This window comes from Shewanella sp. M16, from assembly GCF_018224605.1.
Classification (GTDB): domain Bacteria; phylum Pseudomonadota; class Gammaproteobacteria; order Enterobacterales; family Shewanellaceae; genus Shewanella; species Shewanella oncorhynchi.
Genome location: NZ_JAGTUL010000005.1, coordinates 173,014 through 215,038 on the forward strand (window position 1 = coordinate 173,014; position 42,025 = coordinate 215,038).

The window sequence follows — 42,025 nt, forward strand, 5'->3', positions numbered from 1 at the left end:
CAATATGCGTATATGGCTGCATTTGTTGAAGCTATTCGTGTTTATTTAACATTCATTGTTATTCCCTCCCAATGATAGATGTGGCTTTTTTTATTAATCTAATCACTTTTATTGTCATAGCCATTGTCGCGACGATAAGTCAACTTGCAATCCACCTTAGACGACAACAAAGAGTATTAGGGGACGATCTATTTCCTAACCTAACTCTGTTATCGATTGCATATAATTTTAGAACAGGACGTGAGCGCTTGTATTTTATGATACCTAATAAATTATTCATTAAGTCTTTCACGATAAATATCTAAAGGTGAGTTGGAATGATTGCAGTCAGTGGAATACAGAAATCTAGCTCTCGATTTCATACCATAATTCATCTATGTAGCTTTTTGATTGTCATATATAGCTTCACCATGTTGATGCCTATGGCTGTTGCATTATTTTATAAAGATGGATATATCACTCCATTTTTAATCACATTCCTCCTTTCCTTTTTTATTGGTGTGGTCGGTTGGAAGATGACAAGTGAGGAAAATAAAAATCTGCAAAAACGTGATGGCTTCATGGTCGCTTGTTTATTTTGGCTGATATTTTCCTTAATGAGTGCATTACCTTTTCTTCTTGATAGACGATTGGACTTGAGTTTAACCGATGCCATGTTTGAAGGTGTGTCTGGCATTACGACGACTGGAGCCTCGATTTTTTCAGATATTGATGAACTACCCAAATCGATTTTATTTTATCGAGCACAGCTTAATTTCCTCGGTGGGTTAGGGATAATTGTTTTAGCCGTTGCAATTATGCCATTTCTTGGTATTGGTGGCGCAAAATTATATCAATCTGAGATGCCAGGTCCCATGAAAGAGGAAAAGATGACGCCTCGCCTTGCGGATACGGCTCGAAATTTATGGGGGCTTTATAGCGTACTTGCCTTAGGTTGTGCAGTTGCTTATAAACTTGCAGGAATGAATTGGTTTAATGCCATATGTCATAGTCTATCTACCGTTTCATTGGGTGGGTTTTCTACACATAGTGACAGCTTAGGATATTATAACAGTGCTGCAATTGAGCTTGTGGGTGGTGTGTTTTCAATACTGGCAGCAATCAATTTTGCCTTATACTACATAGTGTTAGTTCGACGAAGCTTCAAGCCTATTTGGTATAATGCGGAGGTTCGATTTTTTATCCTCATATTATCTATCGTTGTTGGGATCGCTTGTTTAGAGCTGAATCGTACTCAAACTTTTGATATTAAAGATTCATTGGTACATGGATTTTTTCAAACGGTTTCAGTTATGACGGACAATGGATTAGGCTCTGCAGGTTATCCTAATTGGCCCAGTCATATTGTGCTTTTATTATTAGGCGCGAGCTTTTTTGGTGGATGCTTTGGTTCTACTTGTGGCGGTATTAAAGCTGTCAGATTTTTACTTTTGTACCGTCAAGGGATCCGAGAAATTCATCAATTGGTTCATCCTAATGCCATTTTAACGACAAAGATCAGTGGCCAAGTCGTTTCAGACAGAGTCATTCGTTCAGTATGGGGATTATTTTTCCTGTACATATTTTTTACTTGCGTTTTTGTATGGGGATTGGTCGCCATTGGACATGATTTTGCCACCGCCTTTGGAACCGTCGCCGCGTGCATTAATAATATGGGGATTGGTTATGGTGACACTGCATCTGGATTTGGCACGTTAAAAGATGCGGCTAAATGGCTGATGTGTGTCGCTATGCTTTTTGGGCGATTAGAAATATTTCCTGTACTCATTATTTTCTCACGGGCATTCTGGCGATTTTAATTTTAAGTGTATTTTATGGTTGATTTGTCGAATTGACTGGGAGGGTCAGTAAATGAAATGGTTATTAACATGTATATTACTCATTATGCTAGTAGGGTGCCAGAAATCGCCAGTTTATACCAAGTTAGAAGGCCTTGCGCAGGGGACGAGTTGGCATGTGACATTTTGGAGTAAAGACAAGTTAAATAGTACAGAGATAAACCGCGAGATTGAGCGGCAATTGGCAGAAATAGATCTTCATATGTCTACTTACCGTTCAGATTCAGTGATTTCTCGTTTTAACAGTATGCACTCCGCTATGGCGGTCGGGGATGATATTTTAGGGCTCATAGGGATAGCCAAGGAGGTCACTTCAAAAACGGAGGGTTGTTATGACTTGACCATTAAACCATTATTCGATTTGTGGGGATTTACCCATAATCAATTAACTATTCCTACAGAAAGTGCACTTCAACAGACATTAACCTATGTTGGCTTACATCATTTAAGTATTGATAATCAAATGTTAACTAAAGATTTGCCAGAGGTACATCTTGATTTATCTTCGATTGGACAGGGATATAGCGTAGGCAAAGTTGCAGATGTGCTAAAGCGATACAATATCGATAATTATTTGGTAGAGATTGGCGGCGAAATGGTCGTACACGGCAGTAAGCTCGACGGTTCTGCTTGGAAAATCGCGATTGAAAAACCATTGCCCGAACAGCGAACAATGCAAAAGGTTCTGCTTATTGATTTTCCTCAAGCGATCATGACATCGGGTACATATCGTCATTATTTTGATCATTTAGGACAGCGCTATTCACATATTATTGATGCGCGAACCGGTAAACCCGTAACCCATAACACAGTATCTGTAACTGTATTGGCAACGGATCCGGCTAGAGCAGATGCTTGGTCTACAGCGCTATTATGTTTAGGAAGTCAAGAAGGATTAGTCGTCGCTAATCAGAATGATATAAAAGCATTATTTATTGATGACAATAAAGGTGTACTTAAAGAGATTAAGACAGATAGCTATAATAAAATGAAAAATATAGAGCTTAATTAATCTACGATATCATCGCTTGGTTATGTGTTAATGCCAGTTAGTATTTCTAGCTGGCATTTTTATTTTACTTTTATAGCTAATGCCATGGTTTGTTGTGGCCTTATTTACCACTGATTATGATGACTTTTACGTATTCTTTACGGGATTAGTCATTTGAACTCTAGAGACTTTACGCGGTTAATTCATATATTTGTCCTGTTACTCACTTTCTTAAGGACAAATTATATGGACTGGATATTTCTAATACTTTCCATAGCACTTTTCATCTACTTAGCAGTGGCAATGTTTGCCCCTAATAAGTTTTAGGAGTCGTTATGTTTGAAATTACCCTTATTTTTACTACTGCGCTTGGGCTCGCATGGCTGTTGGGATCCTATATGACAGGAGTTTTCTCTGGTCAGTCCCATTTTTCAGATCGTTTATTTAATCCCATTGAAAAGTGGATTTATCGGGCTATAGGCGTAAATGCCCATTCGGGGATGACATGGAAATCCTATGGTGCGGCGTTTCTTATCAGCAACTTGGTACTTGGCATTTTGGCGTTTCTTATCCTTAAATTCCAACATGTGTTACCGCTTAACCCCGATGGCATAGGACCATTATCTTGGGATCTGGCTTTGCACACTGCGGTATCATTCCTCACCAATACCAATCAACAGCATTATTCCGGGCAGGCTCAGCTCAGTTATCTATCCCAAGGATTTGTCATTGTCACGCTGCAATTTGTCACTCCAGCCATGGCGCTGGCGGTTTGTGTGGCGATTTTGCGGGGAATGTTAGGCGGGTTGAATAATGACAGCGCCAAAGAGGGCGAGGCTCGAAATCTGGGTAACTATTATGTTGACCTAGTGCGCGGTGTACTCAGACTTATGCTGCCATTAGCGGCTATTGTAGCGCTGTTACTGACTTGGCAAGGCGTACCGAGTAGTTTTGACGGTGCGCAAAAAGTAAACACCTTAGATTCTGCATCACCTATCACTGAGCAGGTCGTTCCGATCGGCCCCGTTGCTTCTATGGTGGCCATCAAGCAGTTAGGCACTAATGGCGGGGGCTGGTATGGCCCCAACAGTAGTAACCCTCTTGAAAACCCAACGCCAGTCAGTAATGCAATCGAGACCATTGCCTTAGTGCTGATCCCTATGGCCGTCGTCTTTATGGCGGGCGGAATGCTAAGACGCAAAAAATTTACCTTGATGGCTCTGGTTGCTATGGGTTTATTGAGCGTCAGTTTTCTTGGGGCAACTGTGTACAGCGAGTTGCAACCCAACGCCGCCTTTGCGGGATTAAGCGCCCAAGGGCCTAATATGGAGGGTAAAGAAGTTCGCTTTGGACCTGAGCTTTCGGCGCTATGGGCTTCTTTTACCACACAAACCTCTAACGGTTCGGTCAATGCCATGCACGATTCCTTCAATCCAATCGGGGGATTGATGACGCGATCAGGCATGTTACTTAATGCGATATGGGGCGGTATTGGCTGCGGTTTTGTTAACTTTATCGTTTATGTGTGGATTGCTGTTTTCTTATCGGGATTGATGATTGGCCGTACGCCAGAGATATTTGGTCGTAAGCTCGAAACCCGTGAAATCACCCTTTTGGGAAGTCTATTAGTTTTACCTACCTTGTGCGTCTTAGGTTTGACGGCGATCACTGTGGCTATCCCGAGTATTACGGGCAACAGCAACCCCGGCTTTCATGGAATTTCGCAAGTCTTTTACGAATATACCTCCGCTTTTGCTAATAACGGTTCGGGTTTTGAAGGTTTAGGTGATAACACGCCTTGGTGGAATATCAGCTGCGTTATCGCCTTACTGCTTGGTCGATACTTGCCACTGTTTTTACCGCTGGCGATTGCGGGGATGATGTCGAGTAAAAGAGTGAGCCCCGACAGTAACGCGAGCTTGAAGCTCGAGAGTCCCACCTTTTGTTTCACCCTTATTGCTGTGATTTTAATCATTAACTTCCTGTCTTTCTTACCTGCGGCGGTATTAGGGCCTATTGGCGAAGCTTTAGAACTTGCCACTATGAGTCTGGAGAAATAGTCATGCATAAACCTGCTCAAATATTAGATAGCGCCGGCGTGAAGCAAGCTGCCTTCGGTGCTGTAAAGAAAATGTCCTTAGTGAGTATGGCTGGCAACCCTGTGATGTTCGTGGTGATGGTGGGCGCTTTACTCGCCGCTTTGATCACAGGACAAAAGTTCTTCAATGGCGAGACTGTTGGTTTTGAGCTAGCCACGACCCTTATTCTTTTGCTTACCGTGTGGTTTTCTAACTTTGCGGAATCCGTGGCAGAGGCAAGGGGGCGCGGACAAGCGGCTAGCTTAAAGTCAGCGAAAGAGGCACTGCAGGCTCGGCGCATACGCCACGGTGAGTTGGAATCCGTATCCGCAACTTTGCTTGTCAAAGGCGATAAGGTGAAGGTTTTACAGGGTGATTATATTCCTGCCGATGGTGAAATCATCGAAGGGATAGCCACTATCAATGAATCGGCGATTACCGGTGAATCTGCGGCAGTACTGCGTGAAGCGGGTACAGATCATTCCGGTGTGATTGGCGGCACTAAGGTACTTACGGGTGAAATTACCGTGCTGGTTGCCAACGATCCTGGGAATAGCTTTTTAGATCGTATGATAGGGCTGGTCGAAGGGGCAAAGCGTCAGAAAACACCGAACGAAACGGCGTTGACTGTGCTACTTGCATCATTGACTGCGGTTTTCCTCATCGTGGTGGTGACTTTGCCAGCCATGGCGGGTTTCGTCGGTGCAAGTCTTGATTACACTATGTTAATTGCGCTGTTAGTGTGTTTGATCCCAACGACGATTGGTGGCTTGTTACCTGCCATTGGTATTGCAGGCATGAACCGCGCCTTAGCCGCCAATGTGGTCGCTAAATCGGGTAAAGCCGTGGAAGTTGCGGGGGATATCGATACGTTACTGCTAGATAAAACTGGCACTATCACTTTCGGTGATCGTCAAGCGACCGCATTTTTACCCGTGAAAGGTATTGCTGCTGAGATGTTGCGTGATGCGGCGGTGCTGTCTTCCCTTGATGACCCCACCCCAGAAGGGAAATCTGTACTCAAATTGGCCATAGATTTGGGCGCGGTGTTGCCCGTCAAACCTACGGATGCGACTTTTATCCCATTTACACCGGAGACTCGGGTTTCTGGGGTCATTTTAACCGATGGTATTCAAGGCATTAAAGGTGCTGGTGATGCGATGCAGTTTTGGGCGCAGCAGCATCAAATTCACTGGCCTGAATCTGTTAACGCGCTTATCCGTAAAGTGGCTTTGCAAGGGGGCACTCCCTTAGTCGTCGCCAGTGGCACGCACATTTTAGGGGTTATAGCCTTAAGTGACGTGATTAAGCCAGGCGTTGCGGAGCGGTTTGCCCGTTTAAGAGCGCTCGGTGTGCGGACCATCATGGTGACTGGGGATAATCCGCTAACGGCTGGCGTGATTGCCGCCGAAGCTGGGGTCGATGATTTTGTAGCTGAAGCTAAACCTGAGGATAAACTTGCCCTTATTCGCGCAGAGCAGGCCAAAGGTCGATTAGTGGCTATGGTGGGGGATGGTACTAACGATGCGCCGGCATTAGCGCAGGCCGATGTAGGTCTTGCGATGAACTCAGGTACCCAAGCCGCTAAAGAAGCTGGCAATATGGTGGATTTGGATTCAGATCCCACTAAATTACTGGCTATCGTTGAAGTCGGAAAACAATTGCTGATCACCCGTGGCGCCTTGACTACCTTTTCCCTCTCTAATGATGTGGCTAAATATTTTGCCATTATTCCTGCGGTATTTGCGGGGGCTTTGCCTGCGATTGGTGCACTGGATCTGATGCAGCTTTACAGCCCAACCTCAGCCGTACTCGCAGCGCTCGTATTTAACGCTCTTATCATTCCCGCCTTAATTCCATTGGCATTAAAAGGCATCAAACTCAGACCCATAAGTGCCGAAAAATTACTGCGAAATAACATGCTGATTTATGGCTTAGGTGGGGTGATTTTACCCTTTGTCGGCATTAAAGCGCTCGACTCAATCATTGCACTTATGCTCTAGGAGACAGTAATGAATTCAATCGTATATACCACTAAAACCCAGCATGCCGTTATGGGATTGAGAGCCAGTCTCGCCCTGTTATTTGTGTGTGGCGTTGTCTATACCGGCACTGTGACTCAGCTCGGTGGCGCTTTATTTCCCGTACAAGCTAAGGGCAGTGTGATCCACAGGGATAATGTCGCTATGGGGTCTGAGTTCATCGCTCAGCCCTTTGTTAATCCGGCCTATTTTTTTAGTCGGCCGAGCGCTGTCGGTTACGATCCTATGGCGACAGGTGGTAGTAATCTTGCGCCTAGTAACCCGGCGTTACGTGAACGTGTGATGGCAACAAGCCAAGAAATCCAAGCCAGAGAATCTGTTCAGGCCGCTGATATTCCAGTGGATTTACTCGCCACATCGGGGGCGGGACTGGATCCTCATATTTCACCCGCAGCGGCCAAACTGCAAGTCGCGCGCGTGGCTCAGGCTCGACAGTTAGCCGAACCACAAGTGTTGACCTTAGTGGCGCAATTTATCGAACCACCGCAGTGGGGCATTTTCGGGCAAGCGCGCGTCAATGTGCTCAAGCTCAACCTCGCTCTCGACCAGATTGCTAAACACGCTCAATGAAGCAATATTCTACTGAATTTAAGGATAAATTTTTATGTTACCTATTAATTGTTCGCGCCTCTGTGCGGGTGTGATGATGGCATTATCTTCACTCTCTATGGGCGCGCTTGCCAGCACTGAGACTCATGGGAGCTATGCCTCTTGGCAGAGTCAAGGGAGTGTGATGCTCATCAGTGATTATGCGTTTCGCGGTATTTCTCAAACTGATGAAGGACCTGCAGTTCAAGCAGGGTATACCTTAAGCCATGATTCTGGCTGGTATGGCTCGCTTTGGGGCAGTAACATCGAATTTGGGGATGGAAGTTTAGAACTCGACTTGTCCGCTGGCTGGGCCAAGGATTGGGATAATGGCTTAACAACGGACCTAGGCGTGATACGTTACCAATACTCGCAGGACGATACCGACCTGAGTTATAACGAAATTTATGCTGTGGTAAGCTACGCCGATGCTAAGTTAGGGCTGGTTTATTCTCCTGATTATTTTGGCGAGAATGTGGACGATTTTCAGTATGTCTACGCCAGTTATGAGCCGCAGCTGTTCTCTAATGTAAGCCTAGTACTGCATCTTGGGAGCAATTTTTTTGCTTCTCAGCAAGATATGGCACTGTTTTTAGGTTCTATGGCCGTAAGCAATAGCCACTATTTGGATTGGCGGGTTGGGCTGAACCTCAATATGACTGAGCAGGATGTGTTGAGTGTCGGTTATGTCGATACGGATTTATCGCAGAGTCAGTGCCAGTCCCTGTGTGATGCGCGCTGGATAGTGAGTCTTTCAAGGAGTTTCTAATCGTGGTACCAATCAGTCAAACACAGCAAGCCAATGCGCTCTTAAGTCAGATACAGCAAAATGATAAAGGTAAACTGACGGTTTTTCTTGGGGCGGCACCAGGCGTGGGCAAGACCTATGCAATGCTCAGTGCGGCAAGGGAAATGGCCCAGCAAGGTGTCGATTTGCTGGTTGGACTGGTGGAAACCCATGGGCGTGCCGATACCGAGGCCATGGTAGCGGGTTTTGAGGTATTGGCACGTAAACCCATTGATTATCATCATAATCGTTTAACGGAATTCGATCTGGATGCGGCGCTGCTTCGTCGGCCTAAGCTTATCTTAGTCGATGAGTTGGCCCACACGAATGTCCCCGGTAGTCGCCATAAACGGCGCTATCAAGACGTCGCAGAATTATTAGCTGCGGGCATTGATGTCTATACCACAGTCAATATCCAACATTTGGTCAGTTTGAATGATCTGGTTTTGCAAATTACTCAAGTGCGGGTACGGGAAACCGTCCCCGATCGCTTCCTTGATGAAGCCCATGAAATTATATTTGTTGATTTACCGCCATCAACACTCATCGAACGCTTACAGCAAGGCAAAGTTTATCTGCCAGAGTATGCTCGCTCGGCTTTAGATGCTTTTTTTTCGGTCTCGAATTTGACTGCACTGCGCGAATTGGCAATGAAAAAAGTCATAGAGCGAGTCGATGCAAAACTGATTTGTGAACTCGATGCCAAAGCACAGGGAACAGATTTTGTTCTCAAAGACAGATTGTTGGTTTTAGTGAGTAACAGCAGTGATCATCAGTATTTGATCCGTATAGGTCGGCAGATTGCCGAGCGGCGGCAAATTCCTTGGTTAGTGCTTTGGGTCGATACCGGCAAAGCGCTGGGCCTTTATCAGCGGAAAAGGCTAAATGAGGCCTTTGCCTTAGCGAAGGAACTTGGCGCGCAGACCGAAGTATTACGCGACACGAGCAGTTATCAGGCCATTTTACCTTACATAGCCCTGCATCGAATTAACACAGTATTAGTCGGCGCGGGTGTGAAACGCACCTATCCTTGGTGGCGTAAAAGGCTGTATCAACGCTTGATTGAGTCTGGTTTACCTGTTGAGGTGAGTGTCTATCACGCACCCGAAAACCAAATGCAAGTACGAGATCCTATTACGCCTAAAGCCAGTTTTGGTGATCTTCGAGGCCATATTCTTGGGCTGATTGGCGTGGTGGTTATTTTTCCGCTGGTGGCATTTTTAGATACTTGGCTTAGTAATGGCAATCTGGTGTTGTTATATGTTTTCTTGATTGTCAGCATTGGCTTAACCTATGGCGCTAGGCCTGCCATGGCAACCGCAGTGTGGTCTTTTTTCAGCTTTAATTTTTTTCTTACTGATCCCAAATTTACTATGAATGTAAATAGTCAGGATGATATTGCCACTTTAATCTTTTTGATGTGTATAGGGCTTATCAGTGGCCCTGCGGCATCTCGGATCAGAAATCAGTTTATTTTACTGCGCGAGTCAAATCGTTATGCTGAAACCTTAAAAGATGTTGCCCAAGAATTATCGGTCGCCGATGATGAAAAAGCCCTTTGGCAAACGATAGGTCGCAAGATTGCTGGTTCAGTGAATGCCGATTGTTATATTGTTTTGCAGCGTAAAGACGGTCAGCGATCCTATTTACCGCTGCTGAATACGCCATTTAACGACCTTGATTTAGCCGCAATCGATTGGACCTTGCGCCATGGGCAAGCGGCGGGGCGTTTGAGCGATACCTTGAGCGCATCGGGTGTGAGTGTGTTCCCCATTGAACTAGAAGGTACGACGATTGGCGCGGCGATTTTAGATTGGCAACCTACGGTCAACGAACTCAGTCCGTTTGATAGAGAGCTTATTCTGGCCATGTTACAGCAAGGCGCTAATACATGGCGGCGTATTCAGTTAGTGTCAGATCTTGAATCAGCACGGGTGAAAACAGAAATTGAGCAGTTACGTTCCGCATTATTATCGTCAGTGTCTCACGATCTAAAATCACCACTCTCAGCCATGATGGGGGCGGCGGAGAGCTTAAAACTATTGAATAAACAATTGCTAGAGGCCGACCGTAACGAGCTACTCGATACTATTTTGCAAGAAAGCCGTCGTTTGGACAGCTATATCCAAAATCTACTCGATATGACACGCCTTGGTCATGGCACTTTGAGCATAGAGCGTGATTGGGTTTCGGCAGATGACATTATTGGCAGCGTACTTGGCAGGCTTAAACGCTATTTCCCTAATGCAATCGTTGAATATCACAGAGAAAAAGAACCCCCACTCCTCTTTGTGCATGCGGCGCTGATTGAACAAGGATTATTTAACATTCTAGAGAATGCTGTTCGATTTTCACCACCAGAAGAGCCTATTTGTATTGAATTAACCATTTCTAATCACCGTTGCTGTATTGCCATTGAAGACAGAGGGCCGGGGATTCCCGCCAGTCATAGGGATCAAATTTTCGATATGTTTTATGTGGTTGCCGATGGCGATCAGAAAAAACAGAATACAGGTATGGGGCTGGCTATTTGTAAAGGCATGATAGCTGCACACGGCGGTAGTGTTCGCGTTACCGATTGCCTACAGGGGCAAGGCACTCGTTTTGAAGTTGAATTGCCGTTAGACTATCCCGTTCCTGGCTAATCATTTTCAGCCAAAATATCCTTAATAAACCACAGAATGGACTAGAGACGTGGCAATAAAAATCGTGGTTATCGATGATGAGACCCAAATACGCCGCATGCTGCGGATTGCACTCACCAGTGAGGGCTATGACGTTACCGAAGCTGAAAATGGTCAGCAAGGGCTCGCCGCTGTCGCTCGACAGCAACCTGAATTAGTTATTTTGGATTTAGGCTTGCCGGATATGGAAGGCCATCAAGTGCTACAGGAGTTACGGGGATGGTCCGATGTTGCTGTGATTGTATTGTCGGTTCGCAATCAAGATAAAGAAAAAGTCGCAGCATTAGATGCAGGCGCGCAGGATTATGTGACCAAACCCTTTAGTGTGGAAGAGTTACTGGCAAGGGTGCGAGCGATTTTAAGGGACCATATCAAACCTGAAAAATTACCCATATTAGATGACGGCAAGTTGCAGATTGATTTAAGTCGCAGGCTGGTTAAAGTTGATCATCAAATTGTTGAACTCACACCCAAAGAATACGCAGTATTGTCTAAATTGGCGTCGTCACCTAACTGCGTTGTCACTCAGACTCAGTTGCTCAAAGAAATTTGGGGGCCCGCTCATACAGAAGACACACATTATCTACGAATTGTGGTCAGTCACTTAAGGCAAAAATTAGGTGATTCCCCGAGTGAACCTCAGTATGTGCGGACTGAGCCCGGTGTAGGCTATCGCTTTTATATCGACTTATAGCTTGTATCAATAGCGAATTAAAACGCGTTGGAATGACAAGTAAAATGATCACCGAAGACGGATGGCATTACCTGCCATCATTGAAGCTCAATCGGATACTTGCCTGATTTCAGTTTCTAGCGTTCGCTTCAGTTAACTCTAAGTCGCTATTTCTGGCTGCCTTTGTTGACGCTATTTTTGTCCTGTTAGCTCTTGTTGACATAGGATTATACCAATCGTATTAAATATCTGTTCATTCAGCGGGAGTTCAACGCGCTTTAGACAAGGCGAAGGCTTGAAGGCATAGTGGTGCTCTGTCGAAAGCCTTAAACGTAGTGTAAAGCGCGTTGAAACCCGCCCTTCGGGAGCCACACAGGCATCCCACTCCCGTGTTGCATAGACTTAAAAGGGAATAACCATTTCTGCGTCAATGCGCCTTGGATTGAGATGCCTGTGAGGCTCTGAACTGATTAGATATTTAATGTGATTGGTATTATGCACTAGATAAGCCCAATCGATATAAATCGCACATTCTTGCCGATATTTTGACTAGACTACAAACGTAGGGTTAATTCGAGGGAAAGACTATGGACTTAATTAAAATCCGCGACCATATGGATCGTCAGCCCGTGTTGCTACGCGCTAATATGTCGCTCGCGACTGCGGTCGAAAAGTTGTTAGATAATAATAAAATGGGCGCAGCAGTGGTTGATGATACGGGCGATTTGGTGGGCTTTTTATCCCAGCAGGATTGTTTGGCTGTGATGATTAAAAGTAGCTATCACTGTGATATGACCTCAGTGGTGAAGGATTGCATGCGCACTGAAGTGCTGTTCGTTGGGCCAGATGACAGTATTTTGCAGCTCGCCGAACAAATGCTAGGGCCTAAACCTAAAGTGTATCCAGTGGTTGAACATGGCAAAGTAATTGGCACGATTAATCGCACCAATGTGCTCAAAGCCATGAATATCTATATGCAACAATGTTATCTGTCACCGGTTTAATCTAAGTCGAGCCAGTGCGAAACTGACACGCCATATACTGAGTGCAGAGTAAATTAGCAATACCATTACGCCACTTTCCTTGCTAGGATCGCCGTTTTTGATGCTAGCAATGGAATTTGGATTTGAACTCAGACAAACATCCGCTATCGAACGCCTTTCTTAATCTTTGTTATCAGAGCGACGCGTCGCGGATCCGTCGTCGTTTATTTAAGCTCAATAAAGAAGCCGACTCAGATAAAAAGACCCAAGTCTTAGCTCAGCTGAGCGAGCAAGCGCAGGCGGCGTTTGAGAAGGTTGAGCAGCGTCGTAACGCTCGGCCTAAAATCCACTATCCTGAAAACCTGCCTGTTTCCTTGATGCGCGATGATATTGCACGCGCGATTGCGGGCAATCAAGTGGTGATCATCGCCGGTGAAACGGGCTCGGGTAAAACGACCCAGTTACCTAAAATCTGTTTGGAATTAGGCCTAGGTTGCCGTGGCATGATAGGCCACACCCAGCCACGACGTTTAGCAGCCCGCAGTGTGGCGAGCCGAGTCGCCGAAGAATTACAAAGTCCGCTCGGTGAAGTGGTTGGCTTTAAAGTGCGTTTTGCCGATGCGCTTAAGAGTGACTCTTATATCAAGTTGATGACCGACGGTATTTTACTGGCGGAATTGACGTCCGACCGCAATCTCGATCAATACGATACCATCATCATAGATGAGGCCCACGAGCGCAGCCTCAACATCGATTTTATTCTGGGCTACCTCAAACAAATTCTCAAAAGACGCCCCGATCTCAAAGTTATTATCACTTCGGCGACCATAGATGTTGAGCGTTTTTCTAAGCATTTCAACAATGCACCTATTATCGAAGTGTCGGGCCGTACCTTTCCGGTCGAAACCCGTTACCGACCTTTAGTGCAAGATAGCGATGCCGATTTAGATCAAATCGAAGGCATTTTTGCCGCCGTCGATGAACTGGTGGCCGAAGGGCTGGGTGACATTCTGATCTTTATGAACGGCGAGCGGGAAATTCGCGATACGGCCGAACAATTAAGTCGGCGTAATTACCGCGATACCGAAATTTTGCCGTTGTATGCGCGTTTATCCTACGGTGAGCAGTCTAAAGTCTTCAGTAGTCACAGAGGTCGGCGGATTGTATTAGCGACGAACGTGGCGGAAACTTCGTTGACTGTGCCGGGCATTCGCTACGTTATCGACCCTGGTACGGCGCGTATCAGCCGTTATAGCTATCGCACTAAGGTGCAACGTTTACCGATTGAACCTATCTCGCAGGCGAGCGCCAATCAGCGCCAAGGCCGTTGTGGTCGTGTGGGGCCGGGTATTTGTATTCGTTTGTACGATGAGGCGGATTTTAATAATCGTCCGGCGTTTACCGATCCTGAAATTCTGCGCACTAACTTGGCCTCGGTCATTTTACAGATGCTGGCCATCGGTTTGGGTGATATTGCTGGCTTCCCGTTTATCGAGCCACCCGATCCACGCCATATCCGCGATGGTTTCTTGCTGCTCGAAGAATTACAAGCGGTTGAGAGCAAACACGGCAAGCTAGTATTGACGCCACTTGGGCGCAACTTGGCGCAAGTTCCTGTGGATCCGCGTTTGGCCCGTATGGTGGTCGAGAGTCAGCAGTTAGGTTGTTTGAACGAAGTGCTGGTGATTGCCGCTGGCTTATCAATTCAAGATCCCCGCGAACGTCCGATGGAGAAGAAGCAAGCCAGTGATGAAGCCCATCGCCGTTTTGCCGATCCCAGTTCCGATTTCGTTAGCTGGATAAACCTGTGGCAGCACTTAAAAGATCAACAAAAAGAGTTATCTGCTAGTCAGTTTCGTAAAAAGTGCCGCGATGAATATTTAGCCTATTTACGCGTTCGCGAGTGGCAGGATTTATACGCCCAGCTTAAACAAGCCGTGCACGATTTAAAGTGGCGCTTAAACGATACGCCAGCCAATTACGACAGCTTGCACCGCGCGCTCTTATCGGGCTTATTGAGCCATGTGGGTTTTAAAGATAACAATAACGAGTACTTAGGTGCCCGTAATCGTAAATTCTTTGTGTTTCCCGGTTCGCCACTGGCCAAAAAAGGCCCTAAGTGGATCATGGCGGCTGAGCTTACCGAAACATCGCGCCTATTCGCTCGCTGCTGCGCCAAAATCGAACCCGAATGGCTAGAGCCCTTAGCGGCGCATTTGATCAAGAAAAGCTATGTGGAGCCACATTTTGAGGCAAAACCTGGCAGCGTTATCGCCCTTGAGAATCAAGTGCTCTACGGTTTGACGGTTGTGCACCGTCGTAAAGTGCAATACGGCCCCATCGATCCCGTTGAAGCGCGTGAGATTTTTATCCGCAGCGCTTTGGCAGAAGGGCAGTTACAGACCCAAGAAGCATTTTTTGTCGCTAACCAAAAGCTGCTCGAAGACATTGAATCTCTTGAGCATAAATCCCGTCGCCGCGATATTTTGGTGGACGAGCAAGTGTTGGTGGACTTTTACGAGCCGCGGATCCCGGAAGGGATTTACAACGCCCAGCTGTTTTTTGGCTGGTGGAAGAAGGCAAAGCGCGAGCAACCGGATTTACTCGATTTCAGCAAAGCACTGTTAATGCAGCGCAATGCCGACCATATTTCGACCTTGGATTTCCCCGATACGTGGCACAAGGGCAATTTGCGCCTGCAGCTGAGTTATCACTTTGAACCTGCGGCGGCGGATGATGGTGTGTCGGTGCACATTCCGGTGGCGCTACTTAATCAAATCGACGATAGCGATTTTGATTGGCTAGTGGCAGGGCTAAGGGAAGAAAAGTGCATCGCACTGATCAAATCTCTGCCTAAGAGTTTACGACGTAACTTTGTGCCCGCGCCTGACTATGCCCGCGCTTGTGTGCAGGCCATGGTGCCTTTTAGTGCCAGTTTGCTTGAGGCCATGTGCAAGCAATTATTGCGCATGAGTGGCACGCGTATATCGCCGGAAGATTTTGATTTAACGCAACTGCCTGCGCATTTGCAGATGAACTTTAAAATCGAAGACGATAAACACAACTTAGTGGCCGAAGGTCGGGTGCTCGATACCTTAAAAGCCGAGTTGCAGGGCGTGGTGGCGAAGGCCATTCGTCAGGTGGCGGATAAAGGTATAGAGCAAGAAGCGTTAACTGAGTGGTCCTTTGGCGATTTGCCGCAGCAGTATCAGCAGCAAAAAGGCAATTACCAAGTGCGGGCGTTTCCGGCGCTGATCGATAAAAAAGACAGTGTTGCGATCAAATTATTTGATGATGAATTTGAGGCCTTAGATGCCCATCGCCAAGGTTTGCGACGGTTATTGCTGTTAAACATTCCATCACCGGTGAAACACTTACAGCAAGCTTTGCCGAATAAGGCAAAATTGGCGATGTATTTCAATCCCTTCGGTCAAGTACAAATCTTAATTGATGACATTATTGCCGCCGCTGTGCAGCAATTGTTGGATGAAAAAGCCCTCGATGTGCGTAATCAAGCCCAATTTGAGCAGGCAAAGGATTGGGTTCGCCAAGAACTCAACCCGACCGCCGAGCAAATCGCCTTGAAGGTTGAGCAGATTTTGACCTTGTACCAGAGCATTAAAAAGCGTCTTAAGGGTAAAATTAGCTTAGATATTGCCTTTGCTATGAGTGATATTCAAAGCCAATTAGACAAATTAGTGTTTAAAGGGTTTGTCGAATCCTGTGGTTGGAATCGGTTAGCCGATGTGGCGCGTTACTTAAAAGCGATTGAAATCCGTGTCGAGAAGTTGCCCGTTGATCCGACTCGTGACCGTTTGCATATGCAGAGCATTAACAAGGTACAGGAAGCATTGAACGCACAACTGGCGAAAGTGCCACGTGCTATGCCGACACCACCTGCGTTAATCGAGGCGCGCTGGATGATTGAAGAGTACCGTGTCTCTTGTTTTGCACAGGTGTTAGGCACGGCATATCCGATATCTGAAAAGCGCATTTTGAATCATATTCAACAGGTTTAATAGACTGATTTAAAGGTCGAGCTGAGCGTCTTTGTCCGATTGATGTAACAATAACGCGATCAAAAAATGACTAAATAAACCGAGAAAACTAACTATTTTCTCGGTTTTTTATTTTCCCTATGCTTACGCTTCTCACGCGATATACCCCCACTGACGCGCCATGAAACGGGCCTGCTTTAACGTTATATCTACTCATGCCACTCATGTCCTAGTTATTTACTAGTACCAAAGTTATTTACTCACACCAAAGTTATTTACTCACACCAAAATTATCTACTTATTCTAGAGTTATCATTCTTCAATGGCTGAAAGTGAGCACCTCAGAAAAACCAAGTGATCAACTATGAGAGATACTGCTCGGCACATAAAATAAGCGCTTTTTTGGGATGGCAGCGGTGCTTTTATGCCGAATATCTTTCTTTTGGGATCAAGTCGTTATCTCGCATGTTTTTACACCTTTCTACTGCCTACTCCTTTATGAATACTCAGGTTTTTTTTGAGGGTTTTCTGTTGTTTTCTCGTAGTGATTTATCTATTCCAGTCGTTTATTAATCATAAAATCAATTCAATTATCTGGCTTGTAATTGAAAAAAGCATTTAAAAACTGAGATCTGACGAATACTCACATCAAATTGATGATCTGGATCAAGCATCATCCGCTTTACCAATTTGGAGGTATACATTTTGTTAACAACTAAAAGGTATGATCGCTTCGTGATCCAAAGATGCAATAGATATACATAAAACCTGCCGCTGGCGATTTTTTGCAGCGCATTTAAAGTGGCAGGAACACACCTCTTGGAGGATGCATGAGTGCTAGCACCGCAGAAGAAAAATCCTTAGAACTGAAAATCTTTATCTTTTTAACCGTGTTTCTCGCACCGTTATTGTCCGTACTACTGGTCAGTGGTCTGGGCTTTGCTATTTGGTTCAGCCAAATTTTGACGGGTCCACCGGGCGCTGGTTAAACGTAACATCATCAAATAGTTAAAAATAAGAGTGGAATGTCGGATGAGCAAAGAACTCCATATCACCAGTTTAGTGGTGCAGGTCTTACCGCAGAAAATGGCAGATGTTAGACAACAGATAATGACCATTGAAAATGCCGAACTTTCCGTCAACAACGAAGTGAAATTGGTCGTCGTGATCGAAGGCGAGACGCAACGCGCCTTGATGGACAGTATCGAAGCGATCAATGCCATTCCGGGCGTGTTATCAGCCACTATGGTTTACCACCAGAGTGAAGTGCTCGAAGAGGGTGAAGAATGAATATGAACAGACGTGACTTTATCAAGGCCAATGCGGTGATTGCCGCTGCAGGCGCCGCTGGTTTAGCCTTGCCCGCTGGCGCAAGCAACTTAATTACCAGCTCAGAACAAACCAAATTAGAGTGGAATAAAGCCCCTTGCCGTTTTTGCGGCACGGGTTGCTCCGTGATTGTCGCAACTCGCGACGGTAAAGTGGTTGCGACCCATGGCGATGCCAACAGTGAAGTGAACCGTGGGCTCAACTGTATCAAGGGCTATTTTCTGTCGAAAATCATGTATGGCAGCGATCGCTTAACCACGCCTATGCTGCGGATGACAGATGGCAAATACGACAAGCACGGTGAGTTTTCGCCCATCAGTTGGGACAGTGCCTTCGACATCATGGCGCAAAAATGGAAAGAAACCATTAAAGCCAAAGGGCCAACTGCTGTGGGCATGTTTGGCTCGGGCCAATGGACTGTGTGGGAAGGTTATGCTGCCGTTAAGTTGATGAAAGCGGGTTTTGGATCGAATAATATCGATCCGAATGCGCGTCACTGTATGGCGTCAGCTGTGGTCGGGTTTATGCGCACCTTCGGTATCGACGAACCTATGGGTTGCTATGACGATATGGAAGCCGCCGATGCCTTTGTCCTTTGGGGCTCGAATATGGCGGAGATGCACCCGATCCTCTGGAGTCGAGTGACAGACAGACGTCTCAGTGCCAGCCATGTAAAAGTGGCCGTGTTGTCGACTTTTGAACACAGATCCTTCGATTTGGCTGACTTGCCGATCGTGTTCACCCCGCAAACCGATTTAGCCATTTTGAACTACATAGCTAACTACATCATTCAGAATGATAAAGTGAACTGGGACTTCGTGAAAAAACACGTTAACTTCCGTCAGGGCACAACAGATATTGGTTATGGTTTACGTCCGACACATCCCCTTGAGAAAAAAGCGAAAAATGTTAAAACGGCGGGGGATTCAACCCCAATTGATTTTGAGACATTTAAAGCCTTCGTGGCGGATTATAGCGTCGAAAAAGTCAGTAAGTTGTCGGGCGTACCCGAGGATAAACTGATTGCGCTGGCCAAGCTGTATGCCGATCCCGACATCAAAGTGACCTCATTTTGGACCATGGGTTTTAACCAACATACCCGAGGTGTGTGGTGTAACAACCTGATTTATAACATTCATCTCTTGATGGGTAAAATTTCAACCCCAGGTAACAGTCCATTCTCTTTGACGGGTCAACCATCAGCCTGTGGCACGGCCCGTGAAGTGGGGACGTTTTCCCATCGCTTACCCGCCGATATGGTCGTGACCAATCCTGAACACAGAAAGCATGCCGAAGACATTTGGAAGATCCCAAGCGGCATTATTCCACCTAAACCCGGTTATCACGCCGTCGAGCAAAACCGTCGTCTAAAAGATGGCGACTTAAATTGTTACTGGGTGCAAGTGAACAACAATATGCAGGCGGGCCCAAACATCAATGAAGAAGGTTTACCGGGTTACCGTAACCCTGCCAACTTTATCGTGGTGTCCGATGCCTATCCGACGGTTACGACTCAAGCTGCCGATTTGATTTTGCCCACCGCTATGTGGGTGGAAAAAGAGGGCGCCTATGGTAACGCCGAGCGCCGTACTCAGTTTTGGCATCAAATGGTGCAGGCACCGGGTGAGTCCCATTCGGATCTGTGGCAATTGATGGAGTTTGCGAAGCGTTTCACCACAGACGAAGTCTGGCCTAAGGATGTATTAGCGGCGAACCCTGAGTTCAAAGGGAAAACACTATTCGAAGTCCTGTATCAGAACGGTAATGTTGATAAGTTCCCGCTGGCGGATGCCGATCCTAAATATTTGAACGATGAGGCTAAACACTTTGGCTTCTATGTCCAAAAAGGCTTATTCGAGGAATATGCGACCTTTGGCCGCGGCCATGGCCACGATCTCGCCCCATTTGATGTTTACCATGAGGCTCATGGTCTGCGTTGGCCTGTGGTCGATGGTAAAGAAACCAAGTGGCGCTTCCGTGAAGGCACAGATCCTTATGTTAAAGCAGGTAAGGGCTTTGAGTTTTACGGTCATCCCGATGGTCGAGCGGTGATTTTCGCTTTGCCCTATGAACCTGCCGCAGAAGCGCCCGATGAAGAATATGATATCTGGTTGTCGACGGGGCGAGTGCTGGAACACTGGCATTCGGGTTCTATGACCCAACGTGTGCCTGAGTTATATCGTGCCTTCCCCGATGCCGTATGTTTTATGCACCCTGAAGATGCGAAAAAACGCGGTTTGCGCCGTGGCGATGAAATTCGCGTTGTGTCCCGTCGCGGTGAAATTAAGACCCGAGTCGAAACCCGTGGCCGCAATAAACCGCCCGTGGGTTTAGTGTTCGTGCCTTGGTTTGATGCTAGCCAGCTCATTAATAAAGTCACTTTAGATGCGACAGATCCCTTGTCAAAACAAACTGACTTTAAAAAGTGTGCGGTGAAGATCGTCAAGGTTTAAGGAGAACACGATGAAAACCCTAAAATTAGTCTCAGCGATCGGTTTATTGGTATTTGGCTCATTCATCATGACAAGTGTGTCTGCCGCCAGTATTCCCGAAGATAAAATTGATACCCTGCGCCAAGCGCCTATCAATGTCGAGCCTACGCCACCTGCGATGCAAAGTGTGCGTAATACCGATGTGAAGGAAGTGCGCAGCTATCCCATGCAACCACCGGTGATCCCACACAAGATCGACGGCTATCAGCTTGATCTTAAAGTGAACAAGTGTATGGCTTGCCATGCTCGTAGCCGCATTGGGGATTCGCAAGCGCCTATGGTCAGCGTCACGCATTTTATGGACAGGGACAATAACTTCTTAGCCGAGTTATCGCCGCGCCGCTATTTCTGCACTCAGTGTCATGTGCCGCAGTTAGATGCCAAGTTACTGGTCGAAAACGACTTTGTGGATATGGAACATCTGATCAAAGCCAACACTGAGCAGAAAAAACACTAGGAGTTAGCATGTTAGATAAACTGAAAAAAATCTGGCAGGTACTCAATCGTCCGAGTGTGCATTACAGTTTAGGTTTTTTGACCTTAGGTGGTTTTGTGGCTGGGGTGATTTTCTGGGGCGGATTTAACACTGCCTTAGAAGTGACCAACCAAGAAGCTTTCTGTATTGGTTGCCATGAGATGGAAAATAACGTCTATCAAGAGCTACAGACGACGATTCATTTCACTAACCGCAGTGGCGTGCGGGCGACGTGTCCTGATTGCCACGTACCGCATAACTGGACCGATAAAATTGCCCGTAAGATGCAGGCATCTAAGGAAGTGTGGGGTAAGGTTTTTGGGACGATTAATACCCGTGAGAAGTTTGAAGATAAGCGCCGTGAACTGGCAGAACATGAGTGGGCAAGGTTAAAGGCCAATGATTCGCTTGAGTGTCGTAACTGCCATAACTTCACTTACATGGACTTTACTCGCCAATCACCCAGAGCGGCGCAGATGCACTCAACATCACTGGCAAGCGGCGAAAAGACCTGTATCGACTGCCACAAGGGGATTGCTCATCATCTCCCTGACATGGCCGGTGTGAAGGGGTTTTAATCTAGGGCGCAGTTTTTATCCGTGTGACTTAGCCTTGCTAAGTTGGACAACTCCAGCAAAAGGCCAAGCGTACTCCACGCTTGGCCTTTTTATTGGCACGTCACTATTTTTTAGGGATGCTTCAATAGGGTGTTATTCAGTCCGATTAGCGCGCTACAATCGGGCTGGGATAGTCTTGCTTGTATGAGAGGTAAAGAGATCATGATGGAAGATCAGCCGCAACTTGAAAAACTGTTAGAAGATATTTTATGTACCAGCCCGAGTCTGTTTGAAATAGTGCAGGGGGTGCGACAGGAGGTCAAAACTGCCACCACATCGTCGCGGGCCATTACTGAAGCCGTTAAGTACGGCGGTATACTCTTTAGCACCAAAGCCAGTTTTGGTGGTGTGTTTGCCTATAAACAGCATGTTTCATTGGAGTTTAGCTTAGGTGTGAATCTTAGCGATCCACATAAGGTACTTGAAGGCAGTGGCAAGTTTCGTCGCCATATTAAGTTGGTGTCAATCGATGATATTGCTGCCAAGCGAGTCGCGGAATATATTGCGCAGGCGTTGAGTCTGGCGGATTAATGGTTGTTTGCCGCATGATGTGACTAAAACGGACGAACAAAAAAGGAGCCGAATATTCAGCTCCTTTCGTTTTGCTAAGGCTTAATAGAGATGTCTTAGCTATGCAGTCCCAAGTTAAGGGAGATTAGAAGTTCGCAGTGCGCGGTGCTCGTGGGAAAGGGATAACATCACGAATGTTGTTCACGCCCGTCACGTAAGACACTAAACGCTCAAACCCTAGACCAAAACCTGCATGTGGCACTGTGCCATAACGGCGCATATCACGGTACCACCAGTAATCTTCCTGGTTCAGATCCATTTCGGCTAGACGCATATCTAGCACGTCTAAACGCTCTTCACGTTGAGAGCCACCGATGATCTCACCAATACCTGGGGCTAACACGTCCATCGCGGCAACGGTTTTACCGTCATCGTTTAAGCGCATGTAGAAGGCCTTGATATCTTTTGGATAGTTCTTCACTACCACAGGGGCTTTGAAGTGTTCTTCGGCTAAGTAACGCTCATGCTCAGAAGATAAATCGATACCCCAAGACACAGGGAACTCGAAGGTTCTGCCACAGTTTTGCAGAATTTCAACCGCATCCGTGTAATCCACTTGAGCAAAATCGCTTGAAACGAAAGATTGCAGACGGTCGATCACAGTCTTATCAACGTGTTGGGCGAAGAAGGTTAAATCGTCCATACGCTCAGTCAATACGGCATTGAACGCGTATTTCAACATAGCTTCGGCAAGGCCTGCGATGTCGTTTAAGTTGGCGAAGGCGACTTCAGGCTCAACCATCCAGAATTCCGCTAAGTGGCGACTAGTGTTTGAGTTTTCAGCACGGAAAGTCGGGCCAAAGGTATACACTTTTGAAAGTGCACAGGCGTAGGTTTCAGCGTTCAACTGGCCAGATACGGTCAGGAAAGCTTCTTTACCGAAGAAATCTTTATCGTAATCGACTTTACCCGCTTCAGTACGCGGCAGGTTTTCCATATCTAAGGTCGATACGCGGAACATCTCACCGGCGCCTTCGCAATCTGATGCGGTGATAAGTGGGGTCGATACCCAAATAAAGCCTTCTTCGTGGTAGAAGCGGTGAATCGCTTGGGATAAACAGTTACGTACGCGAGCAACGGCACCAATAATGTTAGTACGTGGGCGTAAGTGCGCTAATTCGCGTAAATGTTCAATTGAGTGACGCTTAGCTGCCATTGGGTAAGTGTCTGGATCATCAACCCAGCCAGCGACTTCAAGTTCAGTCACTTGCAGCTCAAATGCTTGGCCTGCACCAGGAGATTCCACCACGTCGCCTGTCATCACAACAGAACAACCCGCAGTCAGCTTTAACACTTCGTTGTCGTAATTATCTAAGCTATTGGGCACGACACCTTGGATAGGATTAAAGCAAGAGCCGTCGTAAACAGCTAAAAAAGAGATGCCGGCTTTAGAGTCACGACGGGTTCTGACCCAGCCACGCACTGTGACTTTAGAACCGACGGCGTGCTCACCTTTAAATACAGATGCGACAGATGCAATGCTCATTGTTGCTTAATTCTCCAACGAAACGTTTTATATGAAAATTTTGGAGGTTTATATTACCTTGCTGGTGGCTTTTCTCAAGCTGAAAAAGGTATCCTGAGGTTAATAATATCGATATTGAGCGATATAGTGAGTTAAACGGCGGGAGGCGGTATGAGCAAGACTAGAATATTTCAAATTATCCTTGCGACCTTATCCATTTTAGGCTGGGCAATAGCCGTCTATGCGCTATTAGTGTTTAGTGATGCAAGGCCAGACCGTGAAGTTGGGGCCTATTTGACTCGTGGCGCGACATTTAGAGTCCATTGGGATCCACATGAAACCCAATTATTGCAGTATTTGATTTGGGTTTGTGGCGGTATTAGTTTGGTCAGTTTAGCGTTTAACTATTATGTCGCCCACCACAGTCGTATGGGTTATTGGTTTAATATTCCCATGTTGCTGTTAACCTCTATTGTCGCCGGTTTGTATATCCATTTGGTGGTTTAAGCTAGTCATCATTGTTTGGCTAATTTAACAGTTTGGCTTTTTAACGGTTTAGCAATGGCAAGTGAAGTCAGAGGATATCGGCAGGAATGCTTAATTGGCGGCACAGATGGTCGATAATCGCGGCAGTCGCACCCCAGATAAACCGTTGTTGATAGGGAATAAAATGCACGCTGTAATAGCGCCCTTGGCGTAAAAAGCGTTTTTGGTGGCGATTATTCGGTTCAATAAAAAAGCTTAATGGCACGGTAAAGCAATCGGCTACCTCACCGGGATCGAGTTTTAAATCAAATGCCTGCTTGATAATGCCTATCACAGGAGTGATTTCAAACCCTGTGAAGGTATTATGGGCTGGAAACGTGCCCACCACCTCGACGTTATGCCTTGAGAGTCCAATTTCCTCTTCTGCTTCCCTTAACGCGGCCGCAATCGCATCAATATCATAGGGCTCAATTTTACCGCCTGGGAAACTGATCTGCCCCGGATGAGCGCGCAGATGCATAGGTCTTTGGGTCAAAATTAGATTCAGCTCACCGTTAATCTCCAGCAGTGGGATCAAAACCGCAGCTTTGCGTAATCCAAGGTGAGGGAATGCCGCCGGATCTTGCCGCGCTAACGGGTGCAGATTAAATCTGAGTCTAAATTCCGCTTGATCCATCGACGTTCTCGTGACTGTTTAGTATTAAAGCTTACGGCTTTTGTGATGCAGCGCCAAGCAAAGGTAAAATACGGCTGATCTTATCAAAGGTTTCTTGGTACTCGGCATCCACTTCTGAATCCGCCACTATGCCGCCGCCCGCCCAGCAATAGAGTTTGCCCTGTTCGGCCACAATAGTGCGAATGGTGATGCTGGTATCCATTTGACCGTCTTGGCTGATATAACCCATAGATCCACAATAAAGGCTGCGCCGTGAAGGTTCGAGCTCTTCGATAATTTCCATGGCACGAATTTTAGGTGCGCCGGTAATTGAGCCGCCGGGAAACGCCGCGCGCAGTAAATCACTCGCTGTGAATCGGCTATTAAGCTTGGCAGTCACCGTACTGACTAAGTGATGCACGGCAGGAAAACTTTCAATCTCAAAGAGATGCGGTACACGTACTGAGCCTGCTGCCGCCACTTTGCCGATATCATTACGCAGTAAATCGACAATCATGACATTTTCGGCGCGATCCTTTGGTGAGTTTGCCAGTGTATTGGCGGCTTTCACATCTAATGCGGGATCGGTATGACGCGGCAGTGTGCCTTTGATAGGTTTGGTTTGAATATCGTCACCGCGAAGCTGAATAAAGCGCTCGGGTGAAATCGATAAAATCGTGTTTTGCGGCAGACGCATAAAGGCCGAGAAGGGTGCTTTATTGGCATTGCGCAGTTGGCTATAGGCCGACCACTCATCGCCTTGATAATGGGCTTCGAATCTTTGGGTTAAATTTATTTGATAGCAATCACCGCTGTGTAAATAGGCTTGAACTGCTGCAAATTTTGCCGTGTATTGGGCTTTGTCTATCTGTGCTGTCCATGGGCTAGTAAGCACAAATGTGGCAGAATTTGGCTTTTTGGTGATTTTATCTTGAATTTTATTCAATTCAATATCGAGTGCTACTTCACCTAAATAATGCAGCAAATGCCAACATTGGTCTTGGTAATCAAAAACTAACGCCCAGTCGTAAAAACCGATGTTCATCTCTGGCAGTTGTATATCTTGCTTGGCCGTTATCGGCAGGGATTCAATTCTGCGGCCTAAATCGTAGCTAAAACTGCCCATTGCGCCACCACTAAAGGGCAAATCACAATCAAAAGATTTTGAATACCAATGGGTTAATAAAGTGTTGAGTAACTCGAAGGGATCACGGTTTGGGTCTATTGCCTCGGGTAAGCTCAAGCTCGTATCGATGAGCTTTATATCGCTACGTTCGCCCTGAGTCACTAACGTTGCGATAGGATTGGCGCAAATGATGTCGAATCTGGCGTCTTGATGCGGCGCGTTCGCCGAATCTAACAGAATAGCCCAAGTGTCATTTGCAAAGTGTTCGAAAAGTGCTGCGGTACTTAATGTCCAGTCAAGTTGGCGTGATGCAAGCTGTTTTGACGCCCTAATTGCCATCGATTAACCCTATTCAAAATGTGATGTAGCCCAAAAAGATGTGAAAGAGTATCATATTGGCCCAGAAAGAATTAAACAAAAACAAGTTAGGCCGCAAAGGCTGCTGGAGCGCTCCTACTATGTCATCTCACCATAAAATGTCTGAAACTTCTGTGATTAAACAAGCCGACTTTATTGAAAGTGTTGCGGATGCTTTGCAATACATTTCTTATTACCACCCGAAGGATTTTGTTGATGCCATGAGCCAAGCTTATGAGCGTGAACAAAGTGCGGCGGCGAAGGATGCAATTGCCCAGATCTTAATTAACTCGCGTATGTCGGCCGAAGGTAAGCGTCCTCTGTGTCAAGACACTGGGATTGTGACCACTTTCGTGAAAGTGGGTATGGGTGTCCAATGGGACAAAACCGATATGACGATTCAGGAAATGGTCGACGAAGGTGTTCGTCGTGCCTATACCAATCCTGATAACCCACTGCGCGCATCAATAGTGTCAGATCCTGCGGGCAGTCGTAAAAATACCAAAGATAACACGCCATCTGTGGTGCATATCGACATGGTGCCAGGCAACCATATCGAAGTGGCGATTGCAGCCAAAGGTGGCGGCAGTGAAAACAAAGCGAAGATGGTGATGTTAAATCCATCTGACGATATCGCCGCATGGGTAGAAAAAACGCTACCGACCATGGGCGCGGGCTGGTGTCCACCGGGTATGCTGGGTATAGGCATCGGCGGCACGGCGGAAAAAGCGGCCGTATTAGCCAAAGAAGCGCTGATGGAAAGCGTGGATATCCATGAGTTGATGGCCCGTGGCGCGCAAACGACCGAAGAAAAGCTGCGGTTAGACATTTTTGAGCGCGCGAATAGCTTAGGCATAGGTGCCCAAGGTCTTGGCGGGTTAACCACAGTGTTAGACGTTAAAATCAAATCGGCGCCTACCCACGCGGCGTCAAAGCCAGTGGTGATGATCCCGAACTGCGCGGCGACTCGCCACGTGCATTTCCATTTAGACGGTTCAGGTCCTGCGGAATTAACGCCGCCATCATTGGCCGATTGGCCAGAAATTACCCGTGAAGTGGGTGATGATGTGCGCCGCGTTAACTTAGATACTGTGACTCAAGCGGATATCGAGCAGTGGCAGAGCGGTGAAACCATTCTGCTGAGCGGTAAAATGCTCACAGGTCGTGATGCTGCCCATAAGCGCATTCAAAGCCTCATCGAAAGCGGTGAAGGTCTGCCAGAAGGCGTGGACTTTACCGGTAAGTTTATTTACTACGTTGGCCCAGTTGATCCAGTGGGTACTGAAGTTGTCGGTCCTGCGGGCCCAACCACAGCAACTCGTATGGATAAATTCACGGACCTAATGTTAGAGAAAACTGGCTTGATGGGCATGATAGGTAAAGCTGAGCGCGGCCCTGCGACAGTTGAATCGATCAAAAAACACAAAGCGGTATATCTAATGGCCGTTGGCGGCGCTGCGTATTTAGTGTCTAAAGCGATTAAACATTCTCGCGTCGTGGCCTTTGCTGATTTGGGCATGGAAGCGATTTACGAGTTTGATGTGCAAGATATGCCAGTGACTGTGGCTGTGGATTCACATGGCGTGAACGCCCATGAAACTGGCCCTGCAATTTGGAAAGTGAATATTGCCAACGCGAAAGCGTAAAGGTGAGGATGCAGCGGATTGAACTTGATGGCTTTTTAAGCAAAATAGCTTAAGTTTGAGTTCTGATATCTGTTCTTGAGGTAAAACGCTGCGCCACTGACATTTTGTCACAAAAAAATACGCTCAGGTTCGCCATTTGGCTTGCCTGAGCGTTTTTGTTTCGATAGTGTGGCAAGCTTATCTTCGAAAGATACGATCTCAGATCGTTTTTTAACATTCGTGCGGTTGCAACTCAGTAGAACTATTGCAATTTCAATAGAACCCTTGCAATGATTGGCGCAACTATCGAACCAGTTTAACCAAAGACGGACATAACAATGAAAATAGCTCCTCTCCTATTGGCGCTCGGCGCTGCGGGACTGGCGTTATCAGCCCAAGCGGCCGATCCAACGCCTTTTACTGTGCAACAACTCATTAAACTCAATAAGATGCACTCTGCGACTGTGTCCCATGATGGCACTAAATTAGTTTATGGTCTTAAAACGGTAAACGATAAGGGAGAGGCCAGCTCGGATCTGTATCTATTAGATTTGATAGACACGAAGGCGAAACCACTGCAATTGACCTCTGCCACGGGCACTGAGCACGATGTGAGCTTCGCCAATGACGACAAGTCGATTTATTTCCTTGCCAGTCGCAGTGGTTCAAGCCAGTTATTTCAACTGCCATTAACGGGCGGTGAAGCGGTACAAGTTTCTGATTTACCTTTGGATATTGATGGCTACAAATTATCAAACGACGGTAAACAAGTTGTACTCAGCATGCGTGTATTCCCCGAGTGTAAGGACTTAGCCTGCTCAAAGGATAAATTTACCGCCGAAGCTGAGCGTAAATCGACTGGCCGTGAATACAAGCAGTTAATGGTTCGCCATTGGGATACGTGGGAAGACCACGCCCGTAACCACTTATTTGTTGGCGCTGTAAACGGTGAAAAACTGACTAAAGTAGTGGATGTGACTCAAGGTTTAGATACTGAAACGCCGCCAAAACCTTTCTCGGGTATGGAAGAAGTAACTTTCACCCCAGACGGTAAGTTTGTGGTTTATAGCGCGAAAGCCCCTAGCAAAGATCAAGCTTGGACCACTAACTATGATTTGTGGCAAGTGCCAGTGACAGGCGGCACCGCAACCAACTTAACCAAAGACAATCTTGCATGGGATGCGCAGCCAACATTTTCGAGCGATGGTCGTTACATGGCCTATTTAGCAATGAAAAAACCGGGTTTTGAAGCAGATCGTTACGGCATTATGCTGCGCGATACTAGCACAGGCCAAACCAAAGAAGTTGCGCCATTATGGGATCGCAGCCCAAGCTCACTGATGTTTGCTCCTGACAATCGTACCTTGTATGTGACGGCACAAGACCTAGGTCAAGTCTCTATTTTCCAAGTGAATACCCAATTTGGCGATGTGCGTTCTGTCTACAGTGATGGCACGAACAGTTTAATTGCGGTCACTAACGAACAACTGATTTTCGATAGCAAAACCTTAGTTGAACCGGGCGATCTCTATAGCATTACGACTGAAGGTGAAGGGCTTAAACGTCTGACCGAAGTGAATAAAGACAAATTGGCCGAGATCAAGTTTGGTAAGTTTGAACAGTTCAGCTTTAAAGGTTGGAATAACGAAGACGTTTACGGTTACTGGATCAAACCGGCGAACTTCCAAGAAGGGAAAAAATACCCAATTGCCTATCTCGTTCACGGTGGGCCGCAAGGTTCATTTGGTAATGCCTTCAGTGGTCGTTGGAATGCCCAATTATGGGCGGGTGCGGGTTATGGCGTCGTTATGGTGGATTTCCACGGCTCTACTGGTTACGGCCAAGCCTTTACTGATTCAATCAGCCAAGATTGGGGTGGTAAGCCATTAGAAGATCTGCAAAAAGGCCTAGCAGCGGTGAGCCAGCAACAAAAATGGCTCGATCCGCAAAACACCTGTGCGCTCGGAGGTTCTTACGGCGGCTACATGATGAACTGGATCCAAGGTAACTGGAACGACGGTTTCAAGTGCTTAGTTAACCACGCGGGTCTGTTCGATATGCGTTCTATGTATTACGTGACCGAAGAAGTGTGGTTCGCAGAGCATGAGTTTGGCGGCACTTATTCAGATAACAAAGCGTTATATGAGAAGTTTAACCCAGTGAATTATGTTGAAAACTGGAAAACACCCATGCTGGTTATCCACGGTGAGAAGGACTTCCGCGTCCCTTATGGTCAAGGTTTAGCGGCATTCAGTTTTATGCAGCGCAAAGGGATCCCATCAGAGTTATTGATTTTCCCTGATGAAAACCATTGGATCTTAAAACCTGAAAACTTAGAGCAATGGTATGCTAATGTCTTCGGTTGGATGGACCGCTGGACTAAGCAATAACGACCCGTGCGTTTATGGGCTTTGCACCGACGAAAGCCCATAGAAGCAAGGCTCGCCCTGATAGGATTATCATCGGCAAGTCATTTAATGCTCAACTGACAATCAAAGTATTTTTAGTCTGTATTTAAACTAAGCGTTTTCTGACCAAGTGTATTTTGATTAAGTGCCTTTTGATTCAGTATCTTAAAAAGCCAGACTTTGTTCTGGCTTTTTATTGTGTCATGAAATGTTTTTAATCAAGGAGTTAAGATGAAAATTCGAGCCGCAACCTTAACTGACATCCCTGAAATAAGCGTATTACTCACTCAATTAACCCAAGAATTTATCGCCCCAACTTGCACTGCTGAGGGCGCTGCAATCTTAGTCAATGCCATGTCGATAGAGGCGATTGGTAGCTACTTTGCTATGGGTTATCAGTACCATGTCGCCATAACGGACTCAGGCCAACTCGCAGGCGTAGTGGGGATGAAGGCGAATAGTCACTTATACCATCTCTTTGTCGCCTCCCATGCGCAGGGGCAAGGCGTGGCGCGAATGTTGTGGGAACATGCCAAAGCTCAATGTTTAGCCCAAGGCAATTCGGGCATATTTACCGTGAACTCGGCGCTGAATGCGCAGGCTGTGTACTTAGGCTTTGGCTTTGTGCCCCTTGGACCCGAGCGAGAACGCGGCGGGATCCGCGATATTCCCATGCAGCTAGTGCTTTAGGTTGACTGTACTCATTTATCATCCGAACACGAGCACTATCATTCGACTGAATAGTAATTCAACGAAAAAGCTTGAGCGAAAAGAGCTTGAATTAAAGCACTAGAGTGCAAAGAACTTGAATAAAAAGAACTTTACCGAATAGAACTAAAAATAGAGGAATTATGGCAAATTTAACATTTTATCCCATCGGCACCGTAGGCGAAAAATGGGGCGAGGCTGAAAAAGCCGCATGGCTGGCGAGTACCCAAATCAAGCGTTCGTATCAGGACGATGTCGTGACGCCACTCAAGGCGATGGAAGCAGCACTCTTGGCACTTGGGCTTACCGTTGTGCAATATGGCGCCTTGTCGATAAATGCGGAGCGTTATCCCTTGCTTGCGGTTAAGTCAGCGTCCTTCGATCCTCAAAAACTGACAGTATTAGTCACGGGTGGCGTGCACGGTTACGAGACCAGCGGTGTTCATGGTGCCTTGGCATTTTTAGCGGATAAGGTGGCGCATTATGTTGATCGCGTCAATCTTGTGATCGCCGTGTGCGTGAGTCCTTGGGGTTACGAAACCATCAACCGTTGGAACCCTAAGGCTATCGATCCTAATCGCTCATTTTATGCCAATAGCCCAGCGGAAGAATCGGCGGCCTTGATGGCCTTAGTCGCATCCGTAGAGCAAGATTTTGATGTGCATGTGGACTTACATGAAACCACTGATTCAGATGAATTAGAATTTCGTCCAGCGCTTTGCGCCCGTGATGGAAAAGAGTACGTCAAAGGTACTATCCCAGATGGTTTTTATGCTGTGGGTGATACCGAAAACTCAATGGATGCCTTTCAGAAAGCTATTATTGATGGTGTGAGTAAAGTGACGCACATTGCTCCTGCCGATGAGAAAGGCGAGATCATTGGCTCGACTGTGGTGCAGCACGGGGTGATTAACTATCCGCTTAAGTCATTAGGGCTTTGCAGCAGTGTCACCGGCTGTATCTATAACACAACGACAGAAGTGTACCCAGATAGCCCAACGGCCACGCCTGCCGAATGTAATCTGGCGCAGGTTGCAGCCATCACCAGCGCCATTGATTATGTACTGGCACAGCGTTAGTCACAGTTTGTTGTGATGTTCAGCTTAGTGATCGTAAGTGAGTGATGCCCAGTTGAGTTAGCTGCTAGTGAAGTCATTTTGCGTGCGATCGATTAACGCATCGACTCCTTAATTAGGTCATTCACGGAACATCACGCAATAAAAAGCCCTCATTCGAGGGCTTCTTCATTTATGTCGCGCGGCTTTTATTAAGCACGAGCCTAGCATTGGCAGGCGATAACCTAGTTGTTGTCGCTATAGTCACGGCCATAATAGCTATCGAGGAACAGTTGTTTCAGCTCGTTAATCAATGGGTAACGTGGGTTGGCACCGGTACATTGATCATCGAACGCATCTTCGGCTAATTCATCTAACTTGGCGAGGAAGTCGGCTTCGTTGACACCGGCTTCTTGGATAGAAGCAGGAATGCCAATCGTCTTCTTGAGGTGTGTGATTTTCTCAAGCAATTTTTCGACTTTTTCTTCATCCGTCTTTCCGCCTAGTTTCAAGTGATCTGCGATGGCAGCATAACGGCACAGGGCTTTTGGCCTGTCGTATTGGCTAAAGGCCGCTTGCTTAGTGGGCAGATCCGTTGCGTTAAAGCGTATTACGTTGTTGATCAGCAGCGCATTGGCTAGGCCATGGGCGAGATGGAACTCGGCGCCCAGTTTGTGTGCCATTGAGTGGCAAATCCCAAGGAAAGCGTTAGCAAAGGCGATACCCGCAATAGTGGCGCCATTGTGGACCTTTTCACGGGCGACAGGTGATTGTGAACCCAAGTTGTAGGCATCGGGTAAATATTTGCACAGTAAGTCGAGGGCTTGTAGCGCTTGGCCATCGCTGTACTCATTCGCCATCACGCTGACATAGGCTTCTAATGCATGGGTCACCGCATCTATGCCACCAAAGGCGGTGAGGGATTTAGGCATGTCCATCACAAGATTTGGATCAACAATCGCCATATTGGGCGTGAGTTGATAGTCGGCAATCGGGTATTTTTTACCTGTTATTTCGTCTGTCACTACCGCAAAAGGTGTGACTTCTGAGCCTGTGCCTGAAGTCGTCGGAATTGCCACCATCATGGCTTTGGTGCCCATTTGGGGGAATTTGTAGATACGTTTACGAATGTCCATAAAGCGCAATGCGAGATCGGCAAAATCCACATCTGGATGCTCGTACATTACCCAAATAATCTTAGCCGCATCCATTGGTGAGCCGCCGCCGAGCGCAATTATCACATCGGGTTTAAAGCTTTGAGCGACCTTAGCGCCTTGACGGACTATGGCTAATGTGGGGTCGGCTTCAACATCGTAAAAAATTTCGGTTTCAAGGCCTTGGGCTTTTAAAATCCGCATGGTTTCATCGCAATAACCGTGGTTGAACAAAAATCTGTCTGTGATGATTAAGGCGCGTTTTTTATCGCTCAGTTCTTCGAGCGCGATGGGCAAACTACCGCGGCGGAAATAGATAGATGCAGGAAGCTTATGCCACAACATGTTTTCGGCCCTCTTAGCGACGGTTTTTTTATTGATTAGATGACTCGGGCCAACGTTTTCTGAAATCGAGTTGCCGCCCCAAGAACCACAGCCTAACGTCAGCGAAGGTGCCAGTTTGAAGTTGTACAGATCGCCAATACCGCCCTGTGAGGCTGGGGTGTTGATCAAAATACGTGCTGTTTTCATTCTAAAACCAAAGGCATGCACACGTTCTGTTTGGGTATCTTGGTCGGTATAAAGCCCTGAAGTGTGGCCAATGCCGCCGAGCGCGACTAAGGCTTCGGCTTTATCCATGGCATCGTTAAAGTCGGTGGCGCGGTACATGCCAAGTAATGGCGATAATTTTTCATGGGCGAAGGCTTCGCTGTCGCAAATGTCGGTGACTTCACCAATCAACACTTTTGTCCAGTGTGGCACTTCAAAGCCCGCCATTTTCGCGATACTGGCAGCACTTTGGCCAACGATATCAGCATTTAAACCGCCATTTTTCAAAATGACGTGTTGCATCGCAGCGGTTTCATCCTTCGATAGCATATAGCCACCGTGGGTTGCGAAACGCTCTTTAACCTGCTCATAAATACTGTCGACCACAATTACCGCTTGCTCTGACGCACAAACCACACCGTTATCGAAGGTTTTCGACATGAGAATCGAACTGACTGCGCGTTTGATGTCGGCGGTTTCATCGATAACAATAGGTGTGTTACCCGCACCTACGCCAATAGCCGGTTTACCGGAAGAGTAGGCGGCTTTCACCATGCCTGGGCCTCCCGTTGCGAGGATTAAATTCACCTTAGGGTGAGTCATTAATTGATTCGATAGTGCAACGCTGGGTTCATCAATCCAACCAATAATGTCTTTGGGCGCGCCCGCGGCTATGGCAGCATCAAGCACTAATTTTGCTGCAGTTGTGGTAGATATTTTGGCCCTAGGATGGGGCGAGAAGATAATTGCGTTACGGGTTTTAAGGCTGATTAAGGCCTTAAATATCGCGGTCGATGTGGGGTTAGTGGTCGGTACTATGCCACAAATGATACCTACGGGTTCAGCAATGGTAATAGTACCGAAGGTGACATCTTCAGATAAAATTCCGCAGGTTTTTTCATCTTTATATTTGTTATAAATGTATTCGGAGGCAAAGTGGTTTTTAATTACTTTGTCTTCAACCACACCCATGCGGGTTTCTGCGGCGGCCATTTTCGCCAGCGAGATACGCGCATCGGCAGCTGCAAGGGCGGCTGCACGGAAAATTTTATCGACTTGCGCTTGGCTGAATGTCGCATACTCGGCTTGTGCTTTCGCCACTCGCTCGACCATGAGATCCAGTTCTTGTGCATTGGTCACTGTCATGATTAATACTCCTAAAAAGATTTAGTGAATCAAGGCATTCACTAAATCCTCTTTATGGTAGAAAATTACACCTAAAGCCGCGTTGAAAGTGTGATATCAACGACAATATCGTGCTTTTATGTAATAAAACTACACTTAGGGTAACTTGTTTGTTTAAAATTGCGCTGAAAATGCATCGGCTTCGATAACTAAATATTATTCGAAGTTGTGATTTAACCTCAAAAATCTCATTTTTCAGTCAATAGCGCTTGAGATACTATACTTGCCCTCAAGCTTATTTTGATGAAGACGGCGTGACACGCACATAAGGATAGTCCCTTGGAGTTAACTCTTTACGTTAAATTTTTTCTTGGCCTCGTTGCCATCATTAATCCGGTTGGCTTGTTGCCTGTGTTTGTGAGCTTAACCAGCCATCAAACGGAGGCTGAGCGGAATCACACGGGTAAAGTAGCGAACTTTGCGGTTGTGGTGATTCTCTTAGTCACGATTGTGGCGGGGCAGCACATTCTGAATATGTTCAGCATTTCGTTATCTGCCTTTAGAATTGCTGGTGGCAGCCTGATTGCCATTATTGCGATGTCAATGTTGCAAGGTAAGTTAGGCGAAGTGAAGCGTAACCAAGAGGAAGACCGCGAATCCTCGGCGATGGAATCTGTGGCGGTTGTGCCTTTGGCTTTGCCACTGATGGCGGGACCTGGTGCTATCAGTTCGGTGATTGTCTTTGCTGCTGAGCATAATTCATTGTCGAACATTATTGCGATGTTCATTACTGTGATAGTGTTTGGTTTAGTGAGTTTTGGCCTGTTTAGAATGGCATCTATTATTTATAAGATCCTCGGCAAAACGGGTATTAACGTGATTACCCGTCTCATGGGACTCTTGATGTTATCTATTGGTATCGAAGTCATTGCGGCTGGTGTGAAGGGATTATTCCCACAGCTTTTCAGCTAGAGTCATCTTCAGTCACAGATTAAGTGTTCCTTTCTCTAGAAAAACGCATTGGAATTTTCAATGCGTTTTTTATTTCTATCTGATCCTTGTTTGACGTTTCTTAAGTTTGCTCTGCGATTAGCAAAATCTAAGCTATTGATGGAATATGGGGGAAATCCTCGTTTATCAGGATATTAGCTTGCGCAATTTCCATAAACCTTAGTCGTCCTACGGTTGATATTATGCTATACCTAGTGTTCGGTATTTGGATCTAAAACGAAGTTTAAAAGGATATTTCTATGAAATGGCAATGGATTGGTAATCTCAGTCTAAAACAAAAATTATTAATGGTTGTCTTGCCTCCACTGTTAGCCTGTTTTTTATGTGGCACGCTTTACCTCATTGAAAAATATGAATATAGAAAAGATTTAACCTTAGTAGTGCAATTAAGCGAGCTAGCCGTCACCAACAGTAATTTAGTGCATGAGTTACAAAAAGAGCGCGGCATGAGTGCTGGATTTATTGGCTCAGCAGGAAAAGCGTTTGCGGGTAAAATACCTGGTCAAAGACAATTAACGGATACGCAGCTCGGCCTCTATCAGCGTTTTATCACTGAGAATCATCTGCCGGAGATATTTGCCCCAAAACTTAGAGAGCTAAACGCTCAACTCGGGCGTTTAAATGCAATCCGCTCGCAGGTGGATAGTTTAAGTATCAGTGTCGCCGATGAAGTCGCCTATTACACTGAGTTAAATAAGTTATTACTGACAATAGTCGATGAAACCGCAAAAACGGGTGCTAATCAAGAAATCGCCATTAAAGCGACGGCTTTTAGTGCTTTTTTGCAATTAAAGGAAAGGGCGGGGATTGAAAGGGCGGTACTCAGCTCAACCTTTGGCCAAGCTGGATTTAAGCCTAAGATTTATGCCAAATTTATCACTTTGGTTTCGGAGCAAAATACCTATCAAGAGCGTTTTTTAGCGCTAGCAAATTCTGATTTATTATCCTCGTTTAACCGTTTACAGAGTTCAGCTGCAATGCATGACGTTGAGCTGTTACGTCAAATCGCATTCGAGCAAGATAATCAAAAAATCCTGCAACAAAGTCCTGAAGAGTGGTTCAGTAAATCGACCGCGCGGATTGAGCTATTACGTGAGTTTGAACAGCAAGTCTCGGCAGATTTACTTAATACCACCCATGAAAGATTAACATTAGCGAATGAGAAAATGTTCTTAGTGCTCGCGACCTTAATCTCAGTATTGGCGATAGTCTTGATATTGAGTCTATCTGTTATCCGTTATTTGCATGACAGTGTGCATCACTTATATTCGACCATCACGCAAGCCCGTAAACATTACGACTTAAGTGTGCGTCTGACTCACTCTAGCTCCGATGAATTCGGTGAACTCGCCATGGCCTTTAACGATATGATGAGTGATTTTGAAAAGGTGATCCTACATGTACGTTCCAGTGGCGCTAAATTGCAACAAGCTGTGGCGCAAATGGATCTCTGTACCCATGCCATGGAGCAAGATGTGATGGCGGGCCACAGTGAGGCAGAACAAGTGGCCTCCGCTATGACAGAAATGAGTGCAACAGTGGCCGAGATTGCCAGCAATGCAGTGCAGGCATCCGAAGCGTCTTCCGCCGCCAATATAGAGGCTAAAGAAGGCAACCTCGAAGTTGGCCGAACCAGCAAAGCGATCAAAGCGTTAGCCGACGATATTAGTGGAGCTTCTAAAGCCATTAACGATTTAGACCGTGAAATTCACGGCATAGTGGTTGTGCTTGAAGTGATCAGCAGTATTGCTGAGCAAACTAATTTACTCGCGCTTAATGCCGCCATTGAAGCTGCTCGCGCAGGGGAAATGGGTCGCGGTTTTGCTGTAGTTGCAGACGAAGTCCGAAGTTTAGCGCAGCGCTCACAAACCTCGACCTCTGACATTAAAAATATGACAGATAGATTGAAGGCGGGAGCGAGCATTGCAGTAAAAGCCATGGACAGAGGATTAGCTCAGGCTAATAGCAGTGTCCATGAAGCTGAACAGGCAGGTATCGAATTGAAACGTATTGTGGAGCAAGTAGACATTATTGACCGCATGAACGAGCAAATTGCTACAGCAACTCATGAGCAATCGGCGGTATCCGAAGACGTAAATCGTAATGCACTGAAGATCAGTGAGATTTACCTTAATACTCAAAGGATCTCCGATGAGCTTAGGGAGCTGACCAAAGCCCTGACGTTTGACGCGAATTCAATGTCAAAAGAAGTACACAAATTTACCGTCAATTAACGGTATAAAACGGTGAAAAGATTCAATAAATCACGGCGGTTTGTTTAGCAATTGTGCAACCGCCTGAAACTGAGTCTTTTTTACTTGACCCCCTTTAGGCTTTTGCGTACAGTACCGCTCCGTTAACGATGAAAGCCTCTCGGCAAGGCTATATGAAATCGTTAGTGATTCTTAAACGTGAAAGATTAACCACGCTAACATAAATCGAGATATGGTGAGGTGTCCGAGTGGCCGAAGGAGCACGCCTGGAAAGTGTGTATACGGTAACGTATCGAGGGTTCGACTCCCTCTCTCACCGCCAAATTCTAAGAAGCCGCAATTACTTATATATCAAGTAATTGCGGCTTTTTGCGTTTGCTGAGAAACGCTGGTGTACCAATGAGGTGTACCAACATGGCAACTTATCTTCATAAAAATCGTAATGGCAATTACTACTGTCGCATCCCTTTTCCTGCCAGCTTAAAAGCCGTTGGTTTTCCCTCTGAAGTAAGGTTCTCTCTCAGAACAAAGGATAGAAGCGAAGCTATGGTTTCTAACCTTGAAATAGCACTTAAAACAAAGTTGTTGATCGAGGAAATCAAAGTGGCAGAAATGTCTGAAGGTTTGAAAAACAAGGTCATTCAGAAAAGAACCGAAATTCGCGTACAAGAACGAATGCAGGTTGAAATCGATAAGAAAAACAAGCAGTACATAGAGCAGTTGAAGGCATCTATCCAGTTGAAAAATCAATTGCAGGTTGCTGAAGGCCGCAATCAGGAATTGATTAATCAGAATCAAGCGATAAAAGACAAAGCAAGAACAATACACTCTGTCGCAAAGGTAAAAGTTGAGAGTAACGAATTAGCACATCAAAAATTCACCGATTTTATTAGTGAAAAAATCGTGACAAACAATGCTCGGTCATCAAAAATAATTAGAACATTAGAGGCGTTACAAACCGAGTTTTTAGCGGATAAATTACGAGATCAGATTTCTAATAAATCGTTGAAGCAGCTTAAGTTAAGAACGGGTGCCTTGGTTGATTTTGCTGGTGGATCGACAAGAGTTGCAGATCTTACATACGGAGACGCACGTAACTTTCAGGAGCATATCACTAAGGGAAGAAGCGGAAAGACCGTTAGTGAGTATTTAAGCGCCTGTAGTCAGATGTTTAGCTATGCAAGCAAATTAGAATACGTTGAGAAGAATCACTTTAATGGCTTAAAGGTTCCGAATTCTACGGTGGGTAAACGTCAACGATGGACAAGCGAGCAACTATCTAATTTATTCAGTTGTGACATTTTCACAGAGCACAAATTTAGAAATATTGATGATTACTGGCTTCCTCTGGTCATGTTACATACTGGTGCTCGTCCGTCTGAGATCTGTCAGTTAGAAACAGGGGATTACAAGATATTATACAACACCCCGTGTTTGTCGATTACAGATGATTCTGTGTATGAAGACAGTGAAAAGCGTATTAAAAATAAAAATGCTAAGCGTATTGTTCCTATCCATCACAAACTCATTCAATTAGGCTTCTTGAAGTTTGTTGAAATCAAAGTGAAGGCCGGAGACAGGCAGTTATTTAGTTCATCCGCAATTGGTGAAGATAAAGACTGGTCTAAAGGGTTCACACAGAGATTTAGTCGAACCTTAACCAAGCTCGATCTAGAAGCTGGAAATCGGCCTACAGCGTATGGTTTTAGGCATACAGTAAGGGACGAATTTAAGCTCAAAGAATCAACTAAAGATATCGTTACTGAGTTGATCGGCCATGAAAAGGAAACCTTTGGGGAGAATCAATACACTCACAGTGAGTTTGATATTGCTCGTAAATTAGAAGTTCTGCATCAAGGGCTTAATTTTGATCATGAGTTGATTCAGGTCGCTCCAGATCCGTTATTGCGATAGGTTTTATTTGGTGTGTTTTTGGGGTGAATTTTCAAAAAACACCTCAAAAACATTGAAGCAGGTGGATTCTACTAAGTCGATTTTTTCTAGGACTTTGGTCTTTTCTGTTCCGTAACTATTTAAAATTCCGTAGTTAAGTAATGAGTTTGATAAGCATTTGTATATCAATAGGTTCACGGTATATCTTAGTCGAAACCGAGACAAACAAGTGCAGGAAAACCATGAAAGTTAAAGTCACATTTACCGCAAACCCCGTATTAGTTAAAGTTCGTTATATGGATGAATCAAACCAAGTTCAGTGGAATGTTTACGGTAATCATGTCGACAGAATCTTCTCTGTGGGAGAAGTTAAAATCCCTAAATTGTATTTTCATGCTGGAGTATGTGCATTAGAACTTTATGAAGGCTCTCAGGAAGCATTTGGTGAGGTTTTAACGCTTGATGAATACCAATGGTGCTATGCGTTGATGGTAGCCTGTGAACTCTTTCCTGAATACGTTCAAGAATATTCATTAAGCTAACCACTTTGAAACAAGATATACCGGCGTCTATCCGAGGTCAGGGAGACGCCTTTGAGTTATTAAGACGCTGAGTCTGCAATTATAGCGTTTCGAAGTGTCTCATAATGCTCTTTAGCTTGTTGTGTTGTTGCGCGGCTAGCGTAAATGTGTACGGGAGCTTTTAGTGCATAGAAAGTCTGTTTGATAGCCTCCTTCCACATGACACACTTATCATTCAATTTAATCTGACGATTTTTATTGGAAACCCACTCAACAACCGCTTTACGCAAAATACTTCTCAATTTCTCTTCAGAGCCTTGATCCCAACCAACAAATCCATGCAGATGATATCCTATATCCTCTTTCTCAGAGTATTCGATTGAAAACCATATTCTGAAATTTGTATAGGAATGGTGGTTGATGTTCTTTTGAATTCGCTTGGTAAGATCGTCTACAGACTTCTTGAGAGTGTCGGGAGTGATTGCTTGGTTTAACTCCTTACCGATGAGCAAAGTAACGGAATGAAACTGCTCGCACTGTGCTCTCATTGCTAAAGTCATTATGCACATTTTGTACAGTGTTGGTAGCTTATCCCACATAGGAAAGTCACCTGTTAAATACTCATTAGATCTATAAACTAGGAGCCTCCCAATACCTTTTTCACTAGCTGAAGTAAAAAAATCAAGATGCTCAATACGTTGAAGGAAGACATCTTTGTTTTTTGAGGTGATCTCAGGCGAGAAAATTTCCATGACTTCAGGATAAAATTTTCCTGCTAGAAATGCTTTTTTACTTGTTAATCTTGCGTCACTCGCTAAGCGTTTTGCATGAAATAATTGGTTATCGCAAAAAGGGGCATCTAACGCTTCCCACCCCCTGTTAATTATACCTTTATCTCTCTCATGCTTATTCTTTGCAGCTTGCTGAAGGTCATATTCTGCGCTAATGAGATATTTTAGAGCCTTTCGTTTGTCAGCAATTTTAATTGCTAGTTCGTAATTCACTGGTCGGAGATTTTTGACTATCTCAAAGATTTCACGAGGGTTTAACTCTCTCAACTCATCTATCTCTGCTAGGGCAGAGTTATCTTTTAATTCATTATTCACAGTGCTATACTTCTTGTCGTAAATTGTTGTTATTGAAAAAGAACCTCTTGCCGGAGGTTTTTTTATTTAAGCGCTCACAATACTTTTCTGCTCTGCCTTAATCTCATCTATTTCTTCTTGCAGCATCTCTCTAACGATCAGTTCTGGTAATTCATCATTTAGCTCAGGTTCTTCTCCTAACTTAAAGCTTGCCCGTAGGGTGTCATTTGAAAGCTTTAAGCTGGTGGCTATTGCAGACAGGGAACGAGCGATTAGCACGGCCTCTTTGGTGTCTTTTGGGGAATCAGGTAATTCATCCAAAAGCACATGTAATTTGCTGCGTAGTTTCGACGACAAAGCCAGATCATCCATAAGGAGAGCAGAGGCCTTCTCTCTTATGAAATCACTGGCTAGGGAGTCTTTCAGGGCATTTTGGTATTTGAG

33 protein-coding genes and 1 tRNA gene are annotated in these 42,025 nt (G+C 45.8%); 27 read left to right on the forward strand and 7 right to left on the reverse strand.

Annotated features, from left to right (window positions below; genetic code table 11):
* The first annotated feature begins 317 nt into the window (after positions 1-317).
* The 9 genes from KFE26_RS05285 to KFE26_RS24300 all read left to right on the forward strand — a co-directional run bounded on the left by KFE26_RS05285 (position 318) and on the right by KFE26_RS24300 (position 11,702).
* On the forward strand, positions 318-1,799 hold the full coding sequence (locus tag KFE26_RS05285) for a TrkH family potassium uptake protein (protein WP_212599845.1): 1,482 nt from the start codon (positions 318-320) through the stop codon (positions 1,797-1,799).
* A 52-nt stretch (positions 1,800-1,851) separates the two neighbouring features.
* Positions 1,852-2,850 (forward strand): FAD:protein FMN transferase, encoded by a 999-nt coding sequence (locus KFE26_RS05290; protein ID WP_212599846.1) that lies wholly within the window; start codon positions 1,852-1,854, stop codon positions 2,848-2,850.
* 225 nt (positions 2,851-3,075) lie between these two features.
* The gene (locus KFE26_RS24390; RefSeq protein ID WP_105252297.1) at positions 3,076-3,156 is read left to right on the forward strand and encodes a potassium-transporting ATPase subunit F; all 81 of its coding nucleotides are present in this window, start codon (positions 3,076-3,078) and stop codon (positions 3,154-3,156) included.
* 8 nt (positions 3,157-3,164) lie between these two features.
* Positions 3,165-4,889: a potassium-transporting ATPase subunit KdpA gene (gene kdpA, locus KFE26_RS05300; RefSeq protein WP_131525162.1), complete on the forward strand. Its 1,725-nt coding sequence runs from the start codon at positions 3,165-3,167 to the stop codon at positions 4,887-4,889.
* A 2-nt stretch (positions 4,890-4,891) separates the two neighbouring features.
* Positions 4,892-6,910, forward strand: coding sequence for a potassium-transporting ATPase subunit KdpB (gene kdpB / locus KFE26_RS05305; protein WP_212599847.1), 2,019 nt, complete (start codon positions 4,892-4,894; stop codon positions 6,908-6,910).
* 9 nt (positions 6,911-6,919) lie between these two features.
* Positions 6,920-7,519, forward strand: coding sequence for a potassium-transporting ATPase subunit KdpC (kdpC, locus tag KFE26_RS05310; RefSeq protein WP_168824074.1), 600 nt, complete (start codon positions 6,920-6,922; stop codon positions 7,517-7,519).
* A 34-nt stretch (positions 7,520-7,553) separates the two neighbouring features.
* Positions 7,554-8,306, forward strand: coding sequence for a TorF family putative porin (locus KFE26_RS05315; RefSeq protein WP_113939543.1), 753 nt, complete (start codon positions 7,554-7,556; stop codon positions 8,304-8,306).
* A 2-nt stretch (positions 8,307-8,308) separates the two neighbouring features.
* Positions 8,309-10,969, forward strand: coding sequence for a sensor histidine kinase KdpD (locus KFE26_RS05320; RefSeq protein ID WP_113939544.1), 2,661 nt, complete (start codon positions 8,309-8,311; stop codon positions 10,967-10,969).
* 49 nt (positions 10,970-11,018) lie between these two features.
* Entirely contained in the window at positions 11,019-11,702 is a 684-nt protein-coding gene (locus KFE26_RS24300) for a response regulator (protein ID WP_028760150.1), read from the forward strand.
* 171 nt (positions 11,703-11,873) lie between these two features.
* On the opposite strand, the gene KFE26_RS24305 is transcribed toward KFE26_RS24300, so the two are convergent.
* Positions 11,874-12,053, reverse strand: a complete 180-nt coding sequence (locus tag KFE26_RS24305) for a hypothetical protein (protein WP_287480947.1) — start codon at positions 12,051-12,053, stop codon at positions 11,874-11,876.
* Between the two features lie 215 nt (positions 12,054-12,268).
* On the opposite strand from KFE26_RS24305, the gene KFE26_RS05330 reads away from it, so the two are divergent.
* From KFE26_RS05330 to KFE26_RS05365, 8 genes are all read left to right on the forward strand, one after another.
* The gene (locus KFE26_RS05330; protein WP_028760149.1) at positions 12,269-12,685 is read left to right on the forward strand and encodes a CBS domain-containing protein; all 417 of its coding nucleotides are present in this window, start codon (positions 12,269-12,271) and stop codon (positions 12,683-12,685) included.
* 122 nt (positions 12,686-12,807) lie between these two features.
* A complete protein-coding gene (gene hrpA, locus KFE26_RS05335) occupies positions 12,808-16,683 on the forward strand; it encodes an ATP-dependent RNA helicase HrpA (protein WP_409437977.1) in 3,876 nt (1,291 codons plus the stop codon).
* A gap of 809 nt (positions 16,684-17,492) precedes the next feature.
* A complete protein-coding gene (locus tag KFE26_RS05340) occupies positions 17,493-17,651 on the forward strand; it encodes a nitrate reductase (RefSeq protein ID WP_028760147.1) in 159 nt (52 codons plus the stop codon).
* A gap of 43 nt (positions 17,652-17,694) precedes the next feature.
* A complete protein-coding gene (locus KFE26_RS05345) occupies positions 17,695-17,952 on the forward strand; it encodes a chaperone NapD (protein WP_028760146.1) in 258 nt (85 codons plus the stop codon).
* Between the two features lie 2 nt (positions 17,953-17,954).
* Positions 17,955-20,444, forward strand: a complete 2,490-nt coding sequence (gene napA / locus KFE26_RS05350) for a nitrate reductase catalytic subunit NapA (RefSeq protein ID WP_028760145.1) — start codon at positions 17,955-17,957, stop codon at positions 20,442-20,444.
* A gap of 10 nt (positions 20,445-20,454) precedes the next feature.
* Positions 20,455-20,940, forward strand: coding sequence for a nitrate reductase cytochrome c-type subunit (locus KFE26_RS05355; RefSeq protein WP_028760144.1), 486 nt, complete (start codon positions 20,455-20,457; stop codon positions 20,938-20,940).
* An 8-nt stretch (positions 20,941-20,948) separates the two neighbouring features.
* Entirely contained in the window at positions 20,949-21,536 is a 588-nt protein-coding gene (locus tag KFE26_RS05360) for a cytochrome c3 family protein (RefSeq protein WP_028760143.1), read from the forward strand.
* A gap of 183 nt (positions 21,537-21,719) precedes the next feature.
* A complete protein-coding gene (locus KFE26_RS05365) occupies positions 21,720-22,106 on the forward strand; it encodes a DUF1801 domain-containing protein (RefSeq protein WP_212599849.1) in 387 nt (128 codons plus the stop codon).
* Positions 22,107-22,230: 124 nt separating this feature from the next.
* Here the strand turns inward: KFE26_RS05365 and asnS are convergent, their stop codons facing one another.
* The gene (gene asnS / locus KFE26_RS05370) at positions 22,231-23,631 is read right to left on the reverse strand and encodes an asparagine--tRNA ligase (protein WP_105252305.1); all 1,401 of its coding nucleotides are present in this window, start codon (positions 23,629-23,631) and stop codon (positions 22,231-22,233) included.
* A gap of 150 nt (positions 23,632-23,781) precedes the next feature.
* On the opposite strand from asnS, the gene KFE26_RS05375 reads away from it, so the two are divergent.
* A complete protein-coding gene (locus tag KFE26_RS05375; protein ID WP_113939548.1) occupies positions 23,782-24,117 on the forward strand; it encodes a hypothetical protein in 336 nt (111 codons plus the stop codon).
* A 67-nt stretch (positions 24,118-24,184) separates the two neighbouring features.
* Here KFE26_RS05375 and KFE26_RS05380 read toward each other — a convergent pair whose 3' ends face one another.
* On the reverse strand, positions 24,185-24,772 hold the full coding sequence (locus KFE26_RS05380; RefSeq protein WP_113939549.1) for a CoA pyrophosphatase: 588 nt from the start codon (positions 24,770-24,772) through the stop codon (positions 24,185-24,187).
* Positions 24,773-24,803: 31 nt separating this feature from the next.
* Entirely contained in the window at positions 24,804-26,216 is a 1,413-nt protein-coding gene (gene pabB / locus KFE26_RS05385; protein WP_212599850.1) for an aminodeoxychorismate synthase component I, read from the reverse strand.
* 119 nt (positions 26,217-26,335) lie between these two features.
* Between pabB and KFE26_RS05390 the strand changes: the two genes are divergently transcribed.
* From KFE26_RS05390 to KFE26_RS05405, 4 genes are all read left to right on the forward strand, one after another.
* Entirely contained in the window at positions 26,336-27,880 is a 1,545-nt protein-coding gene (locus tag KFE26_RS05390) for a fumarate hydratase (protein WP_028760137.1), read from the forward strand.
* Between the two features lie 317 nt (positions 27,881-28,197).
* Entirely contained in the window at positions 28,198-30,249 is a 2,052-nt protein-coding gene (locus KFE26_RS05395) for a S9 family peptidase (protein WP_113939551.1), read from the forward strand.
* Positions 30,250-30,498: 249 nt separating this feature from the next.
* A complete protein-coding gene (locus KFE26_RS05400) occupies positions 30,499-30,957 on the forward strand; it encodes a GNAT family N-acetyltransferase (RefSeq protein ID WP_105252309.1) in 459 nt (152 codons plus the stop codon).
* A gap of 161 nt (positions 30,958-31,118) precedes the next feature.
* On the forward strand, positions 31,119-32,054 hold the full coding sequence (locus tag KFE26_RS05405) for a M14 family metallocarboxypeptidase (protein WP_028760134.1): 936 nt from the start codon (positions 31,119-31,121) through the stop codon (positions 32,052-32,054).
* A gap of 221 nt (positions 32,055-32,275) precedes the next feature.
* On the opposite strand, the gene adhE is transcribed toward KFE26_RS05405, so the two are convergent.
* Positions 32,276-34,879 (reverse strand): bifunctional acetaldehyde-CoA/alcohol dehydrogenase, encoded by a 2,604-nt coding sequence (adhE, locus tag KFE26_RS05410; protein ID WP_212599851.1) that lies wholly within the window; start codon positions 34,877-34,879, stop codon positions 32,276-32,278.
* Between the two features lie 318 nt (positions 34,880-35,197).
* On the opposite strand from adhE, the gene KFE26_RS05415 reads away from it, so the two are divergent.
* The 5 genes from KFE26_RS05415 (at position 35,198) to KFE26_RS05435 (ending at position 40,517) form a co-directional block, all read left to right on the forward strand.
* On the forward strand, positions 35,198-35,830 hold the full coding sequence (locus KFE26_RS05415; protein WP_006081420.1) for a YchE family NAAT transporter: 633 nt from the start codon (positions 35,198-35,200) through the stop codon (positions 35,828-35,830).
* A gap of 278 nt (positions 35,831-36,108) precedes the next feature.
* Positions 36,109-38,103, forward strand: a complete 1,995-nt coding sequence (locus KFE26_RS05420; RefSeq protein WP_212599852.1) for a methyl-accepting chemotaxis protein — start codon at positions 36,109-36,111, stop codon at positions 38,101-38,103.
* 213 nt (positions 38,104-38,316) lie between these two features.
* Positions 38,317-38,404, forward strand: a tRNA-Ser gene (locus KFE26_RS05425).
* Between the two features lie 92 nt (positions 38,405-38,496).
* On the forward strand, positions 38,497-39,996 hold the full coding sequence (locus KFE26_RS05430) for a site-specific integrase (protein ID WP_212599853.1): 1,500 nt from the start codon (positions 38,497-38,499) through the stop codon (positions 39,994-39,996).
* Between the two features lie 221 nt (positions 39,997-40,217).
* On the forward strand, positions 40,218-40,517 hold the full coding sequence (locus KFE26_RS05435; RefSeq protein WP_168824098.1) for a hypothetical protein: 300 nt from the start codon (positions 40,218-40,220) through the stop codon (positions 40,515-40,517).
* Between the two features lie 59 nt (positions 40,518-40,576).
* Here the strand turns inward: KFE26_RS05435 and KFE26_RS05440 are convergent, their stop codons facing one another.
* Together KFE26_RS05440 and KFE26_RS05445 are read right to left on the reverse strand one after the other, a co-directional pair.
* Positions 40,577-41,602, reverse strand: coding sequence for a hypothetical protein (locus KFE26_RS05440; protein ID WP_212599854.1), 1,026 nt, complete (start codon positions 41,600-41,602; stop codon positions 40,577-40,579).
* A 66-nt stretch (positions 41,603-41,668) separates the two neighbouring features.
* On the reverse strand, positions 41,669-42,025 hold a 357-nt coding region (locus tag KFE26_RS05445), incomplete at its 5' end, for a hypothetical protein (protein ID WP_212599855.1).

Excerpts from the sequence above, each read along its gene's own strand:
- KFE26_RS05380 (WP_113939549.1), bottom strand. The coding sequence starts at position 24,772 with ATGGATCAAGCGGAATTTAGACTCAGATTTAATCTGCACCCGTTAGCG.
- KFE26_RS05395 (WP_113939551.1), top strand. The coding sequence starts at position 28,198 with ATGAAAATAGCTCCTCTCCTATTGGCGCTCGGCGCTGCGGGACTGGCG.
- KFE26_RS05390 (WP_028760137.1), top strand. The coding sequence starts at position 26,336 with ATGTCATCTCACCATAAAATGTCTGAAACTTCTGTGATTAAACAAGCC.
- KFE26_RS24390 (WP_105252297.1), top strand. The coding sequence starts at position 3,076 with ATGGACTGGATATTTCTAATACTTTCCATAGCACTTTTCATCTACTTA.
- KFE26_RS05360 (WP_028760143.1), top strand. The coding sequence starts at position 20,949 with ATGTTAGATAAACTGAAAAAAATCTGGCAGGTACTCAATCGTCCGAGT.
- KFE26_RS05430 (WP_212599853.1), top strand. The coding sequence starts at position 38,497 with ATGGCAACTTATCTTCATAAAAATCGTAATGGCAATTACTACTGTCGC.
- KFE26_RS05405 (WP_028760134.1), top strand. The coding sequence starts at position 31,119 with ATGGCAAATTTAACATTTTATCCCATCGGCACCGTAGGCGAAAAATGG.
- kdpC (WP_168824074.1), top strand. The coding sequence starts at position 6,920 with ATGAATTCAATCGTATATACCACTAAAACCCAGCATGCCGTTATGGGA.
- KFE26_RS05330 (WP_028760149.1), top strand. The coding sequence starts at position 12,269 with ATGGACTTAATTAAAATCCGCGACCATATGGATCGTCAGCCCGTGTTG.
- KFE26_RS05315 (WP_113939543.1), top strand. The coding sequence starts at position 7,554 with ATGTTACCTATTAATTGTTCGCGCCTCTGTGCGGGTGTGATGATGGCA.
- kdpA (WP_131525162.1), top strand. The coding sequence starts at position 3,165 with ATGTTTGAAATTACCCTTATTTTTACTACTGCGCTTGGGCTCGCATGG.
- KFE26_RS05365 (WP_212599849.1), top strand. The coding sequence starts at position 21,720 with ATGAGAGGTAAAGAGATCATGATGGAAGATCAGCCGCAACTTGAAAAA.
- asnS (WP_105252305.1), bottom strand. The coding sequence starts at position 23,631 with ATGAGCATTGCATCTGTCGCATCTGTATTTAAAGGTGAGCACGCCGTC.
- KFE26_RS05435 (WP_168824098.1), top strand. The coding sequence starts at position 40,218 with ATGAAAGTTAAAGTCACATTTACCGCAAACCCCGTATTAGTTAAAGTT.
- KFE26_RS05420 (WP_212599852.1), top strand. The coding sequence starts at position 36,109 with ATGAAATGGCAATGGATTGGTAATCTCAGTCTAAAACAAAAATTATTA.
- KFE26_RS05400 (WP_105252309.1), top strand. The coding sequence starts at position 30,499 with ATGAAAATTCGAGCCGCAACCTTAACTGACATCCCTGAAATAAGCGTA.
- KFE26_RS05345 (WP_028760146.1), top strand. The coding sequence starts at position 17,695 with ATGAGCAAAGAACTCCATATCACCAGTTTAGTGGTGCAGGTCTTACCG.
- KFE26_RS05285 (WP_212599845.1), top strand. The coding sequence starts at position 318 with ATGATTGCAGTCAGTGGAATACAGAAATCTAGCTCTCGATTTCATACC.
- KFE26_RS05355 (WP_028760144.1), top strand. The coding sequence starts at position 20,455 with ATGAAAACCCTAAAATTAGTCTCAGCGATCGGTTTATTGGTATTTGGC.
- KFE26_RS05340 (WP_028760147.1), top strand. The coding sequence starts at position 17,493 with ATGAGTGCTAGCACCGCAGAAGAAAAATCCTTAGAACTGAAAATCTTT.
- pabB (WP_212599850.1), bottom strand. The coding sequence starts at position 26,216 with ATGGCAATTAGGGCGTCAAAACAGCTTGCATCACGCCAACTTGACTGG.
- KFE26_RS05375 (WP_113939548.1), top strand. The coding sequence starts at position 23,782 with ATGAGCAAGACTAGAATATTTCAAATTATCCTTGCGACCTTATCCATT.
- kdpB (WP_212599847.1), top strand. The coding sequence starts at position 4,892 with ATGCATAAACCTGCTCAAATATTAGATAGCGCCGGCGTGAAGCAAGCT.
- adhE (WP_212599851.1), bottom strand. The coding sequence starts at position 34,879 with ATGACAGTGACCAATGCACAAGAACTGGATCTCATGGTCGAGCGAGTG.
- napA (WP_028760145.1), top strand. The coding sequence starts at position 17,955 with ATGAACAGACGTGACTTTATCAAGGCCAATGCGGTGATTGCCGCTGCA.
- KFE26_RS05290 (WP_212599846.1), top strand. The coding sequence starts at position 1,852 with ATGAAATGGTTATTAACATGTATATTACTCATTATGCTAGTAGGGTGC.